Origin of the sequence: Okeania sp. KiyG1 (assembly GCF_014132355.1) — a bacterium.
In the GTDB taxonomy this organism is placed as follows: domain Bacteria; phylum Cyanobacteriota; class Cyanobacteriia; order Cyanobacteriales; family Microcoleaceae; genus Okeania.
In genome coordinates this window covers 1-57,671 of the sequence record NZ_BLZO01000106.1, presented here as the reverse complement: position 1 = coordinate 57,671, position 57,671 = coordinate 1, and the positions used below count along the sequence as shown (strand labels likewise).

The following is a 57,671-nucleotide window of genomic DNA, read 5'->3' as shown; positions in this document are numbered from 1 at the left end:
ATTTGCGTAAGTACTGAAATTAATATTCAACTTTAATATTATCATTATGGCTTTAATAGCCCACCGTCTACACGGTGTTCAAAATTGTTTGGGATGAGAATCCATAAGCAATTTTCCCTTCTGCCTCCCCCCTTTCAAAGCTATGCTTTATAAACATCTTTCTTAACATAAAAACTTGACAAAAAGACAAGTTATGGATAAGTCTGGGAGTGGCTTTTTCTGGAGAAAATTGTATTGAAAAATACACTATGAGTGAGGACCGTAGACAAAATTCTTACTTCCCACACCCCCACCCTTCCCACACTCCCACCCTCCCACAAGGGTTTCAGGAGTTCCTTATAAGGGATAGCGCATCATCGGGGGTTGGGGGATGCCTTCAGCATAGCTGCCTTCTTCAATGAATATTTGTCCTTCGGCTGAAGATGCTGAAGTCTTGTTAAGCTTCCTATATCAGCTCTTGCGTATAAACTTATTTATTGAGGTAATATCAATGCAATCCTTTCGAGAAAATCCCTCTGAAGATCTTACACTAAAAACTCCCAGTTGGAAAATTTCCTCAGATATTTTACTTAGCTTGGCCACTGGTCCGGTTTTATTAGGTTTACTGGGTAATAAAGCCATTAATGAATTATTACCAGAAATTGGCCTCTATAGTGAAGAAATCTTCCGGGGCGATCGCCTACCAATGCTTAATTTTCCCAAAAATCATCAGATTCCTAATTTTATTTAACTATACTATAGTTTCAAAAGATTCCGAAGATTTCTTCAACTCAAGGTTAAAGATGGAACAACTGCCATCCTGTTCAATAGGTTAGCTCAAAGCCTCTACTGCTATGTGATTAATTAACAAAAAACATTGCTGAAAGGCTAGCTATCAAAGGGCTACTTGACTCCCAGGTGTATTATAAACATTTAAATCCCATTTAATGAGTTAGGACTTAGGCAAAAGGTTAAGTTATACACCATCTGTAGGGGCAAACGGCCGTTTGCCCCTACTACACATAGTATTTGTGCGTAAATTATGTGAGTGTAACAGTATCAAAAATACATTTATTTTGATATCAGTATCTACTAAGGAATAGGTAATATGAGTTCACTACTAAAATCAGAGCAGACAACCCTAGAACAAGGGTTTAATAATGCCCCGACTAAAGTTTCAGGTCTGTTTCTGAGTAATCGAATTAAAATAATTGAAAATTTGTGGGAATTAGTGCTAGGACAAGAGTGTGGCCAAGAATTGGTAAGCATACTCCAGAAGATGCGCTTGGTTAATTCTACAGAAGGACAAGCTTTTAACTTTCTAGATTCAGAAATTGTACAACTTATTGAACAGCTAGAACTCAAAGATGCAATTCGGGCAGCTCGAGCTTTTGCGTTATATTTTCAGCTAATCAATATTGTTGAACAGCATTATGAACAAAGGATGCAACAACAAGCGTATTCTCACAACAAAGGTCCGGGAAAACTAATCTTTAAAGATGATGAAGCTAAGGATGGTGAAGCTGGTTCATTGCGGGTTGGAAGTATTCCTATCTGGAGCGATAACAAAAACAAACCTGAAGGAGAGGGGACATTTCATTATCTATTTCCCCTACTGCGGACTCTGAATGTGCCATCTCAATTAATTCAACGATTAATTGATAACTTAGATATCCGTCTAGTGTTTACAGCACATCCTACAGAAATTGTACGTCATACAATCAGAACAAAACAGCGACGCATTGCTAAAATTTTCCAACAGCTCGATCTAGTAGAAGAAAGTTTTTCAGAATTGTCTGGAAATGGAGGACATGAAAAATCAGTGGTTTCATCCTTGGAAACAGAATCTCTCAAGGAACAGTTAACAGAAGAAATTCGTTTGTGGTGGCGTACAGATGAAATACACCAATTTAAACCTACTGTACTTGATGAAGTAGAAACGACTCTTCATTACTTTGAAGAGGTATTGTTTGAAGCTACTCCCAAACTATACCAGAGGTTTAAACAAGCTCTGCATAGTTCTTTCCCTTACTTAAAACCACCTACTTTCAATTTCTGTAAGTTTGGCTCTTGGGTAGGAGCTGACCGGGATGGTAATCCTTTTTGTACCCCAGAGGTGACTTGGCAAACAGCTTGCTATCAACGCAAGATAGTGTTAGATAAGTATATTAATATTACTGATTCCCTGATCGAACTGTTAAGTTTGTCCTTGCATTGGAGTGATGTTTTACCAGAACTGCTGGACTCCTTAGACCGCGACCAATTGCAAATGCCCGAAGTATATGACCAATGGGCAATTCGCTATCGACGAGAACCCTACAGGTTGAAGTTATCTTATGTGAGAAAACGTTTGGAAAATACTCGCGATCGCAACTGGCGCTTGTATAATGGTGATTCTCTCCAAAGACAAATGGAAGTTCTCTCCCAACGTCGAGAAACAGCAGCAGTTTATGCTTCTGGTGCGGAATTTCTAGAAGAATTACAACTAATTCAACGTAACTTGATCGAAACGGGTTTAAGCTGTAGTGACTTGGAAAACCTCATTTGCCAGGTAGAAATTTTTGGCTTCAATTTGGCACGACTAGATATTCGCCAGGAGTCTTCTGTCCATGAAGCTGTAATTAATGAAGTTACTGAATACTTACAAATTCTGCCTAAACCCTATATCGAAATGTCAGAAGCAGAGCGCACTGAATGGCTATCAACAGAATTGCCTACTCGTCGCCCACTAATTCCTGCAGAACTACCTTTTTCTGAGAGAACTTGCGAAATCATTAACACTTTCCGAATGCTACGACAGCTACAGGTAGAGTTTGGCCCCGAAATTTGCCAAACTTACATTATCAGTATGAGTCGTGATGTCAGCGATATGTTGGAAGTGTTGTTGCTAGCTCAAGAAGCAGGACTTTATGACCCGGCAACTGGTGCAAGTGAGATTCAGGTAGTGCCTCTGTTTGAGACAGTGGAAGACTTGAGAAACGCTCCCAGGGTTATGCGCAATTTATTTGAATTGCCTTTGTATCGGGCAGCACTTGCTGGTGGGTATGATAAATTGCAAGCACAAGCAGACTCTAAAATGAAATCTGAGTTAGAGACTCTTTATTTGCAAGAAGTGATGCTTGGTTATTCAGATAGTAATAAAGATTCTGGGTTCCTCAGTAGTAACTGGGAAATTCATAAAGCTCAAAAAGCTTTACATAAAATCGGTCAGGAATATGGAATCGCATTGCGGATATTTCATGGGCGCGGTGGTTCGGTAGGACGTGGTGGCGGTCCTGCTTATAAAGCGATTTTGGCTCAACCTGGTAAGAGTATTAGTGGACGGATTAAGATTACTGAACAGGGTGAGGTGCTAGCTTCTAAATATTCTCTGCCTCAGTTGGCTATGTATAACTTAGAAAATGTCACTACTGCAGTTATTCAAGCTAGTTTGCTACATACAGGGTTTGATGAAATTGATGCCTGGAATGACATTATGGAAGAGTTAGCGGTGCGATCGCGCACTCATTACCGACATCTGATTTATGAACAACCCGACTTAGTAGAATTTTTCTATCAAGTTACCCCGATCCAAGAAATTAGTCAACTACAAATTAGTTCTCGTCCAGCTCGGAGGAAGAATGATAAAAAGAAGACAATTTCTGGTTTAAGGGCAATTCCTTGGGTGTTTAGCTGGACTCAGAGTCGCTTCCTATTACCTGCTTGGTATGGAGTAGGAACGGCTTTACAAGAGTTTGTGCAACAACAGCCAGAAGAACACCTGAAACTTTTGCAGTATTTTTATCTAAAATGGCCGTTTTTTACTACTGCAATCTCAAAAGTAGAGATGACTCTAGCAAAAGTAGATTTGCAAATGGCTCATTATTATGTCCGAGAATTATCTAATCCAGAAGACCGGGAAAGATTTGAGGCATTGTTTGAGCAAATTGCTACTGAATATAACCTGACGCGGAATTTAGTTTTACAAATTTCTGGTCATCAACGACCTTTAGATGGAGAGCAAGATTTGCAGCGTTCTGTGCAGTTGCGGAATGCTAATATTGTTCCTCTAGGTATGTTGCAGGTAGCTTTGTTGAAACGCTTGCGTCAACATGATACAGGTACGCCAGGAGTTATTCACTCTCGCTATAGTAAGGGTGAGTTGTTACAAGGTGCTTTGTTGACTCTTAATGGTATTGCTGCAGGAATGCGGAATACAGGTTGAGGAAGAGTGTGGGGAGATGGGGAGATGGGGAGATGGGGAGATGGGGTGATGAGGAGATGGGGAGATGGGGAGATGGGGAGATGGGGTGATGGGGTGATGGGGCGAACGGCCTATATATAGCGATCGTGCGTAAGTCCTGTTAAAGCACCATTTGTAGGGGCGAATGGTATTCGCCCTCTCCATAAGTAGAGTCTCTGCGTGAGTCCTGATTAATTAGACTGATTTTGAGCGGCTTGTTGAACTTGCTCCACAGTTAACTCCAATCGTCGTGCTATCTCTTCTACAGTCAACCCCAGTTCTAACAACAGAGGAACTGTCAATAGTTTTCCCTCTTCTCTGCCTTCTTCTCTGCCTTCTTTTCTACCTTCTTCTCTGCCTTCTTCTCTGCCTTCTTTTCTACCTTCTTCTCTGCCCTCTTCTATACACTCCTGCCTAGCTAGCCGCTGCATTCCTTGATAAAGTCGAGATTTTTTAAAGTCCTCCATGCCTAACATTTCTATTACCTCCTCTGGTTCTAAATCTTTAAATTTGTATAAAATAATTGTTTTTACTAATTCTAGCACTTTTTGTCGTTCAGCATCGTCTGCTAGTTCTGCCGTTGCTTTGGCCGCTAACATTTTTGCCTGTTCCACTGCCCTTGCTTGGTCTTCTACTATCAATTTAACTATGCCTAAACCCAAGTTTTCATAAGCTTCATCGCCCAAATCTTCCAGATAAATTCTGGTAACGTTGCTACTATTTAACAAAGCTTGATAGGGTTGAGAATCTTCGGGTTCAATCTTGCGGTTGCGAAATACTACTAATGCTTGCCAATGCTTGGTTTCTTCATATTGATAAAGATAGAGGAAAATCTCGGCAAAAAATCGACGGTAAAATGCTGTATCCTTTTGCATTTGCACTTCGCCAAAGTGGACTGGAGTAGTTGGCGACTCGGTATTAGGCACTAATACACCATCTTGTAGGGGCGAATGGTATTCGCCCTCCCTATCTGTAGACTCTGGTGCGTAAGTCCTGGTAGATATTGATAGAGATAATTACTTATCAATTTAATTTCTTCCTTGCCCTGAGAAATAAGTAACTCTTCGATTAATTTTGGCCATTATATCATGTCCGGATGATTAGTGATAAAAAAAACTTTCTCCTTCTTCTTCTTCCTTCTTCTTTCTTCCCTCCTGACTCCTGACTTCCCCTCCTGGGAGGGGTTAGGGTGGGTTGACTCCTGACTCCTCCGTCGTTATTTATTTATAACTGTTCAACCGGACATGATATTAGACATTTCTAAATAATTTATCTGTAATCTTCAATATTAATTTATGGAGAAACTATTATCGCACTCTTTACTAAATATTGTCAATTTTCGACAATATATGAATCTTTTTTGTCAATATTAGTCTTGTTTTTATAGTTAATTGCTTTTTTGACTAAATTTGAAGATTTTTTGAAAAAATCAAAAAAATTGTCGATTATCGACAAAAAAGCTCTCGGTCTATGTTAAAATATATAAGTTGAGTTAGTTATTATAGCAGTCGAAGCAAAGGTGTTTGACAGATCAAAAGCTTAAAACTCAGACAACTTAATACTTTCCCTTCTTCCCTCTGCTAGAGTTAGAAAAAACTTACTTATCCGAATATTTACTGAGATATTAATATCTGAGGTAACTAGCTCAAAAAACACAAATATTGATCTAAAAAATCTTTGTACAGAGGTAATTATGGATAATATTTTTGGTGAAGCATCTCGCAAGTTGGGGCCAGAGTTTACTGACCCAATGTTAGCTGGAATAGATGGAGCAAAAGTTAGTGATGAGCTGCGATCGGCTACTGGTATTGAGTCGAGTGCAGAAAGCTCGGAAGTAAAAGTTGAAAATTTGAGTACAGGTAATGATGAATTATTGCTGCCCCAGAATGGTTTAGGAACATTGGGTTTAAGTGAATCTCAGGAGTCACAAGAAAAGACCTCAATTGAAAAAGAAGACCCACTGATAGGAAAAGAGAATAATGTAGTTGAAGAAGTCGATTCCCTAACTGGTGACCAATCTAATGAGATAGAAGCAAAAACCAGGACTGCTCAAAGGCGGGATCGAGCAGGTAATAGCCGGGGGAAAGCCTATAATTTCGGAGTGTTGAAGGATGATGAGAAGTTGCGGGAATTTGTCGGTAGGTCTGACCGGAGGGACTTTTATAAGTTCAGAGTCAAAGAAAAGACAGAAGTAGATATTGAGTTGCGTGGTCTCAGTGGAAATGCGGATTTGTATTTGTTGAATAACAAGGGGAAAGTTCTTGAGAAGTCTACCAAGGGTGGTAAGAAAGCAGAGGATATTGAGCGGACTTTGAATCCAGGGACTTATTATGTCAGGGTACAGCCAAAGGGGAATGCAAATGCTAATTATACTTTGAGTTTGGATGCACATAGCCCGCACTCTCATACTGACGAACCAATAGTTATAAATATCGTTGATACTGCTGCAGACGCACCCACTAGTTTAGATGACTCTTCAACAATAGATTTGATGGTTGTTTACACTCCAGAAGCTCGCCGAGCGGAGGGGGGTACGGATGCTATGAAGGATTTAATTGAGTTTGCTGTTGATGATACCAATGAAGCCTTTGCTAAAAGCGGAGTTAAATCCCAGTTACGGTTAGTTCATACAGCAGAGGTTAACTATACTGAGTCTGGTAAGAGTGATACTGAACTTGAACGACTGCAAAAACCTTCAGATGGCTACATGGATGAAGTTCACAAACTGCGTCAAGATTATGGTGCAGATATTGTGAGCTTATTTGCCAGCGATTTTGATGATGCTGGTGGCAGAGGTTTTCTGATGGGAACACCTGCTTACGGATTTGAAAGGTATGCTTTTAATGTTGTTACCAATTATAATGCTAGGAATCGTCATACCCTTGCCCATGAAATAGGACATAATCTAGGATTAGCCCATGATCGCGATAATGCTGATGGTCAAGGTGCTTTTAGTTACGGCTATGGTTACACTACCCCTAGTGGCGCGGGAACTATAATGTCTTATGCTCGGAACAGACTTCCATACTTCTCTAACCCTGCTGTTAGCTATAATGGTGAAGCACTTGGTCGAAGCAACTTTGAGAACTCAGCTTTAGCGATTAACAAGGTAGCTGAATATGCTGCTAACTGGCGACCATCAGTAGATGCAGCCAAACCTAAAGACTCTATCACTGTCAAATCACCCAACGGTGGCAATACCCTAGAACCAGGAAATAGCTACAACATCACCTGGAATGATAACATCAGTGAAAATGTCAAGCTCGAATTATACAAAGGAGGTTCCTTCAACCGCACTATTACCAGTTCCACCAGCAGCGATGGCAGTTACAGTTGGACAGTACCCACATCCATAACTGATGGCAGTAACTATAAGGTGAAAATCACCAGCATCAGCGATAGCAGCGTCTCTGATTTCAGTAACAGCAACTTTACTATTGAAGCTGATGATCCAGACGACTTCATCACGGTCAAATCGCCCAACGGAGGCAATACTCTAGAACCAGGAAAAAGCTACAACATCACCTGGAATGATAATCTCAGTGAGAATGTTCGTATCTATTTGTACAAGAATGATGAGTTTGATCGGATGATAACTAACTCAACTGCTAGTGATGGCAGTTACACCTGGACAATACCAGAAAGTATAGCTGCTGGTAGTGATTATCAAGTAGCCATTCAGAGTGTGGTTGATAATAACATTTTTGACTACAGTAACAGTAACTTCACTATTAAAGCAAATGATTCCATCACGGTAAAATCGCCAAATGGTGGCAATACTCTAGAACCAGGAAAAAGTTACAACATCACCTGGAATGACAACATCAGCGAGAATGTTCGTATCTATTTGTACAAGAATGACGAGTTTGATCGCACAATAGCCAGCTCAACTGCTAGTGATGGCAGTTACACCTGGACAGTACCAGAAAGTATAGCTGCTGGTAGTGATTATCAAGTAGCTATTCAGAGTGTGGTTGATAATAACATTTTTGACTACAGTAACAGTAACTTCACTATTAAAGCAAATGATTCCATCACGGTAAAATCGCCAAATGGTGGCAATACTCTAGAACCAGGAAAAAGTTACAACATCACCTGGAATGACAACATCAGCGAGAATGTTCGTATCTATTTGTACAAGAATGACGAGTTTGATAGCACAATAGCCAGCTCAACTGCTAGCGATGGCATTTACACCTGGACAGTACCAGAAAGTATAGCTGCTGGTAGTGATTACAAAGTCGCTATTCAGAGTATCGGTGACAACGACATTTACGACTTTAGTAACAGCAACTTCACCATTAAAGCTAATGAACCAGATAAGTTCATCACCGTCACTTCACCAAATGGTGGCGATTTTCTGATTACAGGAAATAGCTACAACCTCACCTGGAATGACAACATCAGCGAGAATGTTGGCATCTATTTGTACAAGAATAACCAGTTTAATCGCACAATAAGCAGCTCAACTGCTAGCGATGGTATTTACCTCTGGACAGTACCGACTAACTTGGCTATTGGTGTCGATTATGAAATTGCTATTCAGAGTGTAGTTGATGGTAAGATTTACGACTACAGTGATCACCTCTTTTGGATATTCTGATTTCACATCTAGGGCATTTTTTCTTTCCATGATAGCAAAGTTCAAATAATTTTTCTCTTGTAGCGATCGCTCCTCCCAAAACAACCGAGTTTGAGGAGCGGTCTTTTTTGGGGAGGAAAGGAGCGATAGTTAATTCCAACCAATCAAAACTATCTTTACAGCGCTTTTGCTCATTGATGAACCACATCGCCATAACCAAAACCCTGTAGGGACGTTGCATGCAACGTCCCTACTGTGGTATACTGAAATGAAAACCGCTGTAATTATCAATTATCCATTATCAATTATCCATTAAAAAAGCATAGTTACCACTCCGAAAGACTGAGCGCAACGACGAGCTGCTCTATCGTCAATAATAACTGCAAAACCAGGTTTTTTTAATGCCAAACCAAGCACCGCTGACTCGCCTTTACCCAAATCCCAAGCTAATACTTCTGGGGAAATCTCGGTCATTTCTATACGTTGCGCCCAAGAAACCTTCATTAACCCCGTTGCAGCAACATCATTTTTCCTTCCTGCTGTCACTTCATCCCACACCGCCCCTGGAACCAAAATTTCATCAAAAAGTTGTGGTAGTAAATCGGTTTGTTTGCTTTTAAATAAAACGATTAATGGGGAAGAATTAATTATGACTCTTTTAATCAACATCCGTTATCTCCAGGGCTAACTCTTCAGCAGTGTACTGCATAAAATCTACTCGGTAACGAGATAGGGCGTTAATAAATTCCGCCCTTGTTAAGCCTGCTATTTCCGCAGCTTTTCCCTGGGAAATTTCCCCTAATTCGTACCATTTTACCGCAGCAGCTATTCGCATTTCTCTAACAAACTCGTGCGGATTTTTACGCAGCGCTGAGAATACTCCTGTGGGTAGTTCGACAGAAACGGTGGTCATCATAGTATTTTTGGTAATATTAATAGAATTATTTACAGTGTATTATATCAAATCTGTTTAACTAGGTATATTTATTTTCCCTGCTTAATTTTTCCTGCAACAAAGAAATTATTAATTGTTGAATACATCCTTTTTCAACCTGAGTTTCGGAACTCACCAGTCACTTTTTATGACTAAAGTCGTTACTACAAACAGGCGTTGGCGGAGCCTAGCGGCAGCTATATCGCTCCAGCCAAAAACAACCGCGTTTGAAGAGCGATCGCTTTTTTCTTTTGGAGATATTAGAAAGGCGATCGCTCTACCAATCAATAAGAGCGATCGCTATTTAACATTAATTAGACTGATTTTGAGCAGCTTGTTGGACTTGCTCCACAGTTAATTCCAATCGTCGCGCTATCTCTTCTACAGTCAACCCCAGTTCTAACAACAAAGGAACTATTCGCAACTTGGTTGATAATGCCCCCTCTTCCCAGATTCCTTGATAAAGTCGAGATTTTTTAAAGTCCTCCATGCCTAACATTTCTATTACCTCCTCTGGTTCTAAATCTTGAAACTTGTATAAGATAATTGTTTTTACTAATTCTAGCACTTTCTGCCGTTCAGCATCGTCTGCTAGTTCTGCCGTTGCTTTGGCCGCTAACATTTTTGCTTGTTGCACTGCCCTTGCTTGGCCTTCTACTATCAACTTAACTATGCCTAAACCCAAGTTATCGTAAGCTTCCTCTCCCAAGTCTTCCAGGTAAATTACAGTAACATTGCTGCTATTTAACAAAGCTTGATAGGGTTGAGTATCTTCAGGTTCAACATTACGGTTGCGAAATATGACTAACCCTTGCCAATACTTGGCATCCTCATATTGACTCAGATACAGAAATATCTCGCCAAAAAATCGACGGTAAAATGCTTCATCCTTTTGCATCTGCACTTCACCGAAATGAATGGGAGTATCAGGAGACTGAATATTAGGAACTAATACACCATCCAAACGAAAAGCTGTTTGTTTGATTTCGACTGAGCGAAACTTGTAAGAATTTGCCAGAGTGGGAGATTTACCAATGAGTTGAAAGTAAACACCAGGTATCTCTAAAAATAGTCTTTCAATAATTGATAATTGATAATGGATAATTGATAATTACCTCTCCCTAAAAGGAAGAGGATTGAATCAAAGGAAAATTTTTTCTTGTTTCTCCTTAAAAGGAGAGGCTTTAAACCTTAATTATTCGGTAAAATATACTGTCTGTTTTCATTCGAAAATTTTGTTGTCATGGCGATAATTATATCATGGTGAATAGCTGTCTATAAAAGTTTTAGGAAAAGCTTTTGGTCTATGTTAAAGTAGGTCAGTTGAGTTAGTTATTCGTTATAGCAATGTGCGCTGGCTTATGTACAAATCACAGGAAATGTCCAATAGCTAAAAGTCTTATATTATCGGTTTTTTATTCCCCCTGTTCCCTGTTCCCTGTTCCCTGTTCCCTGTTCCCTGCGCACAGCGCTATATAAAAACTTACTTATCCGAATATTTACTGATATATTAATATCTGACGTAACTAACTCAAAAAAACAAATATTGATCTAAAAATCTTTGCACAGAGGTAATTATGGATAATATTTTTGATGAAGCATCTGGCAGTTTAGGGCAAAAGTCGATCGACCCAATGTTAGCTGGGATAGATGGAGTAAGTGATGAGCTGCGATCGCCTATTGGTATTGAGTGGAGTGCAGAAAGCTCGGAACTAAAAATTGAAAATTTGAATACAGGTAATGATGAATTATTACTATCTCAGAATAGTTTAGGAACATTGGGTTTAAGTGAATCTCAGGAGTCACAAGAGAATACTTCAATTGAGGAAGAAGACCCACTGATAGGAAAAGAGGATAATGTAGGGGAAAAAGTCGATCCTCTAACTGATAGCAAATCTAATGAGATAGAAACAAAAACCAGGACTGCTCAAAAGCAGGATCTAGCAGGTAATAGTCGAGGTAAAGCTTTTGATATTGGGAATCTTGATGGTACTGATTTTTATACTGACTCGGTGAGTAGGAGCGATCGCAAGGATTTTTATAAGTTTAGTGTTGATGCAAGGGGTCAAGTTGAGATTGACTTGTCTGATTTGAATGGCAATGCCGATCTATATCTCCGTAATAGTAAAGGTAAGGAAATTAAAAAGTCGAAGCGTAATGGTGCTGCCTCGGAAAGTATTAGTCACATTCTGAACCCAGGGGAGTATTACATACAGGTTCAATCCAGAAATAAGCAGGTTTCAACGGACTATCATTTAGGGATGAGATTTATTGATACCGAGTCATTTAGTGCTTCTTTAGGAAAAAATAACCCCCAAGACTTTTACTCTTTGACTGTCAACAAGAAGGAAGACGTATATATTACTCTAGGTGGTTTGAGTGGCAATGTCGATTTGTACCTGTTAGACAGTAACCAGAAAGTTATTGACAAGTCCAAACTAAATGGTAAGAGAACTGAGCAAATACAGGAGACTCTAGTTCCTGGTGATTACTATGTTGAAGTGAAACGCAGAAATAGTAGAGTCAGCTCTGACTACACTCTCGACTTGGGTTCCAAGTTATGGGACTTACCTGGTAACAACCGCAGCAAAGCCTATAATTTTGGGACTATGGGTCAGGATCAAGAGACTAAACTTAGGCAGTCTGTCAGCAGGTCTGACCAGAAAGATTTTTATAAGTTTACACTAGAGGAAAGTGCTGAGATAGATATTTCTCTGGCGGGTTTGAAGGATAATGCAGACTTGTATCTGCATAACAGTAAGGGTAAAGTGATTAAAAAGTCAAAAAACAATGGCACTACTGCAGAAAGTATTAGTCATGTTCTCAGTTCAGGGGATTACTACATACAGGTGAAAACAAGGAGTAAATCGGATTCGACAGATTATTACTTAGGGTTCGAGCTAGAAAAGGCGCCTCCAGATGATGCAGGAAATAGCAGGGGGAAAGCACTGGATATTGGAAGTCTTTCCCAGGTCTTGTCTTACAGCGATTTTGTGGGAAGTGGCGATCGCCTAGATTTTTACACTTTTACTTTAGATTGGGAAAGGAATGTAAATATTTCTCTGGATGAGTTGACTGGTAATGCGGATTTGTTTTTATTGAATAGGCAAGGAAAAGTAATTGAGAAGTCTAAACGAGGAGGTACTAATATAGAGAAAATAGAGGAGAATTTGGCTGCTGGAACTTATTATGTGCGGGTGCAGGCAAGAAATAACAATATCAATGCTAATTATAGTTTGACTCTTGAAGCTGAAAATAATCAAGAAACATTAACTGTTCTGAAAGAGAATCTGAATCTGTCTGAGTTAGAGGATATAGGTTTCGAGCTTATTGATGAGCCAGTGGAAGTGGAGAAGGGGGTCTATTTTATTGGTACTGGTCCTACTGTAGATCAGTTCGATCCGATTCCTTTGAACGAAAGCTCTGCCAATACGACTAATACTGACCAGTTATGGTCTGGTCGTGAGCTAGGATTAAACTTAGATGGTTCTGGGGTAACGGTTGGTGTCTGGGATCAAGGAAAAGTTCGCGACACTCACCAAGAATTTGCTGCTGATGGTGGCAGTCGCGTCAATGTTGGCGACGATGTCAGCGACTATAACGATCATGCTACTCACGTTGCAGGGATTATTGGAGCTACTGGTGTAGATAAAAAAGCTCGTGGTATGGCTAACCAGGTCGAAATTATTAGTTTCGACTTTCAGAACGATATAGCAGAAATAGACGAAGTCGCTAAGGAGATAGATATATCAAATCACTCCTACGGGGGTATGACTGGCTGGAACAGGAAAGGAAAAAGCTGGCTTTGGACGGTGCCACTTGACGAAGACTCAGATGAAGATCCAGACTTTGGCAAATATAGCAACTATACTAAAGAACTAGACAAGGTATTGTATGATAATCCCCATCTTCTCAGTGTTTGGGCTGCAGGTAATGACCGCGACGACAAATATAATGGAAATCAATCCTACTACTTAGCTACTTTTGTTGACGATTCAAAAATACCAGATAATGCTAATAAAAAGATGAATATTGGTATGCAATAACAAATGAATCTGTGTACTCAACCCCCTCAATAGATGGTAACGAAAAAACTGGCTATGACACTTTGCCTATCCAGAAAAACGCCAAAAATACTTTGGTTGTAGGAGCCATTAACGACCGGAAACAAATGACCAAATTTTCTAGCTGGGGACCGACAGATGATGGTCGTATTAAGCCGGATGTGGTAGCCAATGGTTTTGAGGTGTACTCGACTAGCTCTGCTTTTGATAAAGCCTACACCACAAAATCAGGTACTTCAATGGCAACACCTCATGTCACTGGTACTGCTGCACTCCTGCACCAACATTACACAAATTTACACGGTTCCGAGGTCAAACCTAGCAGCGCAACCATGAAAGGTTTACTAATTCATACTGCTGCTGATGCAGGCAACCCAGGTCCTGATTATAGTTATGGTTGGGGTGTTGTAGATGGCGCTGCTGGTGCTAACTTCTTGAGTGACTCGAAAGCAGAAGACGGTTCTCTTTTACGCCAAGACGAGAGTTATACTGGCAGCAAGCAGAAGATAGAAGTTAAATCAGACGGTAGTGAGCCTCTGAAAACCACTATTGTTTGGACTGACCCTGCTGGAAAAGCTCATGGCAATGGATTGGATGATGACACACCAGCGTTAGTGAATGACCTCGACTTATGGATTGTTGGACCGGATGGCCAGACCTATTATCCCTGGAGTTTAAACCCTGGCAAACCGTCAGACGATGCGGTGCGGAATCAGAAGAACTCAGTAGATAATGTGGAGCAAGTGCTGATAGATAATCCTGTTGCTGGTACATACACCATCCATGTTGATTCAGATAAGTCTTTTCGTCAGAAATATTCGCTGTTCGCAAGTGGATTGGGGAATGAATAAATTACGTTTAAGAATTTAGAATTTAGAATTTAGAATTTAGAATTATATCAAATCCGTTGGCTTGGGAGTAATATAATTTCTATCGTCAGTAGGGACAAAAGGCTGTCCTACTCTAGAATATCAATAAATTATTCCTCAATACTGAATTATACCAATGCTACCGGATTTGATATTACCTATCCTTGAAAAGAAGAGGATTGACTAATCATGAAAATTTTTATTTATTATCCCCTTAAAAGGGGAGGCTTTAAACCACAATATTTCGGTATCCTTTTGCATTTGCACTTCGCGAAAGTGGATCGGAGTAGTTGGCGACTTAGTATTAGGCACTAATACACCATCTTGTAGGGGCGTTTTGCTGCGCAACATATAAAACGGAGCTTTGCGTGAGCAAATGGTATTGGCTAACGCCAAGCTCCGCTTTACATGTCGCGGAGCGTTAACGGAGTTATGCGGTAGCAAAACGCCCTCCCTATCTGTAGAGTCTCTGCGTAAGTCCTGGTAGATATTGATAGAGATAATTACTTATCAATTTAATTTTTCCTTGCCCTGAGAAATAAGTAACTCTTCGATTAATTTTGGCCATTAAACATTTCTAAATAATTTATCTGTAATTTTCAATATTAATTGATGGAGAAACTATTATCGCACTCCTTACTAAATATTGTCGATCTTCGATGATAAAACATGAATTTTTTTGTCAATATTAGTTTTGTTTTTATAGTTAATTGCTTGTTTTGACTAAATTTGAATATTTTTTCAAAAAAATCAAAAAAATTTGTTGATTATCGACAAAAAGCTCTAGGTCTATGTTAAAGTACTTCAGTTGAATTAGTTATTAGTTAGAAAAAACTTACTTATACGAATATTTACTGAGATATTAATATCTGACGTAACTAACTCAAAACAAAACAAATATTGAGCTAAAAAATCTTTGCACAGAGGTAATTATGGATAGTATTTTTGGTGAACCATCTAGCAAGTTTGGGCCAGAGTTTACCGACCCAATGTTAGCTGGAATAGATGGAGTCAGTAATGAGCTGCGATCGGCTAGTGGTATTGGGTCGAGTGCAGAAAGCTCGGAAGTAAAAGTTGAAAATTTTAATACAGGTAATGATGAATTATTACTGTCTCAGAATAGTTTAGGAACATTGGGTCTAAGTGAATCTCAGGAGTCACAAGAAAAGACCTCAATCGAGGAAGAAGACCCACTGATAGGAAAAGGGGACAATGTAGGGGAAAAAGTCGATCCTCTAATTGGTGGCGAATCTAATGAGATAGAAACAAAAACTAGGACTGCTCAAAGGCGCGATCGAGCAGGTAATAGTCGAGGTAAAGCTTTTGATATTGGGAAGCTTGATAGTACTGATTTTTATACTGACTCGGTGAGTAGGAGCGATCGCAACAATACTGACGAGGAATTACTCCAGACTGAGTTTAAGTCGCAACGAAGAGCCAGCAAAACTGATAAGGGGGGCAATACTCTAGACACTGCTTACAATCTTGGTACTCCCAAACAAAAGCAACAAAAGATTAGCGACTTTATTGGCACGTCAGATCCTAACGACTACTACCAGTTCAAAGTGGACGGTGATGGTGCTATAGTGAACCTTACTCTTAAAGGACTAAAAGAAGACGCCACTTTAATACTTTATGACAGTAATGGTGACTGGATAACGGGTTCCTTCAATGAAGGGACTAAAAACGAATCGATTAATCGCGCCCTCTTACCAGGAACTTATTATACCAATGTTTTCTACAACTTTGGAGCTAATACTGATTATAATCTGATATTGAAAGCGACACCAATTTCGTCAGACGGTGCAGGTAGTACTTTACAAAGCGCTCGCGATCTAGGCACTTTAAAGAAGAATCAAAATTTCCGCGACTTTGTGGGTAGCATTGACGGCAGTGACTATTACAAATTCAATGTCAAAAAAGATGGCACGATTCTCAACCTGAGTCTCCAGGGATTGGACGACAATGCTGATGTCTCATTGTACCAGAGCGGTCGGGAATATCCAATAGCAGGTTCATATAACGATGGCAAAAAAAAGGAGCTTATTACTGAACCTTTAAAGAAAGGCACTTACTACGCCAGCGTCTTCTCACCATCTGATGGGGGAGATACCAAATACAACTTAGTCTTAAAAACTAAAGCAGATGGTGCAGGGAACAGCAGGAGTAAAGCTCGTAATCTCGGTACGATCAATGGGAATAAAACCTTGAGCGATTTGGTTAGCTCCTTTGCTAACGATAGCGATGACTATTACCGCTTCAAAGTCAAGAGTTGGACTAATTTAGCTCTCGACCTCAAGGGATTGAAGGACGATGCTAATTTGGAATTAGTTGATAAAAAGGGCAATGTCGTTGCTAGTTCCAGTGAAGCAGGTACTAAAGACGAATCAATTAATAGCGCTCTCAAACCAGGCACTTATTACGCTAGAGTTAACATTGGTTGGGGAGAAACTGATTACAAACTGAAACTGTCAGCCCAAGAGGCACCAACAAATTTAGCTACCATTAACAATCTCTCTTTCAGTGGGAAAGAAGGGGATGAGGGAACTTTCCAAGTTCGATTGAACAAAGCACCTAAATCGAATGTAACGCTGAAGTTCGATCCTGGTAAGTTCTTGACGGTGGATGCCGATAATAATAAGAGCAATGGCACTCAAGATACTATTACCTTTACCCAAGCTAATTGGAAGAAACCGCGCACAGTTAGCTTTATTGCTGAGAAAGATGGTTCAAAACGCAATCGCAAGTCTGGCAATACTATTGATTACTCTCTCAATGGAGGTCTCCAAGGCGGCGGCACTTATGACTTAGGACTAATTAAGAACACCTACGCGCCAGATAATAAAAACTTTAACATTGACTTAGATTTTCGTAATGACTATCTTGGTTTCTGGACACCTGAGCGCCGGGAAGTAGCACAGCAAGCCGCTAATGACTGGGCGAGATGGATTGCTGATGAACATAAAGGAGTGAACTTGGAAAACGTACAAAAGTCACAGGTAAATATTAATCGTGGTCCTAAGTTTACTTTCGAGACAAATAGATTTGTTGACGATCTGGTAGTATTCCTAAGTGCAGATCCTCTTACTGATAACAGTGCTGCAGGAATTGCGTCTTTTGACAGCGTCAGTGAATCAAAACCTTTGCCTAGAGTAACTACAATGTCTGTTAATACAGGACTCGAAGATTCTGTCCCTGAAGACTATTACCCTCTACTCATTCACGAATTAGGTCATACCTTGGGACTTATTGGTGGGACTTATGCGAGCGAGCAGTTAGTCTCTGAAGGATTCTTCACAGGGAAATATTCACGAAAGTTTAACGGTGGTAAGAATGTTCCACTGAGCGATATCTTTCATCCTAGTTATGAGGTTGAATCTGGGGTCTCAACTCCTTCTTTTGGCTCAGTTTCCGAGTTAGATAAAAGATTATTGGCTGACAGCGGTTACAAGGTATATGGAATTAATGCCAAAGGTAAGCCAAGACCACTTTCTGACTTGAGGAAATCAATAGAAGATGATTATCGTGAAGGCGCCCGCAACTTGGGTACTCTCACCAAAAAGAAACAGACTGTTAATGATTTTGTAGGGAGAGGTTTTGATTTTATAGACTACTACCGCTTTGAAGTAAAAGGAAGTGAAAAAACTGTAAAGCTTAATCTTGATAAATTGACTGGCGATCCTTATATGATACTGCAAGACAGTGAAGGTGAGCTCATTACAAGGTTTTTTAATGAAGGAACTCTACCAGAATCAATAAACGTTCCCTTGAATGCAGGTACTTATTATGTAGGTGTTTCAACTTGGAGTCCCACAGAGCAAAAGTCTTTTATTGAGGACGACATTAATTACAGGTTGAGCGTACAACTGACGTAAGCACTTGTAGTGGGAAGTATTAGCGATCGCTCCTCCCAAAACCAACCGCGTTAGAGGAGCGATGCTTTTTTTATGAAGAAGTTAGAAAAGCGATCGCCCTATTAAACATCTATTAACTTCAAACAGAGGGACGGCGAATACGGGTTTGAGTTTTATCCGCAACCACTAAGCAACCCTGCAAATTTGCAAGTGGATATTCCTGCACAACTCGCATCAAAATATCAAGCACAGCTTGGCGACCTCCACTACCCGGACGCAAAAGTAAAATACCAGGGTGAGTTCCCGGTGGAAAACGGCGGACATCAGAAAAATCAAGATCGAGAGTAATAAAAAAGCGTCCTTCAGTACAAACTTGCTGCCATACAACCTCATCATCCTCACCAGATAATCCTTCATCAGTAACCCGATCGCAATCGTAACCCTCATCCCTGAGAAAATTAGCATGGGTAATACTGAGATTTTCATCTAATTTTATCAACATAATTCCTATCGTAATGGTAATAGCTCTTCTTCTCTCACCAGTGCCGCAGCATAAGCGATCGCCACTCGTACATTTTCTAAAGTCAAGGGTGGATATTCTTCAACAATTTCTTCTATTGTCAACCCCTCTGCCAGATTATCTAGGATGACCGAAACCATAATCCGGGTTCCTTTAATACAAGGTTTCCCATGACAAACTCTGGGATTAAAGCCGATCTGGTCTTGCCAGTTACTCATTTTTAGACCTCTACTACGACAACTACAAGTGATAAAATATTAACATCAATTCAAGGGATAGATTGCTCCTCTAAAACCAACCGCATTTTAGGAGCTATCCCACAGGGTTGCGGATGCAACATCGCTTTTTTTTAGCTATCCGCATTTCTCTAACAAACTCGTGCGGATTTTTACGCAGCGCTGAGAATTATCCTGTGGGTAGTTCGACAGAAACAGTAGTCATCATAGTATTTTTGGTAATATTTATAGAATTATTTACAATATATGATATCAAATCTGTTTAACTAGGCGTATTTATCAAAATCATAAGGGTCTAAAACCCCGCCTTGATTGCCAAAATAGGGAAGAAAGGAGGAATGCTTATGAAATATTGGAGATGGGGTATTGATAATTTTGCATTGGTAATTTGAGGTATGATACCATGTCTGGATAAGAGCGCGATAGAACTATGTTACCTTTACGCGACCAAAAAACTTTCTCCTTATACTCGGGGTTTCTTCTTCTTTCTTCCCTCCTGACTCCTAAAGAATTAAGATTAATATCATACACGGGCTTTACCAACGCCGATAATTTCAGTATTTCTTTAGTACTGTCGGTACTGTCAGTCCTTAAATTTTATTATAACTGACCCGTCCGAACATGATATGACTCTTTCTTCCTTCTTCCTTCTTCCTTCTTCCCTCTTCCTTCTTCCCTCTTCCTTCTTCCTTCTTCCTTCTAACTATAATTACCACTAGCTGGTTTAATAGGAATTTCAATTATGAACTCTGTACCTTTTCCAACTTCAGAAACACAACTCAAATTACCCTGATGTTTTTCTACAACAATTGAATAGCTAATTGATAGTCCTAAACCTGTACCAGCACCCACTGGTTTAGTAGTAAAAAATGGGTCAAAAATCTTGGATAATGTCTCAGAATTAATACCATTGCCATTGTCCCCAACTTTGATTTTTACTGTGTTTAACTCTGTCACTTCAGTAGAAACTGTAATGGTGGGTTTATGGTCAAATTCCTGTTGTTTATCTCGCAAAAATGCTAAAGCGTCAATGGCATTACTGAGTAAATTCATAAATACCTGATTCATTTGGGAAACATAACAGATAACTTGTGGTAACTGACTATAGTTTCTGACTATTTCAACTTCACGTTTATCTGACTTTTCCTTAATACGAGTATGTAAAATTAGAAATGTACTATCGATACCTTCATGGATATTTACAGGTTTCATTTCTGCTTCATCTAGACGCGAAAAGTTGCGGAGAGAAATGACAATATCTCGAATACGTTCGGTACCTACTTTCATTGAATTCAAAAGTTTCTGTAAATCTTCTACGATAAATTCCAATTCGATTTCTTCAATTTCATCTTGAATTTCTTCTACAGGTTCAGGATAGTGTTCTTGGTATAAATCAATCAAATTTAGTAAATCAGAAACATATTCAGTAGCGGGAGAAAGGTTTCCATAAATAAAGCCTATAGGGTTGTTAATTTCGTGGGCTACTCCTGCTACTAATTGTCCTAAACTGGACATTTTTTCACTTTGAATTAGTTGAGATTGAGTACGTTGTAACTGTTGTAATGTTTGCTCTAGTCGTAGATTTTTTTCATTTAATTCTTGAGTTCTTTCTTGTACTTTTTGCTCTACAAAAGTATATAAGATTGAATTTTCTAAAGATACTGCTACTTGAGATGATAAAAGCCTTAATATTTCCAAACGTTCTGGAGTAAATGCACCTGTAATTAAGTTATTTTCCAAATACAAAACTCCGATGAGCTTACCAGTATTAATAATTGGAGTACATAAGACTGATTTAAGTTTAGTTTGAGCAACATAAGAGTCTGTTGTGAACCGATCTTCAGCAACAGCATTGCTTAAAACAATATCTTGACGGGTTCTTTCTACATAGTTAATTATTGTTAGTGGTAAATTTTCATATTCATTAATTTTACTTTCTTGAACTACGACTTCTTCAGAATCTAATGTTGCTTCAGCTTTAGTGATTAGTTTACCTTCTGTGAGCAACAACAAAACACCTTTTTCTGCTCCAGCATTTTCGATGAGAATTTTCATTAACTTAGATAGTAATCTATCTAATACAATCTCACTAGAAATTGCTTGGGATGCTTTAATAACTGTGTCTAAATCTAGGGATTGGCCATGGTTGGTCGTGTCACCAGAAATTGCTGTGGTTTGAGTATCAATTATGCGATTTTTAACTGTTAATATATTTTGCAATTCTGGATATTGATTCTCTAAATCTTGCAGCTTTCTAGTTGCGCCCCATTTTTGATAACTATAGTAAGCTTCTTGTAAATGAACTTTGGCATACTTAAATTTATTTTGATTTAGCCAATATTTTGCTGCCAATTCATTTCCTAGGGCTTCATATTGGATAAATTCATTTTTATTTGCTGATTCTATTGCCTGATTATATAATTCTATAGCTTCTGCATTTTTTCTCTCAATACTTACCATTTCTGCTTCTACTAATAAATATTTATGTTCAAAGTTTTCTTGACAGTTATCTGCCCAAATTTTCATCTGTTGTTGATTTTTTTCTAGTTGTTGCCAATATTCTGTTTGCTTAGTTTCTGAAACATGAGGATAGAGGGCAGCTAAGATTAGTGAATAATAAAAATTAAATTCTGTTGTAGGTACAGTACCTATAATATATGTCAGATATTTTTGAGCTTCTAAGATGCTATGCAGTGCGGCATCTAAGTCTCTATATAAATAGAGAATATAAGACTTATTAATTAGATAGATACATAGAGAGTGAAAATTTTGATGTTGTTGACAATTTTCCAAGTATTCTGTTTCGTTAATTTTGTCAATATCAAAGTGAATTTTTTCGTCTTTTGAAGGGTTGATATCCATTTTTTCTGTTTGTGGATGCAAGTTTTCTATAATATTTTTAATTCCTGTTAAAGTATCTGTCGAAAGTTGATTTTTGGTTTTTGAGTAAATTGTAAATAACGAGAAACTTCTTTCAATATTTCTGAGATTTGTATACCTTGAAATAATAAGTTAATAGCAGTGTTATGTAGAAGATAACCTGCATATTCTAAATCCCCTGATTCTAAAGCCGCTCCATACCCTTCGTTGTTAATTACATTAGATTCTTTAATGTGCTTAAACCAAAAGCTTAATGTATTAGCAAATCCAGCACAAGCCTTACATTTTAATCCTGAAATTTCCCATTTATCAGTTAGTTTTAATGCCAACAGACCAAACTGATATGCCGAGTGATAATCTCCTAAATAACTATTGAGGATTATTCCATAGTTACAATAACAAAGGCATGACTCAGCAACTGAACCATATTTCAAAGAAATATTGACACCTTTAAGCACAATTACTGTCCATAATTCTGGTGAAATTAAATAAGCAGATGCAATCAAATTTGTTATTAAGGCTAAAGCTACTTTATATTTTGATTTCTCAATGTTTGTTTCATTAATCAGACTAGCTATTTCTTTAGTGCCTAAATTTTCTTTGACTTGAGTAAATTCCTGATTTATTACTGTCTGTAAATCTGTTTCTGGAAGTTCTATTTCTAGTAACCCTAGAGCTTTCTTTGCTGCTGCAATTGCCTCTTTGTACTGAGCGCGTAAAGTATATTGAACAACCAATAAATTATAAACTTCTGTTTTTTCAATAACTGATTTTGAACGGTCTAATATTAATTTGATTAAGGCTTCACTTTCTGAAAAATTACTATTTAAATATTCTACTATGGCCCCTTCTTTATATAACGCAAAAGTTAAATCATAGTATTGAGTCCAACAATCCCGGTCTAATAGAGATATACCTGCTGTAATATATTCTTGAGCAGCTACATAAGCTGTGGCATCTTTAGCTTTTTTACCTGCTTCTACATTTAATTTTGCTAGTTCAATTTTTTCTGATTCATCTGTAATTAAAGTTCTACCTATATTCAAATGATCTACTAAATCAAAAACTCTTTCACTACGATATTCTGGAGGAGTATTTTTCAAGAATAAACGGCCAATTTTTAGATGTAAATTTTGTTTTTGAGATTCATCTATGAAAGTATAAGCTGCTTGTTGTACTCTATCATGCAAAAACTTATAATTCAGAATTAAAAATGGATATAAGTTCAACTCTACATTTTTAGCTTCTGTTTCTGACGCAGGTAGAATTAATCCTTCCTGAATAGCAGGTAATAAATCTTGAAAAGTTGCATAAGATTCTTTTTCATAAATTAACGAAAGTGTATTCAAATCAAATTGGTTTCCTACACAAGCAACTAAGCTTAAAACTTTCTGAGTTAATTGCGGTAATTTTTCCAGTTTTCCAATCATTAACTCCACTACATTATCAGTAATATCAAGTGCTGTGATTTGTTCTATATTCCACTGCCATCGAATCTGTTCGGAATCAAATTTCAGCAAATTTTCTTGATAGAGAGTTTTCATAAATTCATTAACAAAAAATGGGTTTCCTCCGGTCTTACTTTCTACCAATTTTGCTAATGGTTGTACTGAAACTCGATCGTTGCACAATGTTTCTGCAATTAATTGATTAATATTTTCAAATGTTAAAGGAGTTAAATTTATCTGATTTATTTGTGCATAATTCATACTCTCAGATGGAGTGCGAATAGCATTTAAAGTCATCACTAAAGGATGAGTTGGACTAACTTCATTATCTCTATAAGCTCCAATTAAAAATAGATACTTTGTTTCTACATCTGTCATCATTAATTTAATTAACTTCAGTGTAGCGGAGTCTGCCCACTGTAAATCATCAAGAAATATAACTAAGGGATGTTCTGGTTGACAAAATAAACCGATAAAATTTTGAAAGACGATATTAAAACGATTTTGAGCTTCATTTGGTCCTAATTCTTGAATTTTTGGTTGGGTTCCAACAATCAATTCTAATTCCGGAATTACATCAATCAGAATTTGCCCATTTGTACCAAAAGCTGCTAAAAGTTTATTTCGCCATTCATGTAATTTAGCCTCACTTTCACTTAAAATAATTCTGACTAACTCAGAAAAAGCACTCACAATTGCTGAGTATGGAATACTTCGTTGAAACTGGTCAAATTTCCCCCAAATAAAATACCCGCCTTGATGGATAATAGGTTGAGAAATTGTTTGTACTAAAGCTGATTTACCTATGCCAGAATAACCAGCTACTAACATCATTTCTTTGCTACCTTTACAAACACGCTCAAAAGCTGCTATTAGCGTTTCAATTTCTAATTGTCTGCCATATAGTTTTGATGGAATTTTAAATTTATCAGAAATATCTTGACTACCAAGGGGAAATTCTACAATTGTTTCTATCATTTGTAATTGATTTAAACATTCATCTAAATCGGCAATTAAACCCCAAGCACTTTGATATCTTTCATCAGCAGTTTTTGCTAGTAATTTGAGGACAATATTTGATATTATATGTGGTACTTCTGGATTGATTTCATGTGGTGGTTTTGGCTGTTTAGCAATATGGGCATGAATTAATTCCATCACATCATTGTTAGTAAAAGGAAGCTGTTGAGTTAATAGTTCATAAAAAGTAACACCAAGAGAATAAAAATCTGTACGATAATCTAAAGAACAATTCATTCTACCCGTTTGCTCTGGAGATATATAAGGAAGAGTACCTTCTAAAATATTTGAATGTTTGAGTTTATAACTGTCACGAGTTAATACAGAAGATATATTAAAATCTATAATTTTTAATTCGCTTGTCGTGAGGTTAAAAATTATATTAGATGGATTAATATCTTTGTGAATAATCTTAGCACTATGAATTTCACCTAAACTTTCAGCAATTTTAATCGCTAAATTCAAAAAGCCCAATATAGTAAATTTTTGTGATGTAATTAATGTTTTGAGAGATTCACCGCCAAAATCTTCTAAAATCATCACTAGAGTATTATTATATTTTTCTAATCCATAAACTTTAATCACTCCAGAAAAATTCAAAGAACTCAGAATTTCATACTCTTTTCGATAACGATTATTCTCAGCTTCAGAAGGAAAATCTCCTTTGCTAAATTTAAGTACAACAGATTGATTATTCTCCTCATGCCTACCTCGATAAACTACTGAATTATTACCTTCATAAATTTTGGCAAGAATTTGGTAACCTGGAATATTAATCATTGTGAAATTCTCCTACAAAACTACTCTGATTTATCTTTTCTGTAGCGGGTTTAATACCTCATCGTCAACGGGGATGCTTAAAATTGTTTGGGGTTTATAGACACAAATGTGGTCGGTCGTTGACTATCCATAAGCAATAGACATCTCCAGAAAAGAGGCAACAGGCAACAGGCAACAGGCAACAGGCAACAGGGAGAAAGAATTGATAATTTATGCATGATAATTGATTTTATTTTGAATTTTTGGAGATGTCTAATTTTCCCTTCTGCATAGCTGCCTTCTTCAATTATTAAGAATTAATATTATCTTTAATATAGAATCCGGTTATATAGTATATGTTGATAATTTCTATAATTACTTCAAGCCTTTAATCTCCCCACTCCCCCACTCCCCCACTCCCCTGCTCCCCCACTCCCCCACTCCCCCACTCCCCTACTGCCCTACTCCCAACTATATAATAACTATTCAACCGGACATGATATAAGCCCTATGTCTTCCTCTCAAATAACTTTTTTCCATGATATCCGTAACTTAGGAATTAATCATAATCACTGGTATGCTGTTGCCCGCAGTGCAGAGGTAAAATCTCAACCTTTCAGCATTACCCTTTGGCATCAATCAATTGTCCTTTATCGGGACCAAGGAGGAAAAGTCCATGCTTTGGAAGACCTTTGTCCTCATCGTTTTGTCAAACTTAGTTCTGGTCGCGCGATCGCCGATGAATTAGAATGTGCATATCATGGATGGCGTTTTAAGTCAAGTGGTCAATGTTCTTATGTACCTTATTTAGGCAGTAATCAAAAATTGCCTAGTTGCAAAATCCGCACTTTTCCAGTCAAAGAATTACATGGTTTTATCTGGCTATTTCCAGGAGATAAATCCTTAGAAAATTCAGTTTTTCCATTAGAAATACCTGAGTGGGAACATCTAAATTATATCGCCACAATCTCAGTCATAAAATGTCGAGCGCACTATTCTTATTTAGTGGAAAATTTGATGGATATGCACCACGGACATTTACATCAAAACTGGCAAGCATGGGCAGCAGCAGAATTAATAGATTTATCTGAAAATGACCACCGAGTAGATGCTTTTTATGATGCTCAAAGTTATTACAAAATCGACAAAATTTGGTCGATATCTCAATTATTATTTCCTAGTTTACGACAACTTCATCCCGAACCATTAAATGTTAGTTATATCTATCCAAATTGGGTTTCTAACCTAGGCAAAGATTTTAAAATTTATTGTCTTTTATTACCTATTAACGAACAACAAACCCAAGCTTATCTAATTCACTTTACATCACTTCATGCCTTTTGGCGTTTACATAAACTCCCAGAATGGTTTAGACGATTTGTCAAAAATAGTTTATTTGGTTCAGCTCAAAAACTACTCGATGGATTAGTACAACAAGATGTAGAGATGATTGAAGAAGAACAACAAGCTTATCTAAAAAATCCCCAACAACGTAGCTATGAGTTAAATAAAGCTTTGGTAAGTACACAAAGGTTAATTAAAAAACAAGCGCTCCACTGAATCATAAATATATGCTGAAAATAATAGAATATCTGCGTAACAACCGATAAGATACTTATCAAGGTATAAAACTTATCATACATAAGTTATCACCGTATTTAGTGCGAAGTCATAAGTCCCTGAGTTAAATCAAGTCAAGAAAGAAAAATGACTCCTTGATGAATCTGGAAGATTTCAACATGGAGTATAGCTTTTGACGAATTATTAAGATTTCCAGGGAGCAGCTATATAGATAGGTAATGGAAATTAGCCTTACCAAAAAGCCATTTTGAGAGCAAAGGCATTTCGATCAGGGTGATGAAAAAGGGCAAAGTATTTTCGCCGAGGCAAATTGATACCTTATGAGACTTTAAAGGGAATAATTAATTTAATAACCTTTTTTCTTCCATATAGTATTAGTTGGCCAGATAATGGAAAAAATATGGAGCAGCAAGTTTAACAACTCAGAATGGTAAAACACAAAAAAATCTGTAATGGAAGTACAGGATGTAACAAGTAAGCGCAATAAATTTGGTATCAATACCAATATGCTTGAGCATAAGGGGTAATTTGACTGCTCCTACTGGCAAGATAGTCCAGTGACAACTAATAAAGGTGAAGCAGCATGAATTATCCTATTCCTTTGCAAAATCAGTAATTAGAATCCCGTGTACTTAAGTTGCGGGAGAAGTCAAAACAGCCAATATCTCTCACATTATGGATGGAGCTAGTTCAACATGGGTAATACCATTGGCATAATGTTTGGGTTTTTAGGTGGAACAATTTTCGCCAGTGAGGGGGGATACAAAGTTTTACAACACCCTAACCCAAACCGAGAATATCAAAGACTTTCGGAAGCTAAATGGTTTTTGGCCTTAAGGTGGTGCGAACAATTTGCAACTCCTGCTGGCATCCTTAACTACCAAGGTCAACTTTCTTTTTATAATCAAGCAGCATTAAGAGTTGGAGAACACAATTTTTTACCTCTAGACCACAGACAAGAAATTTTTAATAAATGTTTATCTTTGCCAGCAGGTACAACAGCAAATTATTCAATTTTTACCGCAGATGGCAGATCCTTTAGAAATTTAGAAGTGATAGGAATGGATATCGACCCCAGATATGGTAGAGTTGCTATTGTCCGTTCACTTTAAGCTGTTACTCAGTTTATTGAGCAGGGGAGTAGGGGAGTGGGGGAGAATTCAATAATTTAGAATTTAGAATTACCTCTCCTTGAAAAGAAGAGCATTGACGAACAGGAAAATTTTTATTTTTTATCCCCTTAAAAGGGGAGGTTTTAAACCACAATATTTCGGTAAACATCAGAATAATTAACGCGCTCCCAGAGTGCTAATTAGTGACATCCTCCCGACGCCGACCTGACGGTACGGCGCGGGCTTCCAAACCTCACAGTTTGGCATTCCTAGTTTTTCTCCCTACGAGGTTTCGCCTCTGACCTAGACTGAGTTGCCTCCGTCCCCGGCAGACCGACTGCATAGGCGTTTTCTATTCCCCAGAGTCCCTGGGTACTCAATTTTTCTAGACCACGCAATCTGATTACTTCTGATGCTGCATGATCTCTGTCTGTCTCGTATCCACATTCACTACATCTATGTCTCCGTTCCGAGAGTTCTTTCTTTCCCGTATGTGTTCCACATTTAGGACAAGTTTGAGATGTTCCATCAGGATTGACACGAGAAAAATAAATTTGATGTTTCTTGGCTACCCATTCCAGCACGTTCAGGAACTGTCCGAAAGCTGCATCCAGAGTGTGCTTTCTCAAAATACCTCTGGACATGGCTTTCAAGTTCAAATCCTCAACAAACACCATCCCAATACCCTCTTTGCTACAAAGATGGTTAGCTAGTTTGAACTGCCAATCTTTCCGCACATTTGCAATGTGATTGTGAAATCTGGCTACCTGCAACCTTACTTTCTCCTGATTTTTAGAACCCTTTTTCGTTCTGCCATACTTGCGTTGCAGTAATTCCAACTCGCGATACAAGGATGTCAAAAATCGGGGTCTGGCAATAAACTCTCTATCTGAGGTTGTCAAAAACTTCTCCAAACCCAAATCTATACCTATCGCTTCTCCGTGAGGTTGAGCTTCTGGTCTCGATACCTCAGACTGGAGCGTGAGTACTACGAACCACCTATCTGCCTTCCTTAATACCCTTGCTTGCTTGACTACAAAACCTTCTGGAATTGGTCGGTGCAAGTTAATGGGTATAATTCCAATCTTGGGGAGAGAAATCTGCCAACCTGTAATGGGGTTAGTTTTAAATTGAGGAAACAGCATCGACTTCATTTGGCCAAACTTCTTGAAGCGAGGAAAGCCATAACCTCTTTGCTGGAAATAATTCCAACCATCGTGCAATCTACGAATTGTAGTTTGCAGAACTTGAGAGGGAACTTCTCTGAGTTCTGGGAATGCTTTTTTGGCCAGGGGCAGTGCGTTTTGCTGGTTGTAGTAGGTTGGAAAAGACTTGTTAGCTGGGATGATGTATTCTTTTGATAGGGAACAATAGTTCAAACTACACTTACGGGCATTCACCCAATCCTTGATTTCCCGCAAGGCATAGTTGTACACTTTGCGAGATATTTCCAACCAATGGAGCATAGTTTGCTCTTGGATGGGGTCGGGGTGAAGTCGATAGCGATAGTTGATGGTTAGAGTCATACAAAAATTCTAACACAGAATGATTACTCTATAGCTCTATATCTATACTGTTGGGTGATTTTTCCGGGATTGACCGGAAAAAATCTGCTTGAGGGGTCCATGTATCCCGACGCTCATCTTTCAGATAGAGCGCGGGACTTATAGCCCCTCAAACTCCCCATCAGTTAAAAAGGTTATTCTGTTTGTGTTAATTACTTAATAATTGAAGTGCTACCTAAGTAGCATCATTAATGCATGGTAATTTGTATAATTAATAGGACTTACGCATCTGCAACGTATTTCCGTCCAAAGCAACCCACAGGGTTTGCGGAGCAGTCCGGAACGGAAAGCAATCTCAAATCCTAGTTTTTCTTGCCTCGTGCGTAAGTCCTGATAAACTTTCTCAAACAAAATTCCGTAGAAAATTTACTTTGATTTTAAACACTGGGCAAATGAGCAGGAAGAACACTTATGGCAGCAATAGCAATGTAAAGCAGGGCAAAACGAGTTTCAAATATTGCCACAAAGTGAAATTTTGTTGTGCGATACCAATCTAATTGAAAGGCGATCGCTACTAACTTGACTAAGGCCACAGTATAGGATAAAGCTGTGGCTATATTTAAGCAGTTGAAGCAATAAAGACTCAGTATAATTAGGACTGCAGTCCCATGATATATTATTCCAGGTACAGGAGAACTGGTTTTCTTTTTTCGCAACTTGAGTGTAAATATAGCACTGCTGAAAAATAAAGTATTCAAGATCCACATTGCCATAGCAGCTAAAGAAATGTGGCCTGTAGTAGCTATATATGCTAAAGGTGCTGATAGACAGATAGCTGTAAATCCAATTAATTCATTTAGTATAGACTTTTGTTTTTGCTTTAGCACTGCAATACTATCCGCAACTAAAGCTGCTATTGCCATCCCATAGATCCATAGCAAACATGGAGATTGAAAATATAGCCATGTAGCGATCGCCATTGCAATACCTCCATATAACCCACCCCAGATAAGAAAGCGGGGTTTCCAGCTACTTCGCTGTTTTATTTGCACCACTAACGGATGTTCTGCTTGCAAGGCGAAAAAAGCACAGATCAAAGCTAAAGTTGTTGAATTTGTCCATTCTTGAGCTAAAGCTGCTCCTGTGATAAAAGAGCCACCTAATACTAGCAAAACTCCTTGCTCTGGAGAAAACGTCGGTCTATACCAAACTTGTTGGTTGGAACTATTTTTATTAGAGGTAGTTGTTGATAACTCAACCATGATTAAACTCCTTAAAGTAATTGTGGCTCTCTTTAGATCGGGACTTACGCAAAAAGTGGAATTATATACCATTTGTAGGGGTTAACGGGCCGTTAACCCCTACTAAATATGGTGGTTATGCGTAAGTCCTGTAGATATTGGGTTTATCCTACGGATAAGCTGCCCTAACGCTACCGCTCTACCCAACCTACAGAGCTAATTTTACCAATAAATTATTGATAATAATTATTAATAATTTCACAAATAATCCCCTATTTTTAAGTATTGATTGATACAGAAGTATCAAATAGTTAATGAATTAAGAGATTTACAGATAGAAATATAAACTCCTAAATCCTTAAAATAAGAGGGTAATAGACGAAATAGGTAATTTTACTTCATAGATATTTTGATTGATTTTGGACATTGGCGTTGGATTAACAAATATCAGATAATATTTAATTAATTTGAGAATTAGATGCAATTATTTTGGCAGAACCCAAAAAGCGATCGCCCCCTAAAATCACAGGAGCGATCGCTTAATCAATTAGATGTGGAAAAAGAGTGCTAATACTAATTAAACAATAACAAAATCAGTATTAGTTAGACTAGCAACATCGGTAAAGCCAACCAAAGTTGCCAAAGTCTCTGTCGAGCCAGATATATTAGTCTCTATGATAGTATTACCACTGTTGCTGGGGTCAAGTCCTATTAGCAAGTTATCGAAAACCAGACCATCTAATAAAAAGTTATCTGTACCATCTACATAATCTAGAATCTGATCGTTGCCATCTCCCGAACGCAATAGGAAACTGTCAGCGTCGTCGCCACCAGTTAGGGTATCAGCACCTAAGCCACCATCAAGAGTGTCAGCACCAGCACCACCCAGGAGACTGTCAGCACCAGCACCACCCAGGAGACTGTCTTGGCCGCCACCACCATTGAGGGTGTCTTGACCGCCACCACCATTGAGGGTGTCTAGGCCGCCACCACCCAGGAGACTGTCTTGGCCGCCACCACCATTGAGGATATCTAGATCGTTACCACCATTGAGGGTATCTGGACCGTTACCACCATTGAGGAGATCTCGACCCCCACCACCATTGAGGATGTCTTGACCGTCACCACCATTGAGAGTGTCTTGACCACCATTACCATTAAGACTATCTCGACCCCTACCACCATTGAGGATGTCTTGACCGTTACCACCATTAAGAGTATCTCGACCACCACTACCGAACAGTTGGTCGTCGCCTCCTTCACCATTTATTAGATCATCTCCTCCTAAACCGTCGATAATGTTATTGTCAACACTACCATCAAGAGTGTTATCGTCTGCATTACCGGTAAAATCAGCAGTAGGTGTAGGTGTAGGTGTGGGTGTAGGTGTAGGAGTAGGTGTGGGTGTAGGGGGAGGAGTCGGAATGGGACCAGACTCGAAAGCACCAATATCAATCCCACCACCAACAACACGATCAAAACCACTGCCACGTTGGTCAGTAGTCAAATTAGAAGGGTTGCTGCCAGCATCAATAGCAGCACTGCCAGTTTGTAAAGCATGGGTTTGAGTTAGACCGCCGTTATCAGCAAGGGGGTCTATACCAGCATTAGCACTAATCTCTGTAGCGTTGAAACTACCAGTTGCATTTCCTGTACTAATTAAGTTGTTGCCTCCACTTTGGATGGAGTTGCTGGTAGCTCTTAATTCGTCAACATCATTAGCACCTGTATTACTAAAGTTACCAGAAATAATCGTAGAAGTAACAGTTGTAGTAGTTTTATTGGGAGTGCTAGATATAGCGAAACTTGCCAAACCACCGCCAGTGCCACCATTATTTTGAGTCGGAGTTAGTGCTGTGTTGTTAGTAATGGTACTGTTAGAAATTGTAGCGCTGGAAAAATGCCTTAAATTGGGGTTATAGGCAGTGACGTAAGCACCACCTCCTTGACCATTTGCTGTATTACCGCTAATGGTACTTTGATTAATGCTTGTAGTACCAAAGATAGCAATACCACCACCATCGCCAGTACCAGTAGCAAGTGCTGCGTTGTTGTTGATGGTAGAATCAGTAATGGTTGTATCACCAAATGCCATGATACCACCACCGTTGTAGTTAGCTTCATTATTGCTAATAGTGGTATCGATAATATTGGCGGTACCTAGATCGTTGTTATAGAAACCTCCACCATCACCAGATGCCGTGTTGCCTGTGATTACAGCGTTACTGATAGTGAGATTTTCATTGTTGAATATACCACCACCATCAACACCGTTACGAACATTGCTGTTAGATGCCAATCCACCTGTGATGTTTACTCCATCAATGGTAACTGTAGCTTGATTATTAACGTTGTTATCGTTAACAGTAAATACACGGGAGTTACCTCCTGCGTTTATAGTGACTCGGTTGGTTTCATCCCCATCAATAGTCAGGTTTTTATCGATTATCAGTGCGCCATTAGTGAGATTGATGGTATCTCCGGCAATAGTATCAGCAAAGGTAATAGTATCGCCTGCATTAGCAAAGGTAATAGCTTCTCGCAGAGAGTTACCCGCACCTTGATTAAGACCACCATCGTTTTCATCAAGGAGGGTGTTAACAGTAATTGTTGCCATAGTTCATTAAGCGTTGATTATTTAGTATTAGTTGTGTTCGCTATTTGTTTAAGCATTGCTAGTTGCTTCTCTTCCGGAAAAAGTCAGATTAATTGAGATTAATTAATTTGGCATGAAATTCAAGTGGATTATGGCAATAATATCGATAAATATCTTCATAATCTCAATTGAATATTTGCTCAGTAAATCATCATTTAATCTACTGAGAAAATATGTCTATTGCCATTTTATTTAATCGTTATTTTCTAGAATTTTGCAGCAATTTATGGTAATTTGTAACAAATTTTTCATGTTATTACAAATTACTAAATGCTTATTCAATTGATATTACAGCCATTTGTAAAAATGACTTTGAACTATCATTTAACTTCTTCTATATCTCAGCCTGAAAACAGGAAAAAATATTATTATTTATGCTGTAATTTTGCTTAGTTGGACGGCTATAATTGCCCCTGAGACCGTCGCCAATAAATCTTTCAGCAACTTCAACTAGAAAACTCTGCTAGTTTTCACTTAGATGCTGTTAAATGATATAGCAGAAGGAATAAGTAATATCATGTCCGGATAATTAGTTATAAAAAAACTTTCTCCTTCAACTCCAGTTCTTCTTCTTTCTTCCCTCCCTCCTGGGAGGGGTTAGGGTGGGTTGGGAGGGGAGGGGCGAGGGGTGGGTTGACTCCTGAGGACTCCGTAGTTATTTATTTATCACTGTTCAACCGGACATGATATAAGAAGGAAGAAGCAAAAATATTGCTTTGTCTGAGTTTTAAGCTGCTCGATCTGTCTGCGTCCTTTCCTTCGACTGCTATACTCAAATTTAATTCAAAATTCTAATTTTTTTTCCTGCCACTTGATCACAAGTAGGTAGGAATTCAATCTAAACAAGGGTGCAACTAACCTGATTTTATTTATGCACTTAATCCCGATCTTTGATGCTTCTCCATCTTACTCAATCTTTCATCAAAGTGTCAAGGGTAAAGGATTATTTTTTTGAAGAAAAACTATAAAAAATAGGTTGCTGAGTTCTCAACAACCTATCTAGTAAGGGATACAAAATTATTAGTGACTGATACTTAACAGCAATTGGATATTAGATAATAGTAAAATCATCATTTATATCCAGAGCAACAACCCCACTAACATCTAATTCTGCCAGAATTTGTGAATCATCACCAACGGTATTATCACCATTAGCATCATAAATGAGATAAGTTTTGCCTTCAACTTCATAAGCAAATAAACCAGGGTCTCCAGCTATTAACACATTTCCAGAAATATCTGTAGTTTGTACATTGGTGGCAATATTGTCTACAGCAGGAATAACAGTGCTAGAAAATGCAATAGTATCCCCACCGACGTCACCTACACCTAAGCCCTCAAAACCAGTGATGCGGTCGTACAAACCAGCACTAATGGCAGTACCTATAGAAGCAGCATCCGCAGCATTAAACTCCGGACCACCATCATCAGCACTTGTATAAACAAAAGTGTTATTGCCATTATCATCAGAGAGTGTATCCGCTCCCAGACCACCACTCAAAGTATCATCATCATCACCCCCATCTATGGAGTCGTTTCCGTCACCACCAACTAAACTGTCGTTTTCATCATTTCCTGCCAGAGTATCATTTCCTCCTAAACCTTCCAGAATATCGTCGCCTCCACTACCATCAAAATTATCATCAAATTCACCACCAACTAGGGAGTCAGCAGCATCACTAGCATCTAGAATATTTACCGTAGCAGTAGCAGTAGCTTCGTCTATACCATCGGTAATGGTGTATTGAAAGAGGTCGATACCAGTGCCAAATATTGCTGTGTATTGAACTTGAGTACCCAAGTTGTTTAAGATACCCAAAATAGTTCCATCATCATTGCTAAGGGTTGTAATTGAGAGGGGTTCGGGGCCATCAATATCACTGTCATTTGCCAACAAATCAATTGTCAGCACGTTCCCCAAATTGGTAAATACTGGCCCGTCATCAATGGCAATGGGTGGGTCATTTACTGGGGTGACATCAATATTAATAACTTGAGTTGCCGAACTATTTTCGTCGTTGCCATCATCAACGGTGTAACTGAAAGTACCAGCAGCTCCGTTAGCATTAGCAACAGGAACAAATGTTAATGATGTTAGTTGGTTTGTGGTTAATTGTTGGAGAGCAGTTACTGAATTATTATTTGGCAATAATACTTCCCCAATTTCTGGGTCAGGAATACTGTCAACAGTAATAGTTAACGCATCGCCGTCGGGGTCTGTGGGCGCTGGAATGTCTAAGGTCGCAGTAGTATCTTCATCCAAGGTGACAGTTTTATCATCTTCTACTTCTGGAGGTCGGTTAGCTTCGACGATATTAATATTTAACAACCCACTGGTAGTACCTCCGTCTTGGTCTGTAACCAGGAAGTTGAAACTGTCAGTCCCAATACCAGCAGTAGTTGTTGCATAACTAATTTCTCCATTATCGAGATTTTCCTGAGTGAAGGTGCTTCCTACTGCTAAAGTTTCTCCTCCCTGTTGTAGTTCTCCTAAAGTCGGCACTTCAGTCAGGGTATATTCTAAGGAAGCAGGAGTGGCAGTTTCTACATCGGGGTCAATAAATTGGAGATTTTCTGTAGGAATGACCTTGGTTTGACCAATAAATGCACTTAAGTCAGTAGTGGTACCCACAGGTGGATCGTTGACCCGAATATTAAAGGTATCTGTCACTCTACCGCCATCAGCATCAGTAACTCGGAAAGTAAAGGAGTCATCATTTGTATTAGTAGCTGTGTGTTGGTAGATAACTAAACCACTATTGATATCTTCTTGAGTGAAAGTTTTAGTGGAGTTATCCTCAAGTTGTAATATTCCTGCTGTTGCTTCGGTGGTGACTGTGTAAGTAAAGGTATTTGTACCATTATCTCCATCTGTTGTCCGCAATAAATTTTTACCTATGCTTCCTGTATTTCCAAGGTTGATAACCAGTTCTCTGTTTCTCGTAACTTCTGGGATGTCGTTGACCAAGATATTAGCAGTACCGACACCTTCACTAAAAGCATTTGTACCACCGATGGTTGAGATATCTGTCAACTGAGTAGTATTACTGCTGCCGTCTGTGGTATCCCAACCACGGAATTCAATGGTGGCATTGCCAAAAAAGTCGGTATTAGGTACAAAACGGAGGCGATCGCTTGTTGTAGCTGTAAGTAATGTGGTATTACTACTGCTCACGTCTACCCAGTTTGTCCCATCATCGACGGAATATTGCCATAGACCGTTACTATTATCTATTTGAGTAATAGCTACTCCGGTACTCGCTCCTCCATCAGCATCTGTAACTGCACCAGCGATAATATCTGCGATGGGAGTACCAGCATTATTTACTTGATTTTCATTGATAGTTGTCAGAGCTAAATTTCCTGGGTCTGTTAGTACTGGTGCATCGTTTAATGCTGTTACTTCCACAGATATAGTACCTGTTTGAGTAGCAGTATCATCGTTAGCTGTTTCTGTTGCTGTTGCTGTAACTGTTAAGTCAAAGTTAAAGGTTGTTCCGGTCTCTTGGTCTCCAGGAGGGGAGATAGTTAAATTGGTTAATTCCTCTGGTGTCAAAACCCAACTACCATCACCTTGGTCTGTTCCTGCTGAAAGTGTTGCTCCTGTTGGCACTCCAGCGATGGTAATAGATAGATTTTCTGAACCGCTATTATCGACTAAACTTGCAGTTATACCCAGAGGTAGTTCTTCTATATCTGTTCCTGATACAGTAGGTGTAGATATTTCCAGGTTAGGAGTATCAGCAACGGGAGTAACATTAATACTAACTGTTGCTGTATCTGTTAACCCTTCAGGATCTGCAATAGTATAGGTAAAACTCTCCTCTCCACTGAAATTTTCATCAGGGGTATAAATGAAACTGTTTTTTGTTTCTTCTAAAGTGCCATTTTTGATATTATCGGCAACAAACTCAGTAATTGTAATTTCCTCACCATCAAGTTCAGAGTCATTTGCCAATAATTCTGACTTATTAATAGTTATTGCCGTATCTTCGTTGGTCTCAAATACATCATCACCAGCAATGGGATCGCTATTGAGGGGAGTCACTTCTACCGCAATAACCGCAGACTCTGAAGCAGTATCCTCGTTTGCTGTTTCTGTTGATGTTGCAGTAACTGTTAACTCAAAGTTTAAGACTTCTGTTTGTTCTGCTGAAGAAGGTATCAAAGTTAAGTTTTCCAGTTCCTCAACAGTCAGTTGCCAAGTACCGTTACCTTGGTCTGTTCCTGCTGAGAGTGTTGCTCCTTCTGGAACTCCAGCAATGGTAATAGATAGAGTTTCCGAACCGCTAGTATCTACTAAACTAGCAGTAATATCTAGAGATATTGATTCATCTTGACTACCCGATACCGAAGATGTAGATATTTCCAGGTTAGGAGTATCCGCAACGGGAATAACATTAATACCAACTGTTGCTGTATCTGTTAACCCTTCACTATCTGCAATAGTATAGGTAAAACTCTCCTCTCCACTGAAATTTTCATTGGGTGTATAGATGAAACTATCTGCTGTTTCTTCTAAAGTACCATTTTTGATATTATCGACAGTAAATTCGGTAATTGTAATTTCGTCATTATTAGGGTCTGAGTCATTTGCTAATAACTTAGACTTATCAATGGTAATAACTGTATCTTCGTTAGTCTCAAATACATCATCAACAGCAATAGGAGGTCCATTGAGGGGAGTCACTTCTACAGCAATAACCCCAGACTCCGAAGCAGTATCGTCGTTAGCTGTTTCGGTTGCTGTTGCGGTAACTGTTAACTCAAAGTTTAAGACTTCTGTTTGTTCTGCGTCAGAAGGTATAAGAGTTAAGTTTTCTAGTTCCTCAACAGTCAGTTGCCAAGTACCGTTACCTTGGTCTGTTCCTGCTGAAAGTGTTGCTCCTTCTGGAACTCCAGCAATGGTAATAGATAGAGTTTCTGAACCGCTAGTATCTACTAAACTAGCAGTAATATCTAGAGATATTTCTTCATCTTGACTACCTGATACCGAAGATGTAGATATTTCCAGGTTAGGAGTATCGGCAACCGGAATAACATTAATACCAACTGTTGCTGTATCTGTTAACCCTTCAGGATCTGCAATAGTATAGGTAAAAGTCTCTTCTCCACTGAAATTTTCATCAGGGGTATAAATGAAACTGTTTTTTGTTTCTTCTAAAGTGCCATTTTTGATATTATCGGCAGCAAATTCAGTAATTGTAATTTCATCACCATTAGGGTCTGAGTCATTTGCCAACAACTTAGACTTATTAATAGTTATTGCCTTATCTTCATTGGTCTCAAATACATCATCAACCGCTTGTGGGTTATCATTACCAGGGTTAATATTAATATTGAGTAACCCACTGGTCGTACCCCCATCTTGGTCAGTCACAAAATAACTAAACGTATCTGTACCAGGTCCATCTCCTGTATGTTCGTAAGTAAGACTACCTTGGTTAATATTCTGTTGAGTGAAAGTATCTGCTACTCCCAGAGTCGCCTTTCCTAGTCGTAGTTTCCCACTGCTTGGTAATTCCGTAATTTCATAAATTAGAGTTTTTGCAACCGCCTCAGTATCAGGATCTTCTGCCAATAAATTTTGGTTAGTAATTTCTTCCTGGGTATCTTCATCGAGACTTAAATTTTTGCTCGTAATATTTGGCGGAACATTAACTCTGATTTCAAAAGTGTCTGTAGTTTCACCTCCTACCTGGTCTGAAACACTGAAACTAAAAGAATCATTTTTAGTATTGTTACTATCATGTTCATAAGTGAGTAACCCTTGGTCAATATCCTCCTGAGTAAAACTGGTAAAGGTTCCTCCATCAATTAGCAAATTACCACGAGTAGGCAACTCTGTAACTGTATAAATTAAGGAAGTTTTACTGTCATCGGTGGTTTCTAGAAGGGTATTATCTATTATTCCAGTCTCTTGTTTATTGACCACTAATTCGATATTCGTGTCCACCACTGGTAAATCATTAATACTGACATTAATTACAGCAGTATCAGTTTGAGCTTCCCCTAAACCTGTGTTCCCTTGGTCATTTACCGAGATGCTGATAGAATCAGTACCTGAGTCATTACCTGTATATGTCAGGGTGTTGAGAGATTGGTTAATATCTTCTAAATTTCCCGTAAATACTATTTCGGTATCTGCTTTACCATCACCTGTAGTAAAAGTCAGACCAGAAGTAGAATTAAGAGTCAGCTTACTGTTATTAGTAGTTTCTAGAGTAACTTCTAATTCTCCGTCTCCAGCATCGGGGTCTGTCACCTCAATACCAACAATATCTAATTGTTCCCCTTCATTAACCAATTGCTGGTCGTCAGGAATTGTAATTTCTGGTGGGTCGTTGACATTGAGCAAGCTGATAGTAAATGGTCTGGTTAAGTTTTCTCCAGCATTGTCAAATGTTCTGACTTGGATATCATAGGTTTCTTGTTCCTCAAAATCAAGAATTGCTCCTTCTGCAACAACTAACTGGTCTTCGTTGAGAGCAAACCGTCCATCAGCATCATCAACTAATCTATATTCATGGACATCATTTTCATCTGGGTCTTCTGTGGTAAATGTACCAATAACTGTACCTGCTTCACTATTTTCTTCCACACTGTCGTTATCTAACAGAATGTCAGTGGGAGGATCGTTGAGAGAAGGTGGTGTCACTTCACCCGGATCGGGGGGAACAGGTGGGTCAGTTACTGGTGGGTCTGTTGCTGGTGGGTCTGTTGCTGGTGGGTCTGTTGGTTCTGGTGGGTCTGTTGCTGGTGGGTCTGTTGGTTCTGGTGGGTCTGTTGCTGGTGGGTCTGTTGGTTCTGGTGGGTCTGTTGCTGGTGGGTCTGTTGGTTCTGGTGGGTCTGTTGCTGGTGGGTCTGTTGCTGGTGGGTCTGTTGCTGGTGGGTCTGTTGCTGGTGGGTCTGTTGCTGGTGGGTCTGTTGCTGGTGGGTCTGTTACTGGTGGTGCTGTGTTAACTGGTTGTGGGAAGAAGTTATTAGGGTTGAGAGTACTACTATCAACTCCAATTAAAATAGCTAAAGTATTACCGTTGGCATTCCGAATAACAGTATTACCACCCTCATCAGATATTTCTAAATCTTCAAACCTCAGACCTCCCTCCAAACTAAGAAGATCATCTGTAGTATTAAAGTCAGTAACAGTATATAAATTATCAGGTTCCCCAAAATCTAGAATAACAAAACTATCTTCACCCTCACCCCCAGTTAAAGTATCATCACCTCGACCACCTATCAATAGATCCTCACCCTGACCTCCATCAATAGAATCATTTCCTCGATCGCCCGAAAGGACATCATTTGCCTCCCCACCATCTAGAGTATCGTTTCCTTCATCGCCATTGAGAGTATCAACACCTGCACCTCCAGATAATACGTCATCATCTTGACCTCCAGATAATACGTCATCTCCCGTACCACCATCTAGAGTATCGTTACCTTGGTCTCCTGATAAAGAATCATTATCTTCATTTCCTGAAATACTATCATTACCTTCACCACCGCTAATAACATCTAATCCTGCGCCACCAGAGATAATATCGTTACCAACCTGGCCAAAAAGACTGTCGTTACCTCCATCTCCTGCTACCGTATCATCACCAATATCTCCAGAAACAAAGTCGTTTTCATCTCCTCCTGCTACATCATCGTTTTCCTTACCACCGTAAATAATATCTCTACCTTCTCCACCTCTGACTGTATCTGAGCCGCGATCGCCGAATAATGTATCATTCCCAGCATCACCGAGAACAGAGTCAGAGTCTCTTCCACCTCGTACACTATCATCTCCCAAACCACCGCTAACTGTATCATTGCCTCGGTTGCCGTTGATTTGGTCGTTGCCTTCTTGTCCGAGTAAAGAATCACTTTCTTCTTGGCCAAATACTATATCATTGCCACCTAGTGCAGAATATGTGTCGCTGAAGGGACTACCAAATACTAGATCGTCTCCCTCGGTGCCCACTGCTTCACCACCTGGAAGTAAAATTCCTCCTCCTGGTGCTGTAGGTACCGGAGGTGGCGTTGGTGCTATGGTTGGTGCTAGGGTTGGTGCTAGGGTTGGTGCTAGGGTTGGTGCTAGGGTTGGTGCTATGGTTGGTGCTAGGGTTGGTGCTATGGTTGGTGCTGGTGTTATTACTGGTGGATCTGTTGGTTCTACTATGTCTATTATTATAAAGTCGTTATTTGCATCGAAGAAACCTGCTCTACCATCTATTACAACTATCTCCCTACCTTCGGGAGTTGTTGGTATTGGTGTTGGTGGTGGTGTTGGCGCTGGTGTTGGCGCTGGTGTTGGTGCTGGTGTTGGTGCTGGTGTTGGTGCTGGTGTTGGTGCTGTTGTTGGTGCTGGTGTTGGTGCTGGTGTTGGTGCTGGTGTTGGCGCTGGTGTTGGTGGTGGTGTTGGCGCTGTTGTTGGTGGTGGGGTTGGCGCTGTTGTTGGTGCTGGTGTTGGTGCTGCTGTTGGTGGTGGGGTTGGTGCTGCTGTTGGTGGTGGGGTTGGCGCTGTTGTTGGTGCTGCTGTTGGTGCTGCTGTTGGTGGTGGGGTTGGGGATGCTGTCGGTACTGGTTGTAATGGTACAAACTCACCAAAATCATCAATGAAACCTCTGATAGGAAAGCCATTGATTATCCTTGTAATTATTTGAGCACCGAAATTTGACGATGGCATTTTTATACCTCTTAAATAATAGATAATTTACATTAACTAATATGAGACAAGCTCGATATTTTTTTGTCGTTTTAATTCTTGATTTTGTAGTAATATTGTTAACTTTAATAAACCATAATATTGTGTAATTTTACAGGTTATTAATTATTTCAAAACATAACTACTTTAATTGATAGAAACTATATTAATTAGAGACTTTTAAAATTCTAAAAAATCAACTATAACTAATTCCTTTTAACCATAAATTTGATAATTTTTTTGAAACTTTTTCATATTAACAATTTTTGTTTATTTTTGACAATCAGTGTTATATCATGTCCGGTAGAAAAGTTATAAATAAATGACAGAGGAGTCAGGAGTCAGGAGTCAGGAGTCAGGAGGGAACAAAGAAGAGAGGAAAAAGAGAAAGTTTTTTTTATCACTAATTATCCGGACATGATTATTCAGTATTAAAGATAAGAGAATGGCCATTTGCTGGCGCATACTTCGTAACGCCCTTACGCATTGTATAACCATCGACGGAATTATATTACTCCTATTTCTCCGCAACCTTAGCCAACGGATGTCTTTTCCACTGCAGGTTTCCCCTACTCCCCTACGGGCGAATGCCATTCGCCCCTACTCCCTATGAGGAAACAGAGACACACCGGACGCGGCCTGTAGGTGACACCCTATCTCCCCCTCTCCGCATCTCCGTGTCCTCAACAACCCCCTCTCCCTTTCTCTGTCTCCTAAAGAACCCCCTCTCCGTGTCCTCAAGAAGCCCCTACGACCCTAATCTCTTAAATGAATTTAAAGTCTGAAGAATCAATAATAGTACTAATAGCATCAGCAACAAGAGGTATATTATTAAGAACTGCTAAATCAAAAGCAGGATTACCATCATCCTCAAGATTCGGGTCATATCCTAAAATAACTTTACTATTCAAACTATTATTTACATAGATAAAGAAAGCAGGACTTGTTCCCGAACCATTTTGATTATTCAGAATAGAATTAACTTGCTGTACATTTTCAAATCTATTCTCAAAAATAATAAGTTCTTGACCACTTATATCCTGACCTTGGGAACCCAAATTATCCAGAGAAACTATCACACTAGAAAACTCTGTAGCAGTGCCAGGAGGATTAGTTAAATTGCCAAAATTATTGGATCTAAACAAGAATACATCTGCATTACTACCATTAAAATCAGTAATTACATCTACTCCTTCATTAGGAACTTCAAAAAAGAAAGCATCATCTCCCTCATTACCAGTTAACCTATCTGCACCAAACCCACCACTCAAAGAGTCATCACCTATATTTCCATTGATACTGTCGTTACCTTCATCACCACGGATAAAATCATTTCCTTCATTACCATCAAGAGTATCAACCCCTGCACCACCACTCAAAGAGTCATCACCGACCCCACCAGCAGCACTATCGTTACCTAACCCACCGAATAAACTATCGCTACCAGTTTGACCAAGAAGCAGGTCATCATCAGCACCACCGTCTAGAGTATCATTACCAGAATTACCTCTTAGAGTATCATTTCCAGTATTACCAAATAGAGAGTCATTATCATCTTCGCCAGATAAAGAGTCATTACCCGTACCTCCGTCTAGGGTATCGTTACCCTGTCCACCTGCGAGAGTATCTTGTTGTTCTGCTCCTAATAATAGATCGCTGCCATCTTCTCCTAACAAAGAGTCACTATCAGCACCACCATCTAGAGTATCGTTGCCTACTCCTCCGAATAATGTATCAGCTTGTTCTGCACCAAACAAAGAATCATTACCAGCTTCACCTAATATAGAATCTTCGTCCGCTCCTCCATCCAAAACATCATCTCCAGCACGACCACTAATAGTATCCTCTCCAGCATTTCCGAGAATGTAGTCACTTGCGGGAGTACCGTTAATAGTATTATCACCAGCTCCACGTTCAAATACATTATCAACAACAGTAATACTAAAAGATGTAGTTGGAATTGTGCCATTATCGCCATCAGAAACAGAAAAACTAAATGGAAAGCTACCTGCTGTGTTACCAGGGGTATATAGAATCAAGTTGTTATTAATATCAGCTTGAGAAAAAGTATCGTCATCATTGATACTTTCATCAACTAATGTCAGATTACCTTGTATGGGCGCCCTGATAATATTGTAGGTAATTTCTTCTAGTGTGTTGTCGGGATCTGTAACTAAAAGATTAGTATCGAATATCGTTTGTCTTGGTCCACCTCTCTCGGCAATGATACCTCGGTTGTTAACTAACCGGGGTGAGTCATTGACTTTAATATTAACTTGGGCAGTATCGGAACCACCATTGCCGTCACTAATACTGTAACTAAAACTGTCTTGTCCGAGGAACCCAGTATTGGGAGTATATATGTAGGTTGTACTGTTTTCTTGTACTAATGAACCATTTTGTGGTGTACCGATGGCAGAAATACTAAGAGGGTCTCCATCTGGGTCAGAGTCATTTTCGAGTAGTTCTTGAGTAGTAAAAGTTAATGGTTCATTTTGATTTGTAGATAAGTTATCGTCCTCTGCTTCCGGGGGGTTGTTGGAAGGTTCTGGAGTTTCTGTAGGTGTTGGTTCTGGAGTTTCTGTGGGTGTTGGTTCTGGAGTTTCTGTGGGTGTTGGTTCTGGAGTTTCTGTAGGTGTTGGTTCTGGAGTTTCTGTAGATGTTGGTTCTGGAGTTTCTGTAGGTGTTGGACTTGGTGAAGTTGTTGGTCCAGGGGGTGTGGGTGTGGTGAGTGATAATGTGACAAAATCACTAGAGTCTATTGTGCTACTTTCAACTCCTTCTAACACTGCCAAAAAATCGCCGTTCGTACCACCGACACTAATAATAGTATTATCGGGGTTGTCTTCTGATGCAAAAATACTTAGTTCTTCAAAAGTCAAACCATTGCTCAGACCAATTAAATCTTCGTTACTGAAGTCATTAATAAAATCTGCACTGCTAACTCCTGGACCTCCTGAGTCACGAGTAATATTAAAAGTATCTTGTCCTGCTCCTCCTGCAAGTGTATCTGCACCAAGGTCTCCAGAGAGAAAGTCTGCGCCAACACCTCCTGCTAGTGAGTCTGCATCTTTTCCGCCAAACAGTAGATCGTCTCCTGTATTACCTTCTAGAATATCTCTACCTGTTTCACCAAATAATGTATCTCCACCATCATTTCCTAATAAGCGGTCGTCACCCGCTCCACCAACTACTGTATCATTACCTATGTCCCCATCAGCAAAATCATCCCCCCGGTCGCCGAATAATAGATCGTCCTCTCCACCACCAACAATACTATCATTCTCTTTACCTCCATAGATAGTATCATTGCCTTCTTCCCCCAAGATAGTATCACTGTCGCGATCGCCAAATAATACGTCACTACCACTACCTCCGAACAGAGTATCTAAATCTTTACCACCTCGTAAACTATCATCTCCCAGACCTCCGTTGAGAAAATCATTTCCGGCATTTCCGTTCATTTGGTCTTGACCTTCGTCTCCCAGGAGAACGTCATTGTCATCTAGAGCAAAAACTGTATCATCTCCGAACAATGCTAAAATTGTATCTGCGACTGTACTCCCAATAATGGAGTCGCTGAAATTAGTTCCTTCTGCTAAACCTTGAATAAAAATTGGTGGTTGTAGTTCGACTTGTTGTTTAACTCTTTCTGTTTGTGCCATTTTAATTTTTCCTGATAATTGCTATTAGATATTTATCGAAAAAAGGGGGTAGGGACGTTCCATGCAACGTCCGTACGGAGTAGGGAACCCACCCCTAACCCCTCCGGTGGAGGGGAAATAATTGATAATTTCTGTGGGATAATTAATTTGATTTTTTATTATTACCAGATGTCTATTTTTTTATAGACAAAGGAACAGAAAATTCACCTATTCCCTATTTCCTTTTCCCTGCTCCCTATTTGTGAGGTAGTTCGACTTGTTGTTTAATTCTTTCTGTTTGTGTCATTTTAATTTTTCCTGATAATTGCTATTAGATATTTATCGAAAAAAGGGAGTAGGGACGTTCCATGCAACGTCCGTACAGAGTAGGGAGTAGGGAACCCACCCCTCGCCCCTCCCCGACCGTGGAGGGGAATAATTGATAATTTCTGTGGGATAATTAATTTGATTTTTTATTATCTTTATACCTTATGGGTTTAATACCCCACCGTCAGCGGTGGTGCAAATGCGGTTGGTGGGGTGAGATACCCCATCGACTCCATTCTCCTGACTCCTGACTCCTGACTCCTGATATCAAATCCGTTTAATTCGGCACTTCAATAATTGATAATTGATAATGGATAATTGATAATTACCTCTCCCTAAAAGGAAGAGGATTGAATCAAAGGAAAATTTTTTCTTGTTTCTCCTTAAAAGGAGAGGATTTTTACCTTAATTATTCGGTAAAAAATGTTCCATCTTCAACGATTACCAAATATTTCTCCATCTCCCCCTCCTCGGAGGGGTTAGGGGTGGGTTCCCATCCCCATCCCCCCATCCCCCCATCCCCCCATCTCCCCATCTAATTACACCGATGCTACCGGATTTGATATGACTCCTGACTCCTTCTTCAATGGAGATGTCTATTTTTTTATAGACAAAGGAACAGAAGTAAGGATATTCAGTTAGACAATAGGGTAAAAAGGTTGAAATTTACTCCCCTACTCCCCACTCCCCACTCCCCACTCCCCCACTCCCCCACTCCCCCACTCCCCCACTCCTGTAAGGGCGAATGCCATTCGCCCCTACTCCTTCTTCCTTTAAATAAACTCAAAATCACCAGCATCAATAATGGTTGAAATTTGGTCTTCTTCAGGTGTAATAGACTTAAGTATACCAAGCTCAAAAGCAGGAACACTATCATCAGCTAAACTTGTGTCATAACCAAGGACATATTTGCCACGTTGACCATTTAGGTAAACAAAGAAAGCAGGGCGATCGCTTGAGCCATTTTGTACATTCAAGGCAGCATTAACTGCTTGTGCATTATCAAACTTACCTTCAAAAATAATCAACTCTGCATCACCAATACTCTGACCTTCCGATCCGGTATTCTCATCCTGGAGAATTACACTAGAAAAACCGCTATTAGTTAAACCGCCAAAGTTAGCAGATGTAAATAAGAATGTATCATCATCACCAGGGCGATCGAAATCTATGACTGTATCAATACCTTGGTCTGCCACTTCATAGAAGAAGAAATCATTCCCGGCACCACCTGTCAGTCGGTCAGACCCAGAACCACCAGCTATAGTATCACTACCAATACCACCATTAATTCCATCATTGTCATCACCACCTTGGATAGAATCATCTCCTATATCACCAAGAATGATATCCTGACCAGAACCAGCATCGATAGTATCATCACCATCATCACCAACCAGAGAGTCATCACCTCCTTCTCCAAATATTGAATCGTTCTCTGAACCACCTAAAACGGTATCTGCTCCTGGACCACTATTAATAGTATCGTTGTCAGAACCACCGTCTATAAAATCGCTACCATCTCCACCTGTTACCGAGTCGTTGTCAGCTCCACTGCGAATGGTATCATTACCTGCATTACCAGCTATGGTATCTCCACCATCTGCTCCCCGAATAGAGTCGTTACCTTCTCCTCCAGTCATACTATCGCTGCCTTCTCCTCCTGATAGGTTGTCGTTACCTGCATCTCCAGAAAGGATATCGTTGCCTGTCTCTCCAAAAAGACTATCGTTGCCATCACCACCAAATAAGCTATCGGAACCATCACCACCTCTGAGAGTATCTTGTTGACTGCTACCAAATAGACAGTCATCACCAGAGTTGCCAAACAGAGAGTCGTTTCCTTCACCACCATCTATATAGTCACTACTACCGAGACCATCAATGGTATCATTTCCTGCTAACCCCAAAATATTGTTACTTAGGGCAGTACTTGTAAAGTTATTCGCTTCATTTGTTAATATTTTAGTATCATCTACAATACCAATACTAAATGAATTTTGAGGAATCTGTCCGCCAGCAACATCAGAGACTGTGTAGCTAAAAGAGTCACTACCTGCCGTATTATCTGGAGTAAATTGTAGTAAGTTATTGTTGATATCTTCTTGAGTGAAGGTATCTCCCTCCCGTAAACGAGCACTACCTCCTATTCTCAGGTCGCCTAAGTCTGGAGCATCAGTAATTGTGTATGTTAACTCATCATCTGAATTGTCAGCATCTGATGCTTGCAAATTCTTGGAATTTATAAACCGTATACCCGAACCAGCTTCAACTACTATACCAGTATTGTTAACTAACTCTGGCGATCGGTTAACTGTGATAGTCACATTAGCACTATCAGTACCCCCATTACCATCGCTGATAGTGTAACTGAAACTTTCTGTACCTACAAAACCATCATCTGGGGTATATTCAAATAACCCATTGCTTTTCTCCACTAACTCTCCATTAGAGACCGATGTAAAATCAGTGACTGTCAGAGGATCGCCGTCAGGATCGGAATCATTTTCTAATACATTAAATTCTACCAATTTACTTTGGCTAGTTGCTACCTCGTCATCTGCTGCATTTGGCCTCCGGTTAGGAACGGGTGGAGGTGTAGGGTCTATAGGAGGTGTAGGGTCTGTAGGAGGTGTAGGGTCTGTAGGAGGTGTAGGGTCTGTAGGAGGTGTAGGGTCTGTGGGAGGTGTAGGATCTGTGGGGTCTGTAGGATCTGTGGGGTCTGTAGGGTCTGTAGGGTCTGTAGGGTCTGTGGGGTCTGTGGGGTCTGTGGGGTCTGTGGGGTCTGTGGGGTCTGTAGGGTCTGTAGGGTCTGTAGGGTCTGTAGGAGAAGGGGTAGGAAAAGGAAATCCACCAGAACCAATGAAATTACCAGCATTAATAGTATTACTGTCAACTCCTACTAATATTGCCAAGAACGGACCATCAGAACCATTCTGAATAATGGTATCACTGCCTGCACCAGTGGGACTTTGGAAAATAACTAAGTCGTCAAACCCAAGACCTCCTCCTAAACGAATTAGGTCAGCATTACCATTGAAGTCAGCAATAACATCTGCCTGGAAAATTTCCAGACCACCATTTTCAGGACTAATGAAAAAGGTATCACCACCCTCACCACCAATCAGAGTATCTGTGCCTAAACCTCCTATTAGACAGTCGTTACCAATATCTCCTTGAACCTGGTCGTTACCATCTTGACCATCTATCGTATCATTATCTCCTTCACCACTGAGTAGGTCTGTTCCTGAACCTCCAAAAATTGAATCGTTACCGAAACCGCCAAATGCTTCATCATTGCCTTCTTCACCAAAAATAGTATCGTTGCCAGGGTCTCCAAATAAGCGATCGTTACCTAGACCGCCATTAACAAAGTCCTCCCCGGCACCACCGCTAACAAAGTCGTTCCCCTCGCCACCAAGAACATTATCGTTACCATCTCCACCTAAGACAGCATCATCTCCTCTGTCACCAAATACCTCATCATCTCCTGCATCACCAGAAACACTATCATTATTTCTACCGCCATAAATAGTATCTCGACCATCCCCTCCACTAACTGTATCATTTTCGCGATCGCCAAATAATATATCATTACCCTCCTCTCCTAAAATAAGATCGTCATCTTTACCACCACGGGCGTTATCATTTCCTTGGTTTCCTACAACTGTATCATTACCTCGACTACCATTGAGAGTATCGTTATTGTCACCCCCTCTGATTTCATCATTACCACCTTGACCAATAATAGTATCGTCACCCACCTCTCCAAATATGACATCTACTTGGTCGCTTCCAATTAAAAATTCATTATTGGGAGTGCCTCGGAATACTCCCTCTACTCTGATGGGCGCTCCTTCACCAAGAACACTGATGTTAACTGTTGCCAGAGAAGTGCTAGTACCATTGCTTACAGAATAACTAAAACTATCTGTTCCAATAAAAAATTGTCTGGGGGTATAAGTGAAAGTTCCTGTACCATTTTCAAGTAATGAACCATTGGTGGGTAAGCTAAAATTACTAACAAATATTGAATTTCCTGAAGGGTCGATGTCATTTTCGAGGACATTAAAACTAACGACTTGACCCTGGTTAGTTGTTACTTCGTCATCGACAGCTATTGGTTGTGGTGGTGGTACTGGCGAAGCAGTTGGTGGTGGTGTCTCTGATGGGGTTGGTGTGGGTAATAGCTGAAGCTCGCCACCAACAATTAAACCAATTAAATTACCCCTATCATCTCTAACTTCGATAACTTCTGTTGGTGGTGGGGTTGGTGCTAGTGTTGGTGGTGGGGTTAATGTGGGTGTGGGATCTGGTGTTTCTGTCGGGGTTGGTGCTGGTGTTTCTGTCGGGGTTGGTGTGGGTGTTTCTGTGGGTGTTGGTGTGGGTGTTTCTGTCGGGGTTGGTGTGGGTGTTTCTGTTGGAGTTGGTGTGGGTGTTTCTGTTGGAGTTGGTGTGGGTGTTTCTGTTGGAGTTGGTGTGGGTGTTTCTGTTGGGGGTGGTGTTTCTGTTGGGGGTGGTGTTTCTGTTGGGGGTGGTGTGGGTGTTTCTGTTGGTGTGGGTGTTGGTACTGGTTGTAATGGCACAAACTCACCAAAATCATCAATAAAACCTCGTATAGGAAAGCCATTTATTATCCTTGTAGTTATTTGAGCACCGAAATTTGACGATGGCATTATTGTTCTCCTTCTAAAAACTATATTTAATTAGTTTGCGGTCTTGCTTGACAAATACTGGTCTTTATAGTATATAAGTCATTTATTTTTCATTAGTCCTCAATTTGGCCAAAAATTATAATAGCCATTCATTGTAAATTGCCCACCTAAGCAGTATTAGATATAGAACTATAGACCAAGGGTAAAAGTGGCCCGGTTTGTTCCTGTCCATTAACAGCTAAATCGCTATGACAAAGATAAATCCGATATTCATTTGACTCATTAACTGAATTATTGTTGCCATAACCTACAGGAGAACCTACACGACTTAACAAATCTAACAAAATTTTTCGCAGTCTTTCCCGATCGGATTTTTGCGTATCTTCAATGGTCCAACAATTCCCTAACTGACTCTGCAAAAATAATGGCGCTCCATAGAGAGTTGCAGAACCTCCGCTTAACCATAGAGGAGAACCTATATCTAACCAAAACTGCCATCTATGACATCTACGACTAGCTCGGTATTGAAAAACTGTGGCCAAAGTAATTGCTGGGGGAGAGTAACCCATGGGCCTCACGGGAACAGGATTTGCACTAACCACTCCTTTGCGTAAAAATTGGATAAATTTTTCTACTGTACTAGAGGACAAGTCTTCCTCCACCGAGTCATTAACAGTAGAGGTTGTTACCGAAAATTGGGAACTTTTTTGCAGTCTGCGCTCTACATCCCAATAATGAGTAGCAGTTTCCATCAACTCTCGTAGTGCTGCTAACTCAGCAAAAGAAAGATAGCTAGACATAAAGAATTTCTGAATTGCTCTGTCTAACAAGAATATCGGGTTAGGCAGTTGACGTTGTTCTTGTTGCGATCGCTGTTCTTCTATCCATGCCAAAATCTCATTATAAACACGAGTTGCTTGATACCCGACTCTGTCCCATCGAGAAAAAGCTTGTATTGGCAGCAGGTGTGGATGTGTAATATCTGGATAAAAGCAATGGTCTGCTAACAAACCTGCGCGCACTGGATCTATATCATTAGTTTTCTGTAAACTTTCTTGACCATCGGTTTGTTTTTCAGGTTTGCCAATAGACCTTTGACTCAATACAACCAACATTTCTGCCACTGCATCACGGTCTACCAAACGTCCTAACCCTGGATAAACCAAAGTTAAAAGACTCAACAATGCTCGGATGGTGGGATAGCTAATGAGAGGACGTTGGTCTTTGAGTGACTCTACAGCAATTCCATGATGGTTGAGAATTGAAATCAAACTATAACGAGCAATAGCATCTAAACCAGGAGCTATTATTGCCACTTCTTGAGGTTCAACTATACCCAATTTTATATCTTTAGCGATCGCCTCTGCTGTCTTTCGTAACAAAGCTGCTCGCGATCTAGTCTGAATTAATTGTAAAAAAGCCGGAAGTTGGAAAATAGAAGAATTAAGACTATAAGTATCCAGGACTAACTCAACAATAGGTTCTCCTATTTCTGTAGCTAAATTTTCCTCTGTGTCTAATACTTCAATTTGACAGCGTTTCTGCAGTTCTGCTAAATATTCGGGGTCAGCTCCCAGACCTAATCTAATACCACCATCAGGATTATAAGTAAAAACGCCTAAAGTTCCATTATCTAACAGAAAATTGCATAAATGACTAGCGATCGCTGGATATTCATCCACATCATCTGCCAACAAAAATGGATAACGGTCAATTAGATATTGCTGATAATTAGGGTTTGGTAATAGATACCGCCAGTACAATTCTGTAATGATACCATAAGTTAGCAAGCATCTTTCTAAACACCAAAGTCGCCACTGTTGCAGTAATTCTACTATATTCTCATAGAATTCCCCTGAATCTACCTGCTCAAATCCCTGTTGTAAAATCATTGCGGTCTCTTCTATAGGCGTGCAACTGAAAGCAGCCAATTGAAATAAGTCGAGAATGCGGCGTATCATCCGCTCTCTAGTTACTCCTGGCTGTTGCAATAATCCTTTCTCTATGTGAGGACGCCAAACTCTGCCAGCAAGTTCCTGTTCTGTTTCGGGCCGTAGTCGTAATGGAAATTGTGCCTTTAAGTCCAAGGATTCGATTAGCAATGGCCAGAATAAGTTGACTTCATCTTCAAAAAAACCTAATGGAGTAGTTGAATGATAGGGGTATTGTTCTGATGTCGCCTCTGAAATTCTGTCCATCAAGTCAATTCGATTATTTGCATTAGCTGCCAATATGAGTATCTTGGGCGAAGTGTGGAGGAATTCTGGTATTTGTGGGCGATCGTCTAAAGTATTGTCGGCATTTTCTGGCCTTACTGGCCTAACAATTTCATTGAGGGGAGACTTGAGATTTTGGCCTCTGATACAGAATTGTTCTATTAAGCGACTTGTCTTACCGCTAAGAGTTGGCCCTGTAATCCAAAGAGAGCGATCGGGCATTGTTGGGTGTCCTTTAGTGTTGAGTTTTGTAGTTTTGTGGAATAGGCATCTTGCCTGTTCCCAAGCCCCCGCGCATCCCCCAAAATTGGGGGACTTAAAGATAGCAAATTGAATCTTGTTCCCCCCAAACTTGGCTTGCTCGGGGGGCAAAATTTGGCAAATTAACTAGCAAGTTTTCTATCAGTTCGCGACCTAGAATATCGTACTGTAAATTGCTATTTAAACATCTCCAACCTCTCGGTTTTAACCAGAGGTAATTATCAATTATCCATTAATGAACTGTTGCCTGTTCCCGAAGAGGTTATCTGATAAGTTCCATTTGCTATATCGCTCGCCCCCGCGCATCCCCCAAAATTGGGGGACTTAAAGATAGCAAATTGAATCTTGTTCCCCCCAAACTTGGCTTGCTCGGGGGGCAAAATTTGGCAAATTAACTAGCAAGTTTTCTATCAGTTCACGACCTAGAATATCGTACTGTAAATTGCTATTTAAACATCTCCAAACTCTCGGTTTTAACCAGAGGTAATTATCAATTATCCATTAATGAACTGTTGCCTGTTCCCGAAGAGGTTGTCTGAGAAGTTCCATTTGCTATATCGCTCGCCCCCGCGCATCCCCCAAAATTGGGGGACTTTTAGCAGCAAATAAACTCTTGTTCCCCCCAAACTTGGGGGGCTAGGGGGGCAAAATTTGGCAAATTAACTAGCAAGTTTTCTATCAGTTCGCGACCTAGAATATCGTACTGTAAATTGCTATTTAAACATCTCCAAACTCTCGGTTTTAACCACAGGTAATTATCCATTATCCATTATCAATTAATGAACTGTTGTCTGTTCCCGAAGAGGTTATCTGAGAAGTTCCATTTGCTATATCGCTCGCCCCCGCGCATCCCCCAAAATTGGGGGACTTAAAGATAGCAAATTGACTCTTGTTTCCCCCAAACTTGGCTTGCTCGGGGGGCAAATGCTAAAATTCAAAAAGATAGTACAATTTGGAATTAAAGGTAAATTTACCAATTCTGAATTCTATAAGGAATATTAAATATGACCCAAACAACACCCAGAAAAGTACCCAGGGGTATACAACAAAAGGGCGATCGCCCCCCTCTTTCCCCAGAAGAAATAGCCAGACGCAAAGCAGAAAAGGAAGCTTTTGCCGATCGGTGTCGGGAAATTTTTTGGCGAGTTTATCCAGATTTGGTGAAAGAACATTACGACTGGTTTATTTATATCGAACCCGATAGTGGAGATTATTTTCTGGATAGCGATCGAGATGTTGCCCGTCAAAAAGCTAAACAAAAATACCCTGGTGCTGTATTGATGGCAATGTGCGTCAATGAAACAGGAGCAGTTGGGAAAATATGATTCAAGGATACTTTGGTAGTAAAGGTGAGCTATTTTTTGAAATAGAGTTAATAGCTGCTGACGGTTCGAGAATCATAGTTGATGCTTTGCTAGATACTGGTTTTACTGACTGGTTGGCAGTAGATACTCAAGATGTAGAAAGTTTAGGATGGTCTTTTCAAGAACAAGAAGAAAAGCAGACAGCATTGGGAGTGGCAACTTTTAGTTTGTACCAAGGTGCAGTTTGTTTTGATGGTCAAGAAATGAAGATTCCTGTTGTTGTTGGTGATGGAATACCAGAGATTTTAATCGGTTTGTCTTGGCTGGAAAATCTGCGCTTGGTAGTGGATAGAAAAGCTGGTATTCTTACTTTGGAGAGCTTTTCAGATTAATAAAAACTGTTGTAGAAGGATTTGTAATGTGAGGAGGCGATCTTTTTGAGTTATCAGCAGCTAGACACAGATTCGGGTACGGATAAACTGATTAATTATTTGGCATCATCGGTGCTAGACACAGATTCGGGCACGGATAAACGGATTAATTATTTGGCGTCATATCAAATCTGTTTAATTCGGTATAAAAAAATGTTCTATCTTCAACCACTACCAAATATTTCCCCATCTCTTCATCTCCCCATCTCTCCGTCTCCCTAGCTTTCCATCTCCCCACACTCTTTATCTAATTACACCGATGCTACCGGATTTGAGATAGTCTGTGCATCTGTGGCAAAATCTGTGTCTAGCCCCTGTCTAGCTCTGTTGTTGTTGCCGACAACGTTCGAGATTTTTTTGCGTAATTTTAGTATGAGGATGTTCCTGACCTAATGTTTGTACAGACATATCTAATGCTTGTTGGTACAAAGGTTCAGCTTCTGAATATCTGCCTTGAGATTTATATAAAAGTGCCAAATTGTTGAGGTTGGTGGCAAGAGATGGATGATTTTCTGGTAGGGAAATTTTGTCTATTTCTATTGCTTGTTGGTACAAAGGTTCAGCTTCTGAATATCTCCCTTGAGATTTATATAAACCTGCCAAGTTGTTGAGGTGGGTGGCAAGGGATGGATGATTTTCTGGTAGAGCAATTTTGTCTATTTCTATTGCTTGTTGGTACAAAGGTTCAGCTTCTGAATATCTCCCTTGAGATTTATATAAACCTGCCAAGTTGTTGAGACTAGAGGCAAAATAAGGATGATTTGATGGTAGGGCTACTTTGACTATTTCTATAGCTTGTTGGTAGAAAGGTTCAGCTTCGGAATATCTTCCTTGAAAATAATATAATTCTGCCAAGTTGTTGAGGTCTGCGGCAAGAGATGGATGATTTGATGGTAGGGCTACTTTGACTATTTCTATAGCTTGTAGGAACAAAGGTTCAGCTTCTGAATATCTTCCTTGAGATTTATATAAACCTGCCAAGTTGTTGAGGTCTGTGGCAAAGGATGGATGATTTTCGGGTAGGGAAATTTTGTCTATTTTTATAGCTTCTAAGTACAAAGGTTCAGCTTCTGAATATCTCCCTTGATCTTCATATAAACTTGCCAAGTTGTTGAGGTGGGTGGCAAGGGATGGATGATTTGATGGTAGGGCTTTTTTGTCTATTTTTATAGCTTCTAAGTATAAAGGTTCAGCTTCGGAATATCTTCCTTGAAAATAATATAAATTTGCCAAGTTGTTGAGGTGGGTGGCAAGGGATGGATGATTTGATGGTAGGGAAATTTTGTCTATTTCTATAGCTTCTAAGTATAAAGGTTCAGCTTCTGAATATCTCCCTTGATCTTCATATAAACTTGCCAAGTTGTGGAGGTGGGTGGCAAGGGATGGATGATTTGATGGTAGAGCTATTTTGACTATTTCTATAGCTTGTTGGAACAAAGGTTCAGCTTCGGAATATCTTCCTTGAAAATAATATAAATTTGCCAAGTTGTTGAGGTCTCTGGCAAGAGATGGATGATTTTCGGGTAGGGAAATTTTGTCTATTTCTATAGCTTGTTGGTACAAAGGTTCAGCTTCTGAATATCTTCCTTGAGATTCATATAAACCTGCCAAATTGTTATAGACAGTCGCAATATCAGGATTATTTTTATCTAGCCGTTTTTCTACTATTTCTCTACATCTCTCTAACCAAGGTTGTGCTTGTGGATAAAATCCTTGACCTTCATAAAATCTACCTAACCTAATAAAAGGAACAATTAAATTACCATCACTCAAATACTCAGTCAAATGTTCTGCCACTTCCTCAATATGGGGAATATTTACCTCAATTTCCTCAACTTGCTCCAGTGTAATATTCTGGGGAATTTTCCTTGTCGCCTCCAAAGCCGTCACAACAAAACCACGCTTCAACTCATCCGCCTCTGAATATTCTCTCAATCTCATCTGCAAAAATTCCCGCACCAAAGGATGCAAACTATAAACCCCAGACTCAACACCCTTCAACAAATGCAGATTTTCCAAATCCCCAATAGCAATTTCCCAAACCTCCAACTCCTCATCATCCTCTATCCCATCCAACGACAAACGAAAAGGAGCCAAAGCATACAACCCCAACCTCAAACCTATTACTTGAGTATTCTCATCCAACCTATCCCAACTCAAAGCGATCGCCTCTGCCACACCATGAGGATAATTAATCAACTCATTAGCCTCCATCGCTTTATGTTCCAGACTCTTTCTCTGTAAACGCTGGAGCATTTTTGTCAAAGCCAAATTATCCCTATTCAAAGACTCCCAATACTCATCCAAATACCGCCCCACCAATTCGATCGCCAGAGGCAAATAACCCAACCATTTCACCAACTCCCTTGCCTTCCAAGGTTCCTGCAAAACCCTTTCTCTACCCAATATAAATTTTAACAACTCCATGGCCGCCAAAGGTTTCAACACATCCAGACGCAACTCCCGAAATGCCGAACCAAAATGTTTACGAGTCGTCAGCAGTACCCGAAACCGAGACAAGTCAGGAGGCAAAAAAGGCTTTACCTGAGATTTGTAGTCAGTCACATCATTATAAATAAGTAACGCCTCCCCCTCAGACCAATTTTGCCAACAGTAGCGCAACCTTCCCTCTAAATCTAAATCTTCCTCCTTCGGTAGAGTAAGTCCGAGATTATTCCG

General features: G+C 39.6%; 34 protein-coding genes. 12 read left to right on the top strand and 22 right to left on the bottom strand.

Going from position 1 to position 57,671, the window contains the following annotated elements:
• The first annotated feature begins 490 nt into the window (after positions 1 to 490).
• The gene (locus SAGCYANO_RS25060; RefSeq protein ID WP_202222572.1) at positions 491 to 730 is read left to right on the top strand and encodes a hypothetical protein; all 240 of its coding nucleotides are present in this window, start codon (positions 491 to 493) and stop codon (positions 728 to 730) included.
• 357 nt (positions 731 to 1,087) lie between these two features.
• Positions 1,088 to 4,183, top strand: a complete 3,096-nt coding sequence (gene ppc, locus SAGCYANO_RS25055) for a phosphoenolpyruvate carboxylase (RefSeq protein ID WP_202222571.1) — start codon at positions 1,088 to 1,090, stop codon at positions 4,181 to 4,183.
• A 209-nt stretch (positions 4,184 to 4,392) separates the two neighbouring features.
• On the opposite strand, the gene SAGCYANO_RS25050 is transcribed toward ppc, so the two are convergent.
• The gene (locus SAGCYANO_RS25050) at positions 4,393 to 5,127 is read right to left on the bottom strand and encodes an Rpn family recombination-promoting nuclease/putative transposase (RefSeq protein WP_202222570.1); all 735 of its coding nucleotides are present in this window, start codon (positions 5,125 to 5,127) and stop codon (positions 4,393 to 4,395) included.
• Between the two features lie 767 nt (positions 5,128 to 5,894).
• Between SAGCYANO_RS25050 and SAGCYANO_RS25045 the strand changes: the two genes are divergently transcribed.
• Positions 5,895 to 8,804, top strand: coding sequence for a Ser-Thr-rich GPI-anchored membrane family protein (locus SAGCYANO_RS25045; RefSeq protein ID WP_202222569.1), 2,910 nt, complete (start codon positions 5,895 to 5,897; stop codon positions 8,802 to 8,804).
• Here the strand turns inward: SAGCYANO_RS25045 and SAGCYANO_RS25040 are convergent.
• From SAGCYANO_RS25040 to SAGCYANO_RS25030, 3 genes are all read right to left on the bottom strand, one after another.
• Positions 8,740 to 9,024: a hypothetical protein gene (locus SAGCYANO_RS25040; protein ID WP_202222568.1), complete on the bottom strand. Its 285-nt coding sequence runs from the start codon at positions 9,022 to 9,024 to the stop codon at positions 8,740 to 8,742. The two genes, SAGCYANO_RS25045 and SAGCYANO_RS25040, sit on opposite strands and share 65 nt — an antisense overlap.
• Positions 9,025 to 9,095: 71 nt before the next feature.
• Complete coding sequence (locus SAGCYANO_RS25035) at positions 9,096 to 9,452, bottom strand: hypothetical protein (RefSeq protein WP_202222567.1); 357 nt, start codon at positions 9,450 to 9,452, stop codon at positions 9,096 to 9,098.
• A complete protein-coding gene (locus SAGCYANO_RS25030; protein WP_307785968.1) occupies positions 9,442 to 9,699 on the bottom strand; it encodes a UPF0175 family protein in 258 nt (85 codons plus the stop codon). The genes SAGCYANO_RS25035 and SAGCYANO_RS25030 overlap by 11 nt, the downstream gene beginning before the upstream one ends.
• 166 nt (positions 9,700 to 9,865) lie before the next feature.
• Between SAGCYANO_RS25030 and SAGCYANO_RS25025 the strand changes: the two genes are divergently transcribed.
• On the top strand, positions 9,866 to 10,075 hold the full coding sequence (locus SAGCYANO_RS25025) for a hypothetical protein (RefSeq protein ID WP_202222566.1): 210 nt from the start codon (positions 9,866 to 9,868) through the stop codon (positions 10,073 to 10,075).
• Here SAGCYANO_RS25025 and SAGCYANO_RS25020 read toward each other — a convergent pair.
• Positions 10,028 to 10,798 (bottom strand): Rpn family recombination-promoting nuclease/putative transposase, encoded by a 771-nt coding sequence (locus SAGCYANO_RS25020; RefSeq protein ID WP_255502696.1) that lies wholly within the window; start codon positions 10,796 to 10,798, stop codon positions 10,028 to 10,030. The genes SAGCYANO_RS25025 and SAGCYANO_RS25020 overlap by 48 nt on opposite strands.
• Positions 10,799 to 11,294: 496 nt before the next feature.
• On the opposite strand from SAGCYANO_RS25020, the gene SAGCYANO_RS25015 reads away from it, so the two are divergent.
• Positions 11,295 to 13,763 carry a pre-peptidase C-terminal domain-containing protein gene (locus tag SAGCYANO_RS25015; RefSeq protein WP_202222565.1) on the top strand — a complete coding sequence of 823 codons (2,469 nt, stop codon included), beginning with the start codon at positions 11,295 to 11,297 and terminating at the stop codon, positions 13,761 to 13,763.
• Positions 13,764 to 13,774: 11 nt separating this feature from the next.
• Positions 13,775 to 14,632, top strand: a complete 858-nt coding sequence (locus SAGCYANO_RS25010) for a S8 family serine peptidase (protein ID WP_202222564.1) — start codon at positions 13,775 to 13,777, stop codon at positions 14,630 to 14,632.
• A gap of 201 nt (positions 14,633 to 14,833) precedes the next feature.
• Here SAGCYANO_RS25010 and SAGCYANO_RS50625 read toward each other — a convergent pair whose 3' ends face one another.
• Complete coding sequence (locus SAGCYANO_RS50625; RefSeq protein WP_375339986.1) at positions 14,834 to 15,001, bottom strand: DUF2887 domain-containing protein; 168 nt, start codon at positions 14,999 to 15,001, stop codon at positions 14,834 to 14,836.
• 581 nt (positions 15,002 to 15,582) lie between these two features.
• Here SAGCYANO_RS50625 and SAGCYANO_RS25000 point away from each other — a divergent pair.
• A complete protein-coding gene (locus SAGCYANO_RS25000; RefSeq protein ID WP_202222562.1) occupies positions 15,583 to 18,525 on the top strand; it encodes a PPC domain-containing protein in 2,943 nt (980 codons plus the stop codon).
• Positions 18,526 to 18,643: 118 nt separating this feature from the next.
• Here the strand turns inward: SAGCYANO_RS25000 and SAGCYANO_RS24995 are convergent, their stop codons facing one another.
• The 5 genes from SAGCYANO_RS24995 to SAGCYANO_RS45585 form a co-directional block, all read right to left on the bottom strand.
• Entirely contained in the window at positions 18,644 to 19,006 is a 363-nt protein-coding gene (locus SAGCYANO_RS24995) for a DUF5615 family PIN-like protein (RefSeq protein WP_237396661.1), read from the bottom strand.
• Between the two features lie 5 nt (positions 19,007 to 19,011).
• Positions 19,012 to 19,242 carry a DUF433 domain-containing protein gene (locus SAGCYANO_RS24990; RefSeq protein ID WP_202222561.1) on the bottom strand — a complete coding sequence of 77 codons (231 nt, stop codon included), beginning with the start codon at positions 19,240 to 19,242 and terminating at the stop codon, positions 19,012 to 19,014.
• A 608-nt stretch (positions 19,243 to 19,850) separates the two neighbouring features.
• A complete protein-coding gene (locus SAGCYANO_RS48020) occupies positions 19,851 to 19,976 on the bottom strand; it encodes a hypothetical protein (protein WP_255502695.1) in 126 nt (41 codons plus the stop codon).
• Positions 19,960 to 22,122, bottom strand: a complete 2,163-nt coding sequence (locus SAGCYANO_RS45590; protein WP_237396660.1) for an ATP-binding protein — start codon at positions 22,120 to 22,122, stop codon at positions 19,960 to 19,962. The genes SAGCYANO_RS48020 and SAGCYANO_RS45590 overlap by 17 nt, the downstream gene beginning before the upstream one ends.
• A gap of 47 nt (positions 22,123 to 22,169) precedes the next feature.
• Positions 22,170 to 25,388, bottom strand: coding sequence for an AAA family ATPase (locus SAGCYANO_RS45585; protein ID WP_237396659.1), 3,219 nt, complete (start codon positions 25,386 to 25,388; stop codon positions 22,170 to 22,172).
• 489 nt (positions 25,389 to 25,877) lie between these two features.
• On the opposite strand from SAGCYANO_RS45585, the gene SAGCYANO_RS24980 reads away from it, so the two are divergent.
• Together SAGCYANO_RS24980 and SAGCYANO_RS24975 are read left to right on the top strand one after the other, a co-directional pair.
• Positions 25,878 to 26,927 carry an aromatic ring-hydroxylating dioxygenase subunit alpha gene (locus SAGCYANO_RS24980; RefSeq protein ID WP_202222560.1) on the top strand — a complete coding sequence of 350 codons (1,050 nt, stop codon included), beginning with the start codon at positions 25,878 to 25,880 and terminating at the stop codon, positions 26,925 to 26,927.
• Positions 26,928 to 27,643: 716 nt separating this feature from the next.
• Positions 27,644 to 28,060, top strand: a complete 417-nt coding sequence (locus tag SAGCYANO_RS24975; RefSeq protein ID WP_202222559.1) for a hypothetical protein — start codon at positions 27,644 to 27,646, stop codon at positions 28,058 to 28,060.
• Positions 28,061 to 28,329: 269 nt separating this feature from the next.
• On the opposite strand, the gene SAGCYANO_RS24970 is transcribed toward SAGCYANO_RS24975, so the two are convergent.
• The 4 genes from SAGCYANO_RS24970 to SAGCYANO_RS24955 form a co-directional block, all read right to left on the bottom strand.
• Positions 28,330 to 29,586: an RNA-guided endonuclease TnpB family protein gene (locus SAGCYANO_RS24970; RefSeq protein ID WP_202222558.1), complete on the bottom strand. Its 1,257-nt coding sequence runs from the start codon at positions 29,584 to 29,586 to the stop codon at positions 28,330 to 28,332.
• A 416-nt stretch (positions 29,587 to 30,002) separates the two neighbouring features.
• The gene (locus tag SAGCYANO_RS24965) at positions 30,003 to 30,827 is read right to left on the bottom strand and encodes a YwiC-like family protein (RefSeq protein WP_202222557.1); all 825 of its coding nucleotides are present in this window, start codon (positions 30,825 to 30,827) and stop codon (positions 30,003 to 30,005) included.
• Between the two features lie 556 nt (positions 30,828 to 31,383).
• A complete protein-coding gene (locus tag SAGCYANO_RS24960; protein ID WP_237396658.1) occupies positions 31,384 to 33,423 on the bottom strand; it encodes a calcium-binding protein in 2,040 nt (679 codons plus the stop codon).
• 1,090 nt (positions 33,424 to 34,513) lie between these two features.
• Positions 34,514 to 41,431, bottom strand: a complete 6,918-nt coding sequence (locus SAGCYANO_RS24955; RefSeq protein WP_202222556.1) for a tandem-95 repeat protein — start codon at positions 41,429 to 41,431, stop codon at positions 34,514 to 34,516.
• Here SAGCYANO_RS24955 and SAGCYANO_RS24950 point away from each other — a divergent pair.
• Entirely contained in the window at positions 41,424 to 42,113 is a 690-nt protein-coding gene (locus SAGCYANO_RS24950; RefSeq protein WP_202222555.1) for a hypothetical protein, read from the top strand. The genes SAGCYANO_RS24955 and SAGCYANO_RS24950 overlap by 8 nt on opposite strands.
• An 805-nt stretch (positions 42,114 to 42,918) precedes the next feature.
• Here the strand turns inward: SAGCYANO_RS24950 and SAGCYANO_RS24945 are convergent.
• The 5 genes from SAGCYANO_RS24945 to SAGCYANO_RS24930 all read right to left on the bottom strand — a co-directional run bounded on the left by SAGCYANO_RS24945 (position 42,919) and on the right by SAGCYANO_RS24930 (position 53,218).
• Positions 42,919 to 45,819, bottom strand: coding sequence for a cadherin-like domain-containing protein (locus SAGCYANO_RS24945; RefSeq protein WP_202222554.1), 2,901 nt, complete (start codon positions 45,817 to 45,819; stop codon positions 42,919 to 42,921).
• Between the two features lie 715 nt (positions 45,820 to 46,534).
• Positions 46,535 to 46,660, bottom strand: coding sequence for a hypothetical protein (locus SAGCYANO_RS48015; RefSeq protein ID WP_255502693.1), 126 nt, complete (start codon positions 46,658 to 46,660; stop codon positions 46,535 to 46,537).
• Between the two features lie 99 nt (positions 46,661 to 46,759).
• Positions 46,760 to 46,912, bottom strand: a complete 153-nt coding sequence (locus SAGCYANO_RS24940) for a hypothetical protein (RefSeq protein ID WP_202222553.1) — start codon at positions 46,910 to 46,912, stop codon at positions 46,760 to 46,762.
• Positions 46,899 to 50,801 (bottom strand): Ig-like domain-containing protein, encoded by a 3,903-nt coding sequence (locus SAGCYANO_RS24935; protein WP_202222552.1) that lies wholly within the window; start codon positions 50,799 to 50,801, stop codon positions 46,899 to 46,901. The genes SAGCYANO_RS24940 and SAGCYANO_RS24935 overlap by 14 nt, the downstream gene beginning before the upstream one ends.
• A 146-nt stretch (positions 50,802 to 50,947) precedes the next feature.
• Positions 50,948 to 53,218 carry a recombinase family protein gene (locus SAGCYANO_RS24930; RefSeq protein ID WP_202222551.1) on the bottom strand — a complete coding sequence of 757 codons (2,271 nt, stop codon included), beginning with the start codon at positions 53,216 to 53,218 and terminating at the stop codon, positions 50,948 to 50,950.
• 1,043 nt (positions 53,219 to 54,261) lie between these two features.
• Between SAGCYANO_RS24930 and SAGCYANO_RS24925 the strand changes: the two genes are divergently transcribed.
• Both SAGCYANO_RS24925 and SAGCYANO_RS24920 read left to right on the top strand, forming a co-directional pair.
• Positions 54,262 to 54,582 carry a hypothetical protein gene (locus SAGCYANO_RS24925; RefSeq protein ID WP_202222550.1) on the top strand — a complete coding sequence of 107 codons (321 nt, stop codon included), beginning with the start codon at positions 54,262 to 54,264 and terminating at the stop codon, positions 54,580 to 54,582.
• Positions 54,579 to 54,953 (top strand): aspartyl protease, encoded by a 375-nt coding sequence (locus SAGCYANO_RS24920; protein ID WP_202222549.1) that lies wholly within the window; start codon positions 54,579 to 54,581, stop codon positions 54,951 to 54,953. Before SAGCYANO_RS24925 ends, SAGCYANO_RS24920 begins: the two co-directional genes overlap by 4 nt.
• 145 nt (positions 54,954 to 55,098) lie before the next feature.
• On the opposite strand, the gene SAGCYANO_RS48010 is transcribed toward SAGCYANO_RS24920, so the two are convergent.
• On the bottom strand, positions 55,099 to 55,230 hold the full coding sequence (locus SAGCYANO_RS48010; RefSeq protein WP_255502692.1) for a hypothetical protein: 132 nt from the start codon (positions 55,228 to 55,230) through the stop codon (positions 55,099 to 55,101).
• An 80-nt stretch (positions 55,231 to 55,310) separates the two neighbouring features.
• On the bottom strand, positions 55,311 to 57,671 hold a 2,361-nt coding region (locus SAGCYANO_RS24915; protein ID WP_237396657.1), incomplete at its 5' end, for a tetratricopeptide repeat protein.

Excerpts from the sequence above, each read along its gene's own strand:
- SAGCYANO_RS24980 (WP_202222560.1), top strand. The coding sequence starts at position 25,878 with ATGTCTTCCTCTCAAATAACTTTTTTCCATGATATCCGTAACTTAGGA.
- SAGCYANO_RS24970 (WP_202222558.1), bottom strand. The coding sequence starts at position 29,586 with ATGACTCTAACCATCAACTATCGCTATCGACTTCACCCCGACCCCATC.
- SAGCYANO_RS25000 (WP_202222562.1), top strand. The coding sequence starts at position 15,583 with ATGGATAGTATTTTTGGTGAACCATCTAGCAAGTTTGGGCCAGAGTTT.
- SAGCYANO_RS24920 (WP_202222549.1), top strand. The coding sequence starts at position 54,579 with ATGATTCAAGGATACTTTGGTAGTAAAGGTGAGCTATTTTTTGAAATA.
- SAGCYANO_RS24925 (WP_202222550.1), top strand. The coding sequence starts at position 54,262 with ATGACCCAAACAACACCCAGAAAAGTACCCAGGGGTATACAACAAAAG.
- SAGCYANO_RS50625 (WP_375339986.1), bottom strand. The coding sequence starts at position 15,001 with ATGTTGCGCAGCAAAACGCCCCTACAAGATGGTGTATTAGTGCCTAAT.
- SAGCYANO_RS24945 (WP_202222554.1), bottom strand. The coding sequence starts at position 45,819 with ATGGCACAAACAGAAAGAGTTAAACAACAAGTCGAACTACAACCACCA.
- SAGCYANO_RS24960 (WP_237396658.1), bottom strand. The coding sequence starts at position 33,423 with ATGGCAACAATTACTGTTAACACCCTCCTTGATGAAAACGATGGTGGT.
- SAGCYANO_RS25025 (WP_202222566.1), top strand. The coding sequence starts at position 9,866 with ATGACTAAAGTCGTTACTACAAACAGGCGTTGGCGGAGCCTAGCGGCA.
- SAGCYANO_RS24930 (WP_202222551.1), bottom strand. The coding sequence starts at position 53,218 with ATGCCCGATCGCTCTCTTTGGATTACAGGGCCAACTCTTAGCGGTAAG.
- SAGCYANO_RS25040 (WP_202222568.1), bottom strand. The coding sequence starts at position 9,024 with ATGCAACGTCCCTACAGGGTTTTGGTTATGGCGATGTGGTTCATCAAT.
- SAGCYANO_RS25035 (WP_202222567.1), bottom strand. The coding sequence starts at position 9,452 with ATGTTGATTAAAAGAGTCATAATTAATTCTTCCCCATTAATCGTTTTA.
- SAGCYANO_RS24995 (WP_237396661.1), bottom strand. The coding sequence starts at position 19,006 with ATGTTGATAAAATTAGATGAAAATCTCAGTATTACCCATGCTAATTTT.
- SAGCYANO_RS24965 (WP_202222557.1), bottom strand. The coding sequence starts at position 30,827 with ATGGTTGAGTTATCAACAACTACCTCTAATAAAAATAGTTCCAACCAA.
- SAGCYANO_RS25015 (WP_202222565.1), top strand. The coding sequence starts at position 11,295 with ATGGATAATATTTTTGATGAAGCATCTGGCAGTTTAGGGCAAAAGTCG.
- SAGCYANO_RS24990 (WP_202222561.1), bottom strand. The coding sequence starts at position 19,242 with ATGAGTAACTGGCAAGACCAGATCGGCTTTAATCCCAGAGTTTGTCAT.
- SAGCYANO_RS45585 (WP_237396659.1), bottom strand. The coding sequence starts at position 25,388 with ATGATTAATATTCCAGGTTACCAAATTCTTGCCAAAATTTATGAAGGT.
- SAGCYANO_RS25030 (WP_307785968.1), bottom strand. The coding sequence starts at position 9,699 with ATGATGACCACCGTTTCTGTCGAACTACCCACAGGAGTATTCTCAGCG.
- SAGCYANO_RS25045 (WP_202222569.1), top strand. The coding sequence starts at position 5,895 with ATGGATAATATTTTTGGTGAAGCATCTCGCAAGTTGGGGCCAGAGTTT.
- SAGCYANO_RS24935 (WP_202222552.1), bottom strand. The coding sequence starts at position 50,801 with ATGCCATCGTCAAATTTCGGTGCTCAAATAACTACAAGGATAATAAAT.
- SAGCYANO_RS25060 (WP_202222572.1), top strand. The coding sequence starts at position 491 with ATGCAATCCTTTCGAGAAAATCCCTCTGAAGATCTTACACTAAAAACT.
- SAGCYANO_RS45590 (WP_237396660.1), bottom strand. The coding sequence starts at position 22,122 with ATGGATATCAACCCTTCAAAAGACGAAAAAATTCACTTTGATATTGAC.
- ppc (WP_202222571.1), top strand. The coding sequence starts at position 1,088 with ATGAGTTCACTACTAAAATCAGAGCAGACAACCCTAGAACAAGGGTTT.
- SAGCYANO_RS48015 (WP_255502693.1), bottom strand. The coding sequence starts at position 46,660 with ATGGGGAGATGGGGGGATGGGGGGATGGGGGGATGGGGATGGGAACCC.
- SAGCYANO_RS24975 (WP_202222559.1), top strand. The coding sequence starts at position 27,644 with ATGGGTAATACCATTGGCATAATGTTTGGGTTTTTAGGTGGAACAATT.